The organism is Spirosoma foliorum (genome assembly GCF_014117325.1).
Classification (GTDB): Bacteria; Bacteroidota; Bacteroidia; order Cytophagales; family Spirosomataceae; genus Spirosoma; species Spirosoma foliorum.
This window is the reverse complement of record NZ_CP059732.1, coordinates 2,879,387-2,937,057: the sequence shown is the minus strand read 5'-3', so window position 1 is coordinate 2,937,057 and position 57,671 is coordinate 2,879,387. Positions and strand designations below refer to the sequence as shown.

44 protein-coding genes and 2 pseudogenes (2 of these 46 running past the window's edge) are annotated in these 57,671 nt (G+C 47.0%); 27 read left to right on the top strand and 19 right to left on the bottom strand.

Features of this window, described 5'->3' with window-relative positions:
- Positions 1–2,095 carry the 3' portion of an efflux RND transporter permease subunit gene (locus tag H3H32_RS12330; RefSeq protein ID WP_182464324.1) on the top strand. The gene continues 1,094 nt to the left of window position 1, outside the view, so only the last 2,095 of its 3,189 coding nucleotides appear in the window; its start codon lies off the left edge, out of view; its stop codon occupies positions 2,093–2,095.
- The gene (locus H3H32_RS12325; protein WP_182462992.1) at positions 2,070–3,539 is read left to right on the top strand and encodes an efflux transporter outer membrane subunit; all 1,470 of its coding nucleotides are present in this window, start codon (positions 2,070–2,072) and stop codon (positions 3,537–3,539) included. Before H3H32_RS12330 ends, H3H32_RS12325 begins: the two co-directional genes overlap by 26 nt.
- Before the next feature lie 85 nt (positions 3,540–3,624).
- Here the strand turns inward: H3H32_RS12325 and H3H32_RS12320 are convergent, their stop codons facing one another.
- Together H3H32_RS12320 and H3H32_RS12315 are read right to left on the bottom strand one after the other, a co-directional pair.
- The gene (locus tag H3H32_RS12320; protein ID WP_182462991.1) at positions 3,625–5,124 is read right to left on the bottom strand and encodes a helix-turn-helix domain-containing protein; all 1,500 of its coding nucleotides are present in this window, start codon (positions 5,122–5,124) and stop codon (positions 3,625–3,627) included.
- Positions 5,125–5,157: 33 nt separating this feature from the next.
- A pseudogene (locus tag H3H32_RS12315) lies at positions 5,158–6,250 on the bottom strand (o-succinylbenzoate synthase).
- An 83-nt stretch (positions 6,251–6,333) separates the two neighbouring features.
- Between H3H32_RS12315 and lpxK the strand changes: the two are divergent.
- The 11 genes from lpxK (at position 6,334) to H3H32_RS12260 (ending at position 21,576) form a co-directional block, all read left to right on the top strand.
- The gene (gene lpxK / locus H3H32_RS12310; RefSeq protein WP_182462990.1) at positions 6,334–7,398 is read left to right on the top strand and encodes a tetraacyldisaccharide 4'-kinase; all 1,065 of its coding nucleotides are present in this window, start codon (positions 6,334–6,336) and stop codon (positions 7,396–7,398) included.
- 63 nt (positions 7,399–7,461) lie between these two features.
- Complete coding sequence (locus tag H3H32_RS12305; RefSeq protein ID WP_182462989.1) at positions 7,462–9,483, top strand: putative porin; 2,022 nt, start codon at positions 7,462–7,464, stop codon at positions 9,481–9,483.
- A gap of 201 nt (positions 9,484–9,684) precedes the next feature.
- Positions 9,685–11,433 (top strand): GMC oxidoreductase, encoded by a 1,749-nt coding sequence (locus tag H3H32_RS12300; RefSeq protein WP_182462988.1) that lies wholly within the window; start codon positions 9,685–9,687, stop codon positions 11,431–11,433.
- Between the two features lie 59 nt (positions 11,434–11,492).
- The gene (locus H3H32_RS12295) at positions 11,493–11,927 is read left to right on the top strand and encodes a four helix bundle protein (protein WP_182462987.1); all 435 of its coding nucleotides are present in this window, start codon (positions 11,493–11,495) and stop codon (positions 11,925–11,927) included.
- A gap of 56 nt (positions 11,928–11,983) precedes the next feature.
- Entirely contained in the window at positions 11,984–12,625 is a 642-nt protein-coding gene (locus tag H3H32_RS12290) for a gluconate 2-dehydrogenase subunit 3 family protein (RefSeq protein ID WP_182462986.1), read from the top strand.
- 369 nt (positions 12,626–12,994) lie between these two features.
- A complete protein-coding gene (pyrG, locus tag H3H32_RS12285) occupies positions 12,995–14,692 on the top strand; it encodes a CTP synthase (RefSeq protein WP_182462985.1) in 1,698 nt (565 codons plus the stop codon).
- A 133-nt stretch (positions 14,693–14,825) separates the two neighbouring features.
- A complete protein-coding gene (yidC, locus tag H3H32_RS12280) occupies positions 14,826–16,682 on the top strand; it encodes a membrane protein insertase YidC (protein WP_182462984.1) in 1,857 nt (618 codons plus the stop codon).
- A gap of 126 nt (positions 16,683–16,808) precedes the next feature.
- Complete coding sequence (gene bamD / locus H3H32_RS12275) at positions 16,809–18,584, top strand: outer membrane protein assembly factor BamD (RefSeq protein ID WP_182462983.1); 1,776 nt, start codon at positions 16,809–16,811, stop codon at positions 18,582–18,584.
- 119 nt (positions 18,585–18,703) lie between these two features.
- Positions 18,704–19,996 carry a glutamate-1-semialdehyde 2,1-aminomutase gene (gene hemL / locus H3H32_RS12270; RefSeq protein WP_182462982.1) on the top strand — a complete coding sequence of 431 codons (1,293 nt, stop codon included), beginning with the start codon at positions 18,704–18,706 and terminating at the stop codon, positions 19,994–19,996.
- Between the two features lie 106 nt (positions 19,997–20,102).
- Positions 20,103–21,110, top strand: a complete 1,008-nt coding sequence (locus H3H32_RS12265; RefSeq protein ID WP_182462981.1) for a glycosyltransferase family 2 protein — start codon at positions 20,103–20,105, stop codon at positions 21,108–21,110.
- A gap of 109 nt (positions 21,111–21,219) precedes the next feature.
- Positions 21,220–21,576, top strand: coding sequence for a hypothetical protein (locus H3H32_RS12260; RefSeq protein ID WP_182462980.1), 357 nt, complete (start codon positions 21,220–21,222; stop codon positions 21,574–21,576).
- 25 nt (positions 21,577–21,601) lie between these two features.
- Here the strand turns inward: H3H32_RS12260 and H3H32_RS12255 are convergent, their stop codons facing one another.
- Positions 21,602–21,757, bottom strand: coding sequence for a hypothetical protein (locus H3H32_RS12255; RefSeq protein ID WP_182462979.1), 156 nt, complete (start codon positions 21,755–21,757; stop codon positions 21,602–21,604).
- Between the two features lie 188 nt (positions 21,758–21,945).
- Here H3H32_RS12255 and hisS point away from each other — a divergent pair, with 188 nt between their 5' ends.
- Positions 21,946–23,310, top strand: coding sequence for a histidine--tRNA ligase (gene hisS / locus H3H32_RS12250; RefSeq protein ID WP_182462978.1), 1,365 nt, complete (start codon positions 21,946–21,948; stop codon positions 23,308–23,310).
- Positions 23,311–23,342: 32 nt separating this feature from the next.
- Here the strand turns inward: hisS and cobA are convergent, their stop codons facing one another.
- The 5 genes from cobA to H3H32_RS12225 form a co-directional block, all read right to left on the bottom strand.
- The gene (gene cobA / locus H3H32_RS12245) at positions 23,343–24,095 is read right to left on the bottom strand and encodes a uroporphyrinogen-III C-methyltransferase (RefSeq protein ID WP_182462977.1); all 753 of its coding nucleotides are present in this window, start codon (positions 24,093–24,095) and stop codon (positions 23,343–23,345) included.
- A 67-nt stretch (positions 24,096–24,162) separates the two neighbouring features.
- Positions 24,163–26,313 carry a nitrite/sulfite reductase gene (locus tag H3H32_RS12240; protein ID WP_182462976.1) on the bottom strand — a complete coding sequence of 717 codons (2,151 nt, stop codon included), beginning with the start codon at positions 26,311–26,313 and terminating at the stop codon, positions 24,163–24,165.
- A gap of 190 nt (positions 26,314–26,503) precedes the next feature.
- Positions 26,504–28,549, bottom strand: a complete 2,046-nt coding sequence (gene tkt, locus H3H32_RS12235; protein ID WP_182462975.1) for a transketolase — start codon at positions 28,547–28,549, stop codon at positions 26,504–26,506.
- A 150-nt stretch (positions 28,550–28,699) separates the two neighbouring features.
- The gene (locus tag H3H32_RS12230; RefSeq protein ID WP_182462974.1) at positions 28,700–29,272 is read right to left on the bottom strand and encodes an NADPH-dependent FMN reductase; all 573 of its coding nucleotides are present in this window, start codon (positions 29,270–29,272) and stop codon (positions 28,700–28,702) included.
- A 146-nt stretch (positions 29,273–29,418) separates the two neighbouring features.
- The gene (locus tag H3H32_RS12225; RefSeq protein ID WP_182462973.1) at positions 29,419–29,667 is read right to left on the bottom strand and encodes a hypothetical protein; all 249 of its coding nucleotides are present in this window, start codon (positions 29,665–29,667) and stop codon (positions 29,419–29,421) included.
- Positions 29,668–29,704: 37 nt separating this feature from the next.
- Here H3H32_RS12225 and H3H32_RS12220 point away from each other — a divergent pair, with 37 nt between their 5' ends.
- The 3 genes from H3H32_RS12220 to H3H32_RS12210 all read left to right on the top strand — a co-directional run bounded on the left by H3H32_RS12220 (position 29,705) and on the right by H3H32_RS12210 (position 33,965).
- Positions 29,705–30,787, top strand: coding sequence for a tetratricopeptide repeat protein (locus tag H3H32_RS12220; RefSeq protein WP_182464323.1), 1,083 nt, complete (start codon positions 29,705–29,707; stop codon positions 30,785–30,787).
- Positions 30,788–30,972: 185 nt separating this feature from the next.
- Complete coding sequence (locus tag H3H32_RS12215) at positions 30,973–31,308, top strand: PadR family transcriptional regulator (RefSeq protein ID WP_182462972.1); 336 nt, start codon at positions 30,973–30,975, stop codon at positions 31,306–31,308.
- Complete coding sequence (locus tag H3H32_RS12210; protein ID WP_220472636.1) at positions 31,305–33,965, top strand: ABC transporter permease; 2,661 nt, start codon at positions 31,305–31,307, stop codon at positions 33,963–33,965. The genes H3H32_RS12215 and H3H32_RS12210 overlap by 4 nt, the downstream gene beginning before the upstream one ends.
- Positions 33,966–34,146: 181 nt before the next feature.
- On the opposite strand, the gene H3H32_RS12205 is transcribed toward H3H32_RS12210, so the two are convergent.
- On the bottom strand, positions 34,147–35,610 hold the full coding sequence (locus H3H32_RS12205; protein WP_182462971.1) for a M48 family metalloprotease: 1,464 nt from the start codon (positions 35,608–35,610) through the stop codon (positions 34,147–34,149).
- A 356-nt stretch (positions 35,611–35,966) separates the two neighbouring features.
- On the opposite strand from H3H32_RS12205, the gene H3H32_RS12200 reads away from it, so the two are divergent.
- Positions 35,967–36,401 (top strand): hypothetical protein, encoded by a 435-nt coding sequence (locus H3H32_RS12200; protein ID WP_182462970.1) that lies wholly within the window; start codon positions 35,967–35,969, stop codon positions 36,399–36,401.
- 98 nt (positions 36,402–36,499) lie between these two features.
- Here the strand turns inward: H3H32_RS12200 and H3H32_RS12195 are convergent, their stop codons facing one another.
- Positions 36,500–36,667, bottom strand: coding sequence for a lmo0937 family membrane protein (locus tag H3H32_RS12195; protein ID WP_182462969.1), 168 nt, complete (start codon positions 36,665–36,667; stop codon positions 36,500–36,502).
- A gap of 245 nt (positions 36,668–36,912) precedes the next feature.
- Positions 36,913–37,917, bottom strand: coding sequence for an IS701 family transposase (locus H3H32_RS12190; RefSeq protein ID WP_182462186.1), 1,005 nt, complete (start codon positions 37,915–37,917; stop codon positions 36,913–36,915).
- Positions 37,918–38,357: 440 nt separating this feature from the next.
- On the opposite strand from H3H32_RS12190, the gene H3H32_RS12185 reads away from it, so the two are divergent.
- From H3H32_RS12185 to H3H32_RS12175, 3 genes are all read left to right on the top strand, one after another.
- Complete coding sequence (locus H3H32_RS12185) at positions 38,358–38,720, top strand: hypothetical protein (RefSeq protein ID WP_182462968.1); 363 nt, start codon at positions 38,358–38,360, stop codon at positions 38,718–38,720.
- A gap of 138 nt (positions 38,721–38,858) precedes the next feature.
- A complete protein-coding gene (locus H3H32_RS12180) occupies positions 38,859–39,221 on the top strand; it encodes a hypothetical protein (RefSeq protein WP_182462967.1) in 363 nt (120 codons plus the stop codon).
- 173 nt (positions 39,222–39,394) lie between these two features.
- Complete coding sequence (locus H3H32_RS12175) at positions 39,395–39,715, top strand: hypothetical protein (RefSeq protein ID WP_182462966.1); 321 nt, start codon at positions 39,395–39,397, stop codon at positions 39,713–39,715.
- A gap of 171 nt (positions 39,716–39,886) precedes the next feature.
- Here H3H32_RS12175 and H3H32_RS12170 read toward each other — a convergent pair whose 3' ends face one another.
- The 5 genes from H3H32_RS12170 to menD all read right to left on the bottom strand — a co-directional run bounded on the left by H3H32_RS12170 (position 39,887) and on the right by menD (position 46,006).
- Entirely contained in the window at positions 39,887–40,522 is a 636-nt protein-coding gene (locus tag H3H32_RS12170) for a DedA family protein (protein WP_182462965.1), read from the bottom strand.
- A gap of 219 nt (positions 40,523–40,741) precedes the next feature.
- Positions 40,742–41,149 (bottom strand): hypothetical protein, encoded by a 408-nt coding sequence (locus H3H32_RS12165; RefSeq protein ID WP_182462964.1) that lies wholly within the window; start codon positions 41,147–41,149, stop codon positions 40,742–40,744.
- Between the two features lie 69 nt (positions 41,150–41,218).
- Complete coding sequence (locus H3H32_RS12160; RefSeq protein WP_182462963.1) at positions 41,219–42,487, bottom strand: sensor histidine kinase; 1,269 nt, start codon at positions 42,485–42,487, stop codon at positions 41,219–41,221.
- 60 nt (positions 42,488–42,547) lie between these two features.
- A complete protein-coding gene (locus tag H3H32_RS12155; RefSeq protein WP_182462962.1) occupies positions 42,548–44,140 on the bottom strand; it encodes a serine hydrolase in 1,593 nt (530 codons plus the stop codon).
- Positions 44,141–44,257: 117 nt separating this feature from the next.
- The gene (gene menD, locus H3H32_RS12150; RefSeq protein ID WP_182462961.1) at positions 44,258–46,006 is read right to left on the bottom strand and encodes a 2-succinyl-5-enolpyruvyl-6-hydroxy-3-cyclohexene-1-carboxylic-acid synthase; all 1,749 of its coding nucleotides are present in this window, start codon (positions 46,004–46,006) and stop codon (positions 44,258–44,260) included.
- Between the two features lie 176 nt (positions 46,007–46,182).
- Between menD and H3H32_RS12145 the strand changes: the two are divergent.
- The 3 genes and pseudogenes from H3H32_RS12145 (at position 46,183) to trmB (ending at position 49,078) form a co-directional block, all read left to right on the top strand.
- A pseudogene (locus H3H32_RS12145) lies at positions 46,183–47,128 on the top strand (energy transducer TonB family protein).
- Positions 47,128–48,414, top strand: a complete 1,287-nt coding sequence (locus H3H32_RS12140) for a bifunctional folylpolyglutamate synthase/dihydrofolate synthase (protein WP_182462960.1) — start codon at positions 47,128–47,130, stop codon at positions 48,412–48,414. The pseudogene H3H32_RS12145 and the gene H3H32_RS12140 overlap by 1 nt, the downstream one beginning before the upstream one ends.
- 1 nt (position 48,415) lies before the next feature.
- Positions 48,416–49,078: a tRNA (guanosine(46)-N7)-methyltransferase TrmB gene (trmB, locus tag H3H32_RS12135; protein ID WP_182462959.1), complete on the top strand. Its 663-nt coding sequence runs from the start codon at positions 48,416–48,418 to the stop codon at positions 49,076–49,078.
- A gap of 96 nt (positions 49,079–49,174) precedes the next feature.
- Here trmB and gap read toward each other — a convergent pair whose 3' ends face one another.
- Positions 49,175–50,167: a type I glyceraldehyde-3-phosphate dehydrogenase gene (gap, locus tag H3H32_RS12130; RefSeq protein ID WP_182462958.1), complete on the bottom strand. Its 993-nt coding sequence runs from the start codon at positions 50,165–50,167 to the stop codon at positions 49,175–49,177.
- 1,388 nt (positions 50,168–51,555) lie between these two features.
- Between gap and H3H32_RS12125 the strand changes: the two genes are divergently transcribed.
- The 3 genes from H3H32_RS12125 (at position 51,556) to H3H32_RS12115 (ending at position 53,756) form a co-directional block, all read left to right on the top strand.
- Positions 51,556–52,371 carry a 2,3,4,5-tetrahydropyridine-2,6-dicarboxylate N-succinyltransferase gene (locus tag H3H32_RS12125; RefSeq protein ID WP_182462957.1) on the top strand — a complete coding sequence of 272 codons (816 nt, stop codon included), beginning with the start codon at positions 51,556–51,558 and terminating at the stop codon, positions 52,369–52,371.
- A 221-nt stretch (positions 52,372–52,592) separates the two neighbouring features.
- A complete protein-coding gene (locus H3H32_RS12120; RefSeq protein ID WP_182462956.1) occupies positions 52,593–53,111 on the top strand; it encodes a helix-turn-helix transcriptional regulator in 519 nt (172 codons plus the stop codon).
- A gap of 51 nt (positions 53,112–53,162) precedes the next feature.
- The gene (locus H3H32_RS12115; RefSeq protein ID WP_182462955.1) at positions 53,163–53,756 is read left to right on the top strand and encodes a TetR/AcrR family transcriptional regulator; all 594 of its coding nucleotides are present in this window, start codon (positions 53,163–53,165) and stop codon (positions 53,754–53,756) included.
- A 727-nt stretch (positions 53,757–54,483) separates the two neighbouring features.
- Here the strand turns inward: H3H32_RS12115 and H3H32_RS12110 are convergent.
- Together H3H32_RS12110 and gyrA are read right to left on the bottom strand one after the other, a co-directional pair.
- Positions 54,484–55,920: a tetratricopeptide repeat protein gene (locus tag H3H32_RS12110; RefSeq protein WP_182462954.1), complete on the bottom strand. Its 1,437-nt coding sequence runs from the start codon at positions 55,918–55,920 to the stop codon at positions 54,484–54,486.
- Between the two features lie 144 nt (positions 55,921–56,064).
- Positions 56,065–57,671, bottom strand: the 3' portion of a protein-coding gene (gyrA, locus tag H3H32_RS12105) for a DNA gyrase subunit A (protein WP_182462953.1). It continues 907 nt past the right edge of the window; only the last 1,607 of its 2,514 coding nucleotides appear in the window; its start codon lies beyond the right edge, outside the window; it ends in the stop codon at positions 56,065–56,067.

Genomic DNA, 57,671 nt, shown 5'->3' with positions numbered 1-57,671 from the left:
TTCAACGCTGATCTGCGCATTGGCCGTGCCGGTCGCGTTGGTCGGAGCCTTTGCGTTCATGAGCATGATCGGCTTCTCGATCAATCTGCTCACACTCTTTGCCTTAGTTCTGGCCATCGGTATTGTGGTCGATAATGCCATTGTGGTGGTAGAAGCCGTGCATGCGAAAATGAGTGAAGACCACCTGCCGCCCCGAGAAGCTACGTTTGCCGCCATGAAAGAGATTAGTGGAGCACTGGTGGCGATTACGCTGGTTATGTCGGCGGTGTTCGTACCAGTTGCATTCATGTCGGGACCGGTGGGTATTTTCTACCGGCAGTTTTCACTCACACTGGCGGTGGCCATTGTTATTTCTGGTGTTAACGCGGTTACGCTTACCCCGGCCTTATGTGCCCTGTTGTTACGCCCAGCGCACGACCATCAGGCAACGGGGATATTGAGTCGTTTCTTCGCCTGGTTTAATCGCGGCTTCGATGCGTTAACTGGTCGTTACCAGCGAGTTCTGAAACGGGTTGCCAGTCGGACGGTGATTACGCTGGGCATGCTGGCCCTGTTTGCGGGAGGTACCTGGGGAATTGCTTCGTTGTTACCGAGCGGTTTTATTCCGACCGAAGATCAAGGCATGATTTACGTGAGTGTAACCACGCCCGTTGGCGCAACCCTGAAACGAACCGAAGATGTGCTGGACAAAATTCAGCAGGTAGCTTCGACGATGGAAGCGGTTGAAAACGTGTCGACACTGGCTGGGTTTAGTTTAATGACCGATGGCGTTGGTGCTTCTTACGGCATGGGCATGATCAACCTCAAAAACTGGGACGAACGCAAACAGTCGCTGGACGAAGTTATTGCTGCTCTGGAAGCAAAAACGAAGGGTGTACAGGACGCCAGCATTCAGTTTTTTCCACCGCCAACGGTTCCAGGTTTTGGTAATTCCAGCGGTTTTGAATTACGCTTGCTCGACCGTACGGGTTCTGGTGACCTGCAGAAGACCAAAAAAGTGGTGGATGCCTTCATTGCCGCCTTGAAAAAACGTCCCGAAATAGGCAATGCTTTTACGAGTTTCGACCCAAGTTTTCCGCAGTATCTGCTACAGGTCGATCAGGACAAAGCAGCGCAGAAAGGCGTATCTATCGACAATGCTATGAGTACACTGCAAACGCTGATGGGGAGCTACTATGCGTCTAATTTCATCCGGTTTGGCCAGATGTATAAAGTGATGGTGCAGGCCTCTCCCGAATACCGGGCAAAACCGGAAGATATCTTGAACCTTCGGGTTAAGAATAAAGCGGGGGAAATGGTGCCGTATTCCAATTTCATTCGCCTGGAACGAGTGTATGGCCCGGAGCAGATTACCCGCTACAACATGTACATGTCGGCGATGATCAACGGCGATCCGGCATCAGGTTATAGTAGTGGCGATGCGTTACGAACTGTTCAGGAAGTAGCTGATAAAGAGCTGCCTAAGGGGTATTCGTTTGCCTGGTCGGGCATGTCTCGCGAAGAAGTGCTATCTGGCGACCAGGCTATTATGATCTTTTTGCTTTGTCTTGTCTTCGTGTATTTGCTGCTGGTAGCGCAGTATGAGAGCCTGTTTTTGCCATTACCGGTTTTGTTGTCCTTGCCTGCCGGGCTATTGGGCTCGTTTCTATGTCTGCAATTGGCAGGTCTGCAAAACAACATCTACGCACAGGTGTCGCTGGTGATGCTCATTGGCTTGCTTGGTAAAAACGCCATTTTGATTGTTGAGTTCGCCAACCAACGGCAACAGGAAGGACTACCTATCGTTAAGGCAGCTATTGAAGGAGCGGTAACGCGATTACGGCCTATTCTGATGACGTCGCTGGCCTTCATTGCCGGGTTAATTCCGCTCTGTATTGCCTCGGGTGCAGGAGCATTGGGTAACCGATCAATCGGTACGGCAGCAGCGGGCGGCATGTTTATCGGAACGGTATTTGGCCTGGTGCTCGTCCCTGGTCTGTATGTGCTGTTTGCGAAACTAGCCCAACGATTTGGACCGAAACAAACGCCCAACGACAACGTAAAATCAGTATCCACCAAAACGAATACCAATGGTGCCGTTCTTCAAGAATCTTAATATCGCTTCTTTTTTATTGAGCTTGCCTTTTGCCGTTTACCTGAGCAGTTGCCGGATTCAACATACACCTGCTCCGGTGCCTAAAATGGCTGTACCTGAGTCGTTTGTTCGGAGTTCTACTGCAGAGCGGGTTGATTCAAGTAGTATTGGTGAGTGGCCCCACCGAACGTTGTTTACGGATACGAAGCTGGTGGCGCTGATCGATACCGCACTCGCCCGGAATCCCGATTTGAAAATTGCCCTTCAGCGAATTGATATTGCCAGGGCCAGCTATGGGATCAGCCAGGGGGCTTTGTTGCCGCGAGTCGATGCCGTTGCTACAGCGGGTGTCGATCGCTATGGTCGTTACACCCTGAACGGAGTTGGTAATTACGACACGAACTTATCCGATAATATTTCGGGATCAAGTCGTATTCCAAACCCAACACCCGACTACTTCGTGGGGCTACGTAGTTCGTGGGAGATTGATATCTGGGGAAAACTCCGCAATGGCCGACGGGCTGCCTACACACGCGTTCTGGCGTCCGAAGAAGGTCGAAATCTGGTCGTTACCGCACTAACGGCCGATGTGGCCCGATTATATTACTCACTGTTAGCCCTGGATGCCGAGCTGGAAATCATTGGCGAAAACGTTGAGCTACAACAGAAGGCCCTTGAATTAGTAGAAGTACAGAAAGCCGCTGGTCGGGTGACGGAACTGGCCGTACAGCAGTTCAGAGCGCAGCTGCTTAATACGCGTGGTCTGGAGGGTCGGGTACAGCAGGAGATTGTTGAAGCTGAAAATCAATTGAATACGCTATTGGGCCGCTACCCGCAGGCCGTAGCTAGGGGTGCATCGATTGAAAAACAGCTACTGCCAAACGCGGTCTCGGTGGGCTTGCCTACTCAATTAGTATACCGTCGTCCTGATATTCGTCAGGCTGAGCGGGAGCTGGAAGCCGCTAATGTCGATGTGGCGGTCGCGCGGGCTGAGTTTTGGCCTTCCCTTAACCTATCGCCCTATTTGGGATTCAACGCGTTTCGTCCCAATGTGTTGTTGAACCCACAATCGGTGGCATTAGGGGTGTTGGGTGGACTTTCTGCTCCGCTCATCAATCGAAAACAGGTTAAGGGAAATCTGGTGATTAAGACAGCACAAAGCCGGGAAGCCTATTTTTCGTACCAACGCGCTATACTGACGGGGGTTTCGGAAGTGGTAAGCAGCATGAAGGGGCTAGACAATTACCGAAACGTGGCCAATGTACAGCGCCAGGAGGTCGATGTGTTACGTCAGGCCGCTGCCACGTCGAATGAGTTGTTCGCCAATGGATACGCCACCTATCTGGAAGTTATCACTGCTCAACGGAACGTACTCGATGCCGAATTGGCCTTGATCACGACCAAACGAGCCCAGTTCTTGGCCTTGGTCGGTCTGTATCGGGCCTTGGGAGGAGGAACAAGGTAATGTATGATATTCTGATGTATGATATAGGATGTATGATGTATTATCTGGCTATTACATCATACATCCTATATCATACATCAGAATATCATTTCAGTTTTTCCATTGCCTTTTTAGTGGCTTCGAAATGACGCTTCTTTTGGAGTACGGTTGGAGCCGCTACGCGCTCCCGGCAGTCGAATATGCCGCAGCGTTCGCAGGTTTGATTGACGACCCGAAAGGGGATATCCGTTAATGATTTAATTCCATTGGGCGCATTGAGGAATTTCATCTTGCTTTTTAAGGCATCGTTGACCGCAAAACACATGGATACGCTCATGTTTTGCTGAAACTCTGGCTGAAAAGGGTGCGCCACTGAAATAATCAGGTATTGAAGGCCGGAATCGGCGTATTCGGAGAGTTGTGCCCGACAAAGGGTATCGTCGAATCCTTTGTGCTGTTGTAAAAACTGGAGTTCCTGTAAAATGGTCCAGGCAATCCACCGACGGCAAAAATGCTCATCGACAATACCACGCGGCCCTTGTTGACGGGAGAGGTGCATCTCTTTGGTCAATTTAAACGTCGTCTGGCCGGGTACATGGTTAAATCGGTAAAAGAACAGTTGATCAATGCCAAAATGGCTTGGCAGAATATTGCTGAGTCGGTAAAAGAATCGCTCCGGTGTCGAGCCGAACTCTGTTATGAGTTGAAGGAAATCTTCACTACTCCAGGTATCTCGGGCAAAAAGCTGGGTAATTTTTGTAATCAGGGCTTCTCTACGAATCAGAATAGCCCCGGCAAAATAAGAGGCTTTGTAATTATTCAGAATTTGCTCAAACGATTCGGCTTCGACCCAGGAATACGTATAAGGTCGGTTTTTGAGCTGTAAAAATTGAAATCCGACTTCCCTTGCCAGAATGAAAACGCGTTGTTCCTGAGATAGTCCGGCATTCAGGTGTAACGTTTGCTGCTCGGGCCGAAAAACGGATCGCAGGGAGACTAACTCAGGATTGGTAAGCGTATCGAACTGCACAATCCGAATATCGTAGCGGGTTTTCAGCAGATTGACTAGCAAGACTTCTTCAACCGGTCGATCATTCGCGGCAAATTCAGTCAGAAACTGATCGGCCTCGGCTTCAATCTCCGGGAAATAGTTGTCGTGCATTTCCTGATACGACCGAAGCATCGTAAGGTATAGCCGCTCCACGCTCATGTTATAGCTCAGGGCAATATCCATGAACGTCCGAATCATGGCACTGACTTTTGCCGGGGCTTCGGCCAGTAGCTCCAGCAAATCGGATGGGTCGATCCCGAACAATTCAAGCGGAATTTCCGTCAGAAACTTCGAGCGCAGCAGGTCTGAAATGGGTTCTAATTTCTTGCTGAGTTTAAGCGAAACCAGGGAATCATAATCAACCTGCATCGCATTGGCCAGAGCCGAAATCTTATCCGCTTTGGGATATTTACGCCCTTTTTCTATTTCCGTTACATACGAAATCGATAAGCCTGATTTTTGGGCCAATTCGCTAACCGACAGGCCTTTGTCGAGTCGGAGCTGGCGTAATTTCAGGCCAAACAGTAAGCGGATATGATCGGCAGGTAAGTTCAACGGATACGGTTTGTTAAGTAGTGCAGTGCTGGATTAATCAGCCGAAAGAGAGCTGAAATCCCAGGGTTGAGCCGGGTTGTAATGGAGGAAACCCTGTGACGTAAACAGCGGACTACCGATATTGTTATGGTATAATTGTCCCGTGCCTAGCCCCTGAGGTAGCAAGTGTTTGAACTGTGCGGTGTATTGAGCAATGGCATTTAACCCAATGTTCGATTCCAGCGCCGACGTAATCCACCAACCAATATTTAATCGACCGGCCAGTTCAATCCACTCATCACAATGACGTAATCCGCCCAATAACGTTGGTTTCAGGATAATAAACTGCGGCTGAATTTTTTTCAGTAATCTAAATTTATGCACGTATTCCATTTGGCCAATGAGTTCTTCATCAAGGGCAATCGGAATAGGCGTGTGGCGGCATAAATCGGCCATTAACTCGGGTTGACCAGCGCGTATGGGCTGTTCAATCGAATGCAGGTTATAAGTGGCCAACCGTTCTAGTTTTGCCATCGCTTCATCGGGCTTAAACGCCCCGTTCGCATCGACCCGAAGTGTGATCTGGTCGGCTGTAAACCGATCCCGTAGCATAGCCAATAAGTCACATTCCTGATTAAAATCGAGAGCGCCAATTTTTAATTTCAGCGTTGTATAACCCGCCTGCAACTTTTCTTCGATTTGCTGGCGCATGAAATCCGGGCTTCCCATCCAGACCAGTCCATTGATTGGAATGGTGCGTTGCCCCGTCGTAAACTCTGATGCTTTGATGATACGTTGCCCACCTGCCAGAAAATCGAGCATAGCCGTTTCGAAGCCAAATAAAATGCTCGGAAACTTAGGGCTGATCACCTGATTGAGCACAATCGGCAGATTCCAGCTAAACAGTTGAAGGTCTAATTCGTTGAACTCCAGGCAATAATTATGTAGGCATTCCTCAAAATCAGGCCGATCATCGTAGCTGAGGCCAGCAAGAGGGCCGCATTCACCATAGCCAACAATAGCCGGGTTCTCATCATCAAAGAGCCGGATAATGTAGGATTTTTTTTTTCGTTAGGGTGCCGCGCGACGTACCCGCTTCGAAGCGAAAATGCAACGTGTATGGTAGGAAGTCGGCTTTTAAACTCATTGTAAGGATGGCGAGGACGAGGATTCCCAGTCCTAAAAGTACTACTTTTGGCTGCTCAACCGGGCAATATTACGAAAATATTAATGAAACGTTTGGTCGGCAAATGGCTACTCATGCCACTCAGTGGACTGTATAGTCTGCTTATAGGTATCCGTAATTGGCTCTTTGATAGACACTTATTGAAGTCAATTCGACCTTCTGTCTACTCCATAAGCGTAGGTAATTTAACAGTTGGCGGTACTGGAAAAACGCCGATGATCGAATTTTTGATTAAACGGTATGCTTTTTTAGTGACAAGTCAGCCCGGAGAGACAGCTACGTTGAGCCGGGGCTATGGTCGACGGACGCGCGGCTTTCGGATTGCTACCGATACAGATACGGCCGATACCCTTGGCGACGAGCCCCTACAGCTTTACCGAAAGTTTAGCCCGCAGGTTAGGGTGTGTGTGGGGGAGCGCCGGGTCGATGCCATCCAGTCCTTACTAACTCTTCATCCCGAAACGAAACGGGTGTTGCTCGACGATGCTTTTCAACATCGGGCTGTTAAACCGCACCTTAGCATCTTGTTAATGGACTACAATCGCCCTTTTTATGACGACTACCCGTTTCCCGCCGGTCGGTTGCGTGAACCCAGGAGGGGCGCCCGTCGGGCCGATGGTATAGTAGTGACCAAATGCCCGACAGATCTATGGGCAACAGAGCAACAACGGATTGCCAATCGAATTAGGAAGTATACCCAGCCAGATACACCGATCTTTTTTGCCGGGTTGGCCTACAGTGCTCCAATGGCGTTTGCCACGCACCAGCCAACGCCTGACTTGAGAGACGTAATCCTGATTTCAGGGCTGGCAAATGCCGACCCGCTCGAACAATACGTCAGACGGACATTCAACCTGACTAAACATTACCGTTTTGCCGATCATTATGTATATACGAGAACTGTGCTGGATGAAATTCTGGCTGCCCTGCCGCCAGCTACAGCCGTGCTGACAACAGAGAAAGATTGGGTGAAGCTCGATGCACTGCTCAGCCCGGAAGAACGGGCAAAGCTGCCGCTCTTCTATCTGCCTGTTGCCGTGCAGTTTTTGTCGGGACAGGAAAGTGGTTTTGCGCAATTTCTGGATGCCAATGCCTTTAAAAATCCTTAAATACCGAGCGTAATGTTTAGTTGAGTTTTCGGCTGTGCCGCGTTTTGGCGTACTTTTGACCTAATGAATCGGAGTTTTCTTGTTTTAGTTTTTATACTGGCTCTATCGTTCAAGGGCCGGGCACAGATCGGGCAAATGCCGGGTGGGGTTCCGAATAGCTTCGGGGGACGGCAGAGTATGCCTGCTTCCACGACGGGTAATAAAGGCACTGGTATTATCGACGACTCGACAAAAGTTATCTATGGTCCTAAGTCAACACGATACGTACTGGAGGACGATGTTCTAAACAATCGGAAGAAGCTCTACACGCTGGATACCACGATGGATGAAGTTCATCGGTTTACGTATGTGCAACGCAGTCAGAATCAATTGCAGGATCTAGGAACACTGGGTACGCCTATACGTCCGGTATTTTTGCAGGTTCCTCAGCAGTTGGGAGCGCAGTCAGGTTACTATGTATTTAACCCCTATGCATATCAGACTAAAGACGTAAAATACTATAATACAAAGTCGCCTTTTACGGATATGTATATTGCGTTGGGCGGGAACAGTCAGAATATTTTGCGCTTCGATATGGCCCAAAATATTAATCCCCGCTGGAATGTGGGGTTCAATGTCCAGCGATTTACGTCTCAGAAGATTTTTGGTACCAGCGGAAGTGCCGACCCGCATAAGTTACTGGCGCAGAACTGGGCGGTCGTATTGCACACAAATTATCGCTCGAAAAACGATAAATATACCCTGTTGGCCCATTTCAACAACATGAACCATAGCCTCGATGAGCAGGGTGGGGTGTTGCCGGGTCTGGAAGCCGATGGTGTCACGCCTATCATCTATAACTATGAGGGTGATGCGCGACTACGGAGTGGTAGTACAACCGTGCAGGGGCCGCACGGTTGGGAGATTCATAACGATTGGCATGCCTACCATCAATATGTACTTGATAAAGGCTTTCAACTCTATCATAAATTTGACTATCAGTCGCACAAGAATTTTTACCAGGACGATACACTGAGCTTGAACCAGGCCGTTACGCCACCCGGCTCGACAACGCCAATCCGGTTTTACCCCGCCATCCTGGGCGATACGTCGCGTATATTTCAGCTAAACCGCTATAATTTGCTGGAAAACCAGTTTGGGATCAAGGGAAGTGCACAGTATAAAGGGTCATCTTTCAATTACCGGGCTTATCTCCGCATTCGGAATTATAGCCAGACTACGCATTACAATGAGTCCAGAACGACGTTTAACGATTATAAAACGTCCCGGCTTGAAACGTTTTTAGGCGGTTGGTTAGGCTATTATTTCCCGGATAGCTTATCCAGATTGACGGCTGAGGCTGAGTTTGGTGCGAATACCAAAGGGAATGTTCTATATCGAATTAAAGGAGAACTTGAAAGTAAGTTTCTAACGGCGGGTTATTCGTCAATTTCGACTAACCCAACCCTGATGCAGGAGCGCTATCAGAGCATGATTTTTTTCTGGCGTAATAATTTCTCACTGCCCATCTACAATCATGCGTATGGTAAATTAAATCTGCATTATAAACAGCTGCGTCTCGAACCTAGCCTGGATTACTACCTATTGTCGAACTATATTTACTTTGATAATAAAGCTACTCCCCAACAGGTAGATGGTTCGTTTAGTGTAGTGCGAACGGGCTTAGGGTATCATTTTCAATTCGGCAAGTTTTTGATTTCAGGACAAGGGTATTACACCGTTCAGTCGAATACCGACGTGTTGCATACTCCTCCGTTTTTTATGAATACCCGCATTCAGTATGAATTCCTATATTCAAAGGTATTATATATTCAGACGGGGGTCGATCTGCACTACAAATCACCCTATTATGCCGATGCCTATATGCCCGTTACCCAACAGTTTTATCTTCAGAATACCGAGAAGGTAGAGGGGGCTATTCTCGCTGACATTTATGCGAATCTGCGCATCAACCGAACGAGATTGTTTGTAAAATTGACTCATGCCAATCAGGGGCTTCCCCAGGCAGGCTATTTTGTTTCACCCGGCTTCCTGCAAATGCGCCGAGGTTTCTCGTTTGGAGTCGATTGGTACTTGTTTGACTGACAGTTTCGTTTGAACAGAGTTGGCCATTTCCGAAAGATGGAGGTGCGCCTTACAGAATAAAAAGAATCTAAATTGGGAAAATACTAGCCCAAACTAGGGGCTTCTTCGTAATACTTAGGGTAATTTTATTCTTTAGTTGCTTTTAATATAATAATCGGGTTATTTGTCGCAGCATAATCAATTATTCTTTATAAATTCTGCATGGATCCATTTCAGATTCAAAAAGCACCCACCCAATATGATGTAGTCATTGTTGGCTCAGGGGCTGGGGGTGGCATGGCGGCTTATACACTGGCGAAAGCGGGTGCAAAAGTCGCGTTGTTAGAAGCGGGTGGTTATTTTGACCCAGCTGATCCCAAATACATTACCCAATTGAAATGGCCCTGGGAGTCACCTCGCCGTGGCGCTGGTACAACGCGTGCATTTGGTGATTTTGACGCTGCCTGGGGTGGTTGGGATATTGAAGGCGAGCCTTATTCGGCGAAACAAGGTACCGAATTCTACTGGTTCCGGTCTCGAATGCTGGGTGGACGTACCAATCACTGGGGACGTATTTCCATGCGTTTTGGTCCCGACGATTTCCGCCGTCGTTCACTGACGGGTATCGGCGATGACTGGCCAATTGCGTATGAAGATCTGAAACCGTTCTACGACCGGGTTGATAAGATGATTGGGGTATTTGGTTCGATAGAGACCGACTTCCCAAATGAACCGAACGGTCACTTCCTGCCACCGCCTAAACCCCGCTTGCATGAACTGATGCTTCGGAAAGGGGCGAGGAGTATTGGGGTTCCGGTAATTCCGTCGCGCTTGAGCATCCTGACCAAGCCCATCAACAAAGAACGTGGCTCTTGCTTCTATTGCAGCCAGTGCGGACGGGCCTGTCAGGCTTATGCCGACTTCTCGTCGTCGTCGGTACTTTGTATTCCAGCGGTTAAAACGGGTAATGTAACGCTCATTAATGGCGCAATGGCTCGGGAAGTACTGACTGATCCTAAAACGGGTCTGGCAACGGGCGTAAGCTACGTAGATACCCGCACGCTCGAAGAAGTGACGATTAAAGCAAAGTCCGTTATTCTGAGCGCCAGCACCTGCGAAACAGCCCGGCTTTTACTGAACTCTAAATCCTCTCGTTTCCCGAATGGATTGGCGAACAGCAGTGGGGTAATCGGTAAATACCTGAACGATTCAACCGGTGCCAGCCGCTCGGGCTTTGTTCCAGCGCTGATGGATCGTAAACGCTATAATGAAGATGGCGTAGGTGGTATGCACGTATTTACACCCTGGTGGCTCGATAACAAGAAACTAGACTTTCCACGTGGTTACCACATTGAATATGGCGGTGGCATGGGAATGCCTGGCTATGGATTTGGTGGCGGCATGGAAAACATGAACGGTCGGTTCCCTGGTCGGGATGGTAAAATGAAGCCCGGCGGAGGTTATGGCGCTGGCTTGAAAGACGATTATCGCCGGTTCTATGGTGCTTATATTGGTATGGCTGGCCGGGGTGAACCCATTCCGCTCGAAAGCAACTACTGTGAAATTGACCCTAACACCGTCGATAAATACGGTATCCCAACTCTACGGTTCCATTACAAATGGTCGGAGAATGAGGTGAAACAAGCCAAACACATGCAGGATACCTTCGAGGAGATCATCCATGCAATGGGCGGTACTCCACTGGGGAATAAACCAGGTCCTGAGAATAATTATGGACTTGAAGCTCCGGGAAAAATCATTCACGAAGTAGGTACAGTTCGGATGGGTAACGACCCTCAGAAATCGGCGTTAAACAAATGGCAGCAGGCTCACGATGTGAAAAACCTGTTTGTGGTTGATGCCGCTCCATTTGTATCGCAGGGCGACAAAAACGTAACCTGGACTATTCTGGCCAGCTCCATGCGTACCAGTGAATATTTGATTGACGAAGTCAAAAAGAAAAATTTATAATGTTTTCGGTATTCGGTTTGTGGTTTTCGGGAGGATGTCGCTAAAGGATACATGAGTGCATGGCTAAGATCAATCGATTCGAAGATCTAGATGTTTGGCAATTTGCTCGTCAATTGTCAAATGATATCTATTGGCTAACTCAAAAAGGGACTTTTGCCAAAGACTTCGAGTTGAAAAATCAAATTAACCGAGCAAGTGGTTCAATTATGGATAATATAGCCGAAGGGTTTGGACGAGCAAACCGAGCTGAATTCATTGTTTTTCTTGGTTACTCAATGGGCTCAGGCACTGAAGTGAAATCTCAACTGTATCGTGCCTTCGATAGGCACCATGTTGATTTAGAGTGCTTCAATGAACTTTATGGACGTGCTGACCGAGTTGGAAAAATGCTGTTTGGCTTAATTCAAGCTCTGAAGAAGTCGCCTGTTCGGGGACTTAAATACAAAGTTTCTGAACCTGAAGAACCCTATGAATTAGCAGACTATCCCGATTGATGCCACAGTGACGGCCTACCGTAAACCAAATACCGTAAACCATAAACCTTAGATTTATGAAACGCAGAGATTCCTTAAAAACGCTATCGCTCGCCAGCTTTGGTTTAGCTGTTAATCCTGTCGAAGCCGCTGTTCCAGCACCACCCGATCCGAAACCTCTGAAAATTCCGGGTGGACGGCAGAAGCATGAAGCTGAGCGTGACGCAAAACTTCACGCGGAAAAATTCTTTACTCCCCACGAGCTACAAACTGTCACCGTTCTGTGCGATATTATCATACCCGCCGATGAACGGTCGGGGAGTGCCTCGCAGGCCGGTGTACCAGCGTTTATCGAATTTATGATGAAAGATCAGCCGCGCAACCAGACGCCGATGCGGGGTGGTATTCGCTGGCTGGACAACACTTGCGTGAAACGCTATGGCAAGCAGTTTGTACTTTGCACCAAGACGCAGCAGATTGACATGGTTGATCAGATTGCTTATCCTGGTAAAGCCACTCCCGACATGACGCAGGGTGTTTCGTTTTTCAATATGATGCGTAACATGACTGCTTCAGGCTTTTATACCAGCCAGATCGGCATCAAAGACCTTGGTTACGTTGGGAACGTACCGAACCAGTGGAACGGTGTGCCTGACGACGTCCTGAAGCAATACGGCCTTGCGTATGAACAACGCGAGATCGATGCCTGGAAAGAATAGCAAGATGAATGTAATCAGGAATGCCTCAACTTAATCAAGTTGGGGCATTTCCGTTTCAAGATTATAGCTTCAGCTTCATGAGTGGTTATAAAACCCAGCGTTTTATTCCCTTGTAATGGTATACAGCTGGCTTGGTTAAGCCATAACTGAGCTTGGATATAGTTACCCTATTGTCAATTGACATTGACTTTTGGGCTGACGATGTAAAGCAAACGGCAAAAAGAATCGATAAAAGAAAGATTTTGCCAACAGTCGGCTGATGGCCAATTGATTACCCACCGCATACTAACTTTTTGCCTTTGCCATTCATCGATTCCGCCTTTTTTCTAGTACTTTTACATCCCGTAACGACCTAAACAGGTTTCAATCATGGCGGCTACGGGACCAAAATCTGCAAAATACATCTTTGTTACTGGCGGAGTAACTTCATCATTAGGCAAGGGCATTATTGCCTCTTCGCTAGCTAAATTGCTTCAATCCAGGGGCCTAACAGTAACGATCCAGAAATTCGATCCTTACATTAATATTGACCCCGGTACACTCAATCCATACGAACACGGCGAATGCTACGTCACCGACGACGGTGCCGAAACGGATCTTGATTTAGGCCACTACGAGCGCTTCCTGAATCGGCCAACTTCGCAGGCGAATAACATCACTACCGGGCGAATTTATAACAACGTGATCACCCGCGAACGCCGGGGCGATTTCTTAGGAAAAACGGTACAGGTTGTGCCCCATATCACCGACGAAATCAAACGGAACATCCGGCTTCTGGGCGAAACGGGCGACTATGACATCGTCATTACCGAGATCGGCGGTTGCGTGGGTGACATCGAATCGCTGCCATTTGTGGAAGCTGTTCGGCAGTTAAAGTTTGAACTTGGCGAAAAAGATACGCTGGTTATTCACCTGACATTAGTGCCCTATCTGCAATCGGCAGGTGAGTTAAAGACCAAGCCAACCCAACACTCGGTGCGGATGCTGCTTGAGAACGGTGTTCAGCCCGATATTATCGCCTGTCGTACCGAACACCCACTGCCACAGGATATTCGCCGGAAAATCGCGCAGTTCTGTAACGTTCAGGTAAGTTCCGTAATCGAAGCCATCGATGCCGAGACGATCTACGACGTACCGTTACTGATGCAGAAAGAGCGGCTTGATCAGCGCGCTTTATACATGCTCGACCTGTATAATGATAAAGATGCCGATCTGGATGTCTGGAAAGCATTTTTGGGGCGGCTTAAAAATCCGGGAGATACCGTCCGGATCGGTTTAGTTGGTAAATATGTCGAATTGCACGACGCCTATAAATCCATTGCCGAGGCATTTATTCATGCAGGCGCTACCAACGAGTGTAAAGTGCAGCTGGAGTGGATTCAGTCGGAAACGCTGGTGGATGAACATCATTGCGCTGAGGTATTGAGCCAACTGGATGGCGTACTGGTTGCTCCAGGTTTCGGAGAGCGCGGTATTGATGGAAAAATCAATGCCGTACGTTTTGTGCGCGAAAAAGGAATTCCATTTCTGGGTATTTGTTTAGGTATGCAGATGGCGGTGATCGAATACGCCCGGAATGTGATGGGTATTGAAGACGCTCACTCAACCGAGATGGAGCCTCATACGGCTAATCCGGTCATCAGCATGATGGAAGCCCAGAAAAGCATTACCGACAAAGGCGGTACCATGCGATTGGGTGCCTATGCCTGCAAACTCAAACGGGATTCGCTGGCTCACCAGATTTACGGAAAAACGCAGATTAGCGAACGGCACCGTCATCGGTACGAATTTAATAATGACTACTTGCAGGCTTTTGAAAAAGCGGGCCTTCGCCCGACGGGCGTTAACCCCGATACAGGCTTGGTAGAGATTGTTGAGTTGGCTAAAGAAATTCACCCCTGGTACGTAGGCGTGCAGTTTCACCCAGAGCTTAAAAGCACCGTATTAAATCCACATCCGCTGTTTGTTAAGTTTGTGAAAGCTGCGCTTACCTATAGTCAACAAAAACGGGCCGAGTCGTCGTCTATAACGACCGCCCATGTAGAAACTGTCGATGCGGTTGATTAAGCAGCCAGATTGACGTAATTTTGCCTGAAATTCAGTTTGAGGTTTGTGGTTTGAGGTTTGTGGTTTCCCAATAGTCGATACTTGGTGAATACCGCAACTACAAACCACAAACTACAAACATCAAACTTAAAAAATGGATCGTAATCAAATAATTGGCATTGTCCTGATTCTGGCGATGCTGGTCGGTTACCAACTGCTGGTACCGAAACCTGCGCCCGATAAACAGCCGGCTCAAAAAACAATAACCACAAAACCGAATTCTGCATCCGGTGCGGAAGCGGCTATTAGTAAGGCTGAGCAACCACTCGATTCAGCTGCCGCTAAGGCCCAGTTTGGTGATTTTGCCTCAGCGGCTACTGGTACAGCCCGGGATATTGTTGTTGAAAACAAAGATATCAAAGTAACCTTCAGTACAGAAGGAGGACAGGTGAAGGAAGTAGTGCTGAAAAACTACAAAACCTACGACCAGAAACCACTGGTGTTGATCGATGAACAAAGCAGCAAGTCTGTCCTGGAATTACCGACCAATCGGGGTAAGATTGATTTGCATAAACTGTATTATCAGACAACCGCTCAGAACAGTACCGTAAGCGGACAAGCCCAGCAAATTGTGTTCCGGGCAGAAGTGGCACCGGGTCAATCCATCGAGCAGGTTTATACCGTGCCTGCCGAAGGCTATGTTCTGGACTATGACCTGAAATTGAATGGTCTGGGCAATGCCGTTGGGAATGACAACATCCGGTTCCTCTGGGAAGACAAGATGCGTCAGTATGAGAATGACTTGAGCAATAACCGCCGGGCGGCTACGATCAATTACCTCACCGCCGACGAGAATTTTCAGAATCTGACCGAAGGCGAAAGCAATCAGGAAACAACGGTTGAAGAACCTGTACAGTGGTTTACCATTAAGCACAAATATTTCCTGGCGGGTTTGGTGGCCAAAAATGCGCCATTGACTAAGGCGAATTTTAAAACCCTGGTAGACCCAACGGATAGCAGTGTCGTAAAAACGGCCATTGCGGATGTAAGCCTGTCGATGGCTGATGTTAAAGCGGGCAAAGGGCAATACAAGCTCTTTTATGGCCCGAACGATTTTCAGTTACTGGGAAGTGTGGCCCCGGAGTTTGATCGTAACGTGTACCTGGGCTACTCGGTGTTGAAGCCGATTAACAAGTATTTCTTTGTACCCGTCTTTAACTACTTTGGGAAGTTCATCTCGAACTATGGGCTGCTGATTATCGCCCTGGTGGTGTTCGTAAAGCTCATTCTAACACCGTTAACCTACAAGTCGTACGTCAGTATGGCTAAAATGCGGGTGTTGCAGCCAGAATTGAATGAGATGAAGGAGCGTGTTGGCGACGACATGACCAAGCAACAAGCTGAGCAGATGAAACTATATCAGGAGGTGGGCGTTAGTCCGTTGAGTGGTTGTGTTCCGGTGTTGGCTACCATGCCCATCCTGTTCGCCCTGTTCATGTTGTTCCCGAACCTAATTGAGCTGCGGCAAAAGTCGTTCCTGTGGGCGAGTGACCTGTCTACCTACGATGCGTTCCTTAAATTCCCGACGCTTCCGTTTATTGGTAGCCATTTGAGTTTGTTTACTGTTCTGATGACTGCATCGTCGATCGCATACGCGTATTACAATAACCAGACGACGCCAACGCAACCGGGGCCGGTGAATATGAAAGCGCTTAGCTATGTATTCCCGCTGATGTTTATGTTCGTGCTGAACTCTTACCCAGCTGGTCTTACATTCTATTACTTTGTATCGAACATTGTTACGATCACGCAGCAACAACTCATTCGCCGATTTGTTGATGAGGATAAAATAAAAGCGGTACTGGACGAAAACCGCCGGAAAAATGCAGCTGGTCAGGGTAAGAAACCCGGTGGATTCCAGGCTTTGCTGCAACGCCAACTCGCAGCGGCCGATGAAGCCCGTAAACAGGCTGAAGAAGCGCAGAAGAAAGCGAAGTCTAAAAAATCATAAGTTGTTAGTGGCAAGTTAATAGTCTGGTAAGCCAACATTTCTGGCGGACAACTATCGGCTAAAGACTGAGGATTATAAAAATAAAAGCAACGCGAAGGCGTTGCTTTTTGCCTTAACCCAAAAAAAATGAACACCAAATCGTGTTGGTTTACAGTGTGGGTGTTATGCCTTTGCTCGTTTCTGAACCAACAGACAGCAAAGGCTCAGATTGCGCCTGAGGCTCAGCGACGCTATAATGCCGCCGTTAAGCTGGTTCAGGCGGGCGATTACGAGCGGGCTAAAACAGACCTGAATGTGCTGATTCAGCAACGTGGTCCATTAGCTCCCTATGCCAGTTATCATTTTGCCATTGCTGCATTTCGGCAGAAAAACTTCGCCCAATCCCGGCTGATGTTGAAACAGTTGCTGGAGTATTTTCCAGATTGGCGTAAGCTCAATGATGCCTATTATCTGCTCGCTGCCGCTTCGATGGAGCTGGGTCAGTATGAAGAAGCGATCGGCGTTATTCAGCAAATTAGTGACCCCGCTTTCCGGACGGATATTACGAAGCTTGAGCAAACGTTCGTGCCGCGCATTAACGACTTGAATCGGCTGAAGCAACTCAATAAGGACTATCCAGGTGATCGGGTTGTTGGATTGACACTGATCGATCTAATTCAGCGAACAGCAAGTGATAAAGATGATCTGGAACTGTCGGATCGGCTGACGAATCGGTTTGGGGTGCCCACTGTAGCTACTCAATCCAGTACAACAACGGGTGCTGGAGCGTCTAACCAGCCAACATCTACCGTGATGAACCCATCACGAAACTCCCGTGCGAAAGGGTACTATAACATTGCCGTGATGTTCCCATTCCGGGTTGATGAATTTGATGCCGACAAACGGGCGCGCTCCAATCAATACGTTTACGATCTCTACAATGGTATCAAACTGGCTAAGTCCAAATTGCAGGAAGAGGGTATAACCGTCAATCTGTTTGCCTATGATCTGGATAACGACGCGAATAAAACACTGGAGCTAGTCAATAGCCCTGCCTTTGCGCAAACCGATTTAATCATTGGACCACTGTATATTGAGCCTAACCGGATTGCCTCGGCCTATGCCAATCAAAATAATATCGTGCTGTTGAATCCGATTGCCACCAGTAATGAACTAGTCGCCAATCAGCCAATGTCGTTTCTGGCACAGCCTTCCATGAATCAGCAGGCTAAGAAAGTGGTCGAACATATTCAGAGCCTGAATGGGCTTCGTCGGGCGGCAATTTACTTTGGAGCATCCCGAAAAGATTCGCTAATGGCACTGGCTTATCAAAATGAACTCAGGCAACAGAATTATTCAATTGTCGATTTTCGGAAAGTAAGTGGTACCGCACAGTCAATGGCGGATGCGATGAAACTGACTGAAAAGCCAACGAGTACGCGCCCAGTAAATACAACGGCTACCATTAGTTTGGGGCATGTGTTCTTTGCCAGTAGCAATGACGAAGATGGAGCCCGTATGCTTGATGCCTTGAGCCGTCGAAAAGTGAGTGCTCCGCTGGTAATAACTGCTTCGGCTTTTGATTTATACCGGACTGCATCGCCCACGTTTAATCGTCGGGACTTGTACCTACTTTATCCCGATTTTATCGACACATCAAGGGAGCCTGTCATTTCCTTTCAGGAACAGTATGTGGCCAAGCGCAATACGATTCCATCGGTTTTCGCCAGCGAAGGCTACGATATGATGTTATTCTTTGGGCGACAATTGGCTAAAAATGGATTACAGGCCCGTAATCGCAGTAACCTTCGCTCCGATACCGATGACTATTTACTGTCAGGCTTTGATTATACACAAACCAACGAAAACCAAATCGTCCCAATCGTAAAATACGAAGACGGGCGGTTGGTGAAAATTAATTAGTGATTGAATGATTGAGTGAGTGATTGAATGATTGAGTAATTAGAAAAGCTACACCAGCTATTCAACCACTCAATCATTCAATCACTCACTCACTCAATCATTCAATCGCTCAATGACAAATGAACACGAGCGAACAATTATTCGAAAAGGCTAAAACGCTGATTCCGGGCGGAGTGAACTCACCTGTACGGGCATTTCGGTCGGTAGGTGGTACACCACTTTTTATAAAATCGGCCAAAGGGCCTTATCTCTACGATGAGGACGGCCGTCAATACATTGAACTGATTAATTCGTGGGGCCCCATGATTTTAGGGCACGCCTTCGAACCGGTCGAAAAAGCCGTTCGGGATGCGATACAGCATTCGTTCTCTTTTGGCGCACCTACGCGCAAGGAAGTTGAAATGGCCGAGTTGATTCATTCAATGGTGCCTTCAATCGAAAAAGTCCGGATGGTTAATTCGGGTACAGAAGCCACTATGGCGGCTATCCGGGTAGCGCGAGGATTTACCAATCGGGATAAAATCATCAAGTTTGAAGGCTGCTATCACGGCCACGGCGACTCGTTTTTGATCGCTGCCGGAAGTGGTGCCATGACGATGGGCGTACCTGATAGTCCGGGCGTAACAAAAGCTACGGCTGCCGATACCTTAACCGCGCCTTATAATGATTTGGCAGCTGTAGAAGCCTTATTGGATAACAACCATAATCAGGTAGCTGCTGTTATTCTGGAGCCTGTTGTAGGAAATATGGGCTGTGTTTTGCCTGAGCCCGGCTTTCTGGAAGGTATTCGCTCGCTGTGCGACAAACATGGGGTTGTCCTGATTTTCGATGAAGTCATGACTGGGTTCCGATTGGCAAAAGGTGGGGCGCAGGAACGATTCGGGATCACGCCCGATCTGACGACGATGGGGAAAATCATTGGCGGTGGTATGCCTGTTGGCGCCTACGGTGGTCGCGCGGATATTATGAATATGGTGTCGCCGGCAGGGCCAGTTTATCAGGCGGGTACATTGTCGGGTAATCCCATTGCCATGTCGGCTGGTCTGGCAATGCTGAATTACCTGAATGAAAACCCTGACGTGTATACGCGTCTGGAAGCAATTGGCGAAAAATTAACGACGGGCTTCCGAGCTGGTTTGCTAAAGGCAGGCCTGAACTACACGATCAACCATATTGGTTCGATGTTCACGCTGTTTATGACGGAACAGCCCGTAGCAAATTTTATCGAAGCTAAGACCTGTGACGTACCATTGTTTGGCCGATATTTCCACGCGATGCTCAAGCGGGGTGTTTACCTGGCACCCTCTCAATTCGAGAGCCTTTTCCTGTCTGTTGCACTGACTGATGAGCTGGTGGAGCAGGTTATTCAGGCGAACGAAGAAAGTTTGCTGGAAGTAATGCATAATGAGTAATGGATAATGCAGGCGGATAATGGCGTCGTAGGGTTACCAGCAACTGACCCCTTTATCCCATTGGCATAGCTGATTATTCATTCTACATTTTTCATTATGCATTGTTATGTTTTTCTCCATCATCATCCCCGTCTTCAATCGACCCGACGAACTGCGCGAATTACTGAGTAGTTTGACGAAACAGACGTATACAAACTTTGAGGTAATCATTGTTGAGGATGGGTCTACACTCAAGGCGGATGGAGTTGTAGCGGAGTTTGCGGCCAGCCTTACTATTCGGTACTTTTTCAAAGAAAATTCGGGGCAGGGATTTACGCGTAACTATGGTTTCGAGCAAGCGAAGGGCGATTACTTCGTCATTTTTGACTCGGATGCATTAATTCCTGCTCACTATTTTTCGGCTGTTAACGACCAACTGAGTCAAGCCTGGTTAGATGCGTACGGTGGTCCCGACGCGGCCCATCCCGATTTTACACCCATTCAGAAAGCCATTAGTTACTCCATGACCTCCGTTTTTACAACAGGTGGCATTCGGGGTAGTAAGAAAAACCTGGGAGGAACCTATCATCCTCGTAGCTTCAACATGGGCTTGTCGCGGAAAGTATGGGAAACGATTGGCGGGTATAAACTGAGTCGGATGGGGGAGGACATCGAATTCGCCATTCGAATTATTGAAAATGGATTCAAGACGGGGCTCATTCAAGACGCGTTTATTTACCATAAACGCCGAACGAATTTTGGTCAATTTTATCGACAACTCCGCTTTTTTGGTCGTGCCCGAATTAACATCTCCCGTTATTATCCCAGCGAGCTAAAACTTGTGCATACATTTCCAGCCGTGTTTACGCTATTTCTCGTATCCATTCCGGTCTGGGCGCTGATAAGCCCCATACTCTTTGGGTTGGCTATCGGTTTTGTACTTCTCCTGGCGGTTCTGATTTTGATCGACGCCACGCAAAAGGAAAAAAGTATCAAAGTTGGGTTGTTGAGTGTCGAAGCGGCTTTTGTCCAGTTAACGGGCTACGGAATCGGCTTTATTTCAGAAGGTTGGAAGCGCTTTTGGGAACCGAAACAGTTTCGGGAAACAGGGGCCAGTATTGAGTACCCATCCTGAAAAGTACTTTAACTAATTCTTTTTCGCTTATATTAGGCCAACGCTCAGCTAGTTATAACGAAACAGGCCTCTAAAGCGTTACCTATTAAACTCCCCTGAACGAATCCATATGGCCAAGCTTGCTAAACCACCCGGTCAACGCTTAGTGAAACGAATGAGTACGCGAACCAAGGGCTTAATTATTGCCCCGCTTGGTTTGCTGTTATTTAGCGCGGGTTTATGTGTGTTTAGTGTAGCGGCTGAGGCCCATAAAGCGGAAGCTCCGTTTCGACAATGGTTTTTATGGGGAGCGTATAGCCTGATTCTGATCAACGGCGGACTGTTGTTGTTTGGGCAGGCCGTTCGTTACCGGGCTCAATTAGATTATCGGCGGTTTGTTCGTCGAGAGCTTAAAAAACGGGATCGCGAGCTAACCCGAATTCTCCAGAAACGCAAAACCTCGCCTAGTAAGGGCGAGGTTAGATAATGTACGCTTGGCGGATAATAATCGCTTAAGCGGCTTTTTTCTCAGCGAACGATGCCTTGATCGCTTCTACGTCAACATTTTTGATCGTAGGCTTACGCAGCAATTGTTTGATGGCGTTGGTTTTATTGTTGGCAATAGCGCGGTTCCGGCGGCCCTTACGCTTTAATTCAGTAACTCCCATGATTGTATCTTTTTAACGTATCGGTTCAAAATCAAGGTGCAAAAATACGGTTTTTTCTGACAGGATTAACAGGATTAACAGGATTTTTATGGGGCTAGCTTAGGATTACGAGCACAAATGTGCAGTAAACCGGATAAGATTAGGTGGATTTCTGCAAATCTGTACGCGTGTCTGCATAATTTTGCGCTATGCAAAAACCAAGCTTACCTAAAGGCACTCGTGATTTCGGCCCGGAGCAGATGCGCAAACGGCTTTTTATATTCGATACAATCCGTCAAACATTTCAACGCTTTGGCTTTCAGCCACTCGAAACTCCGTCTATGGAGAACCTGTCGACGCTGACAGGCAAGTATGGCGATGAAGGCGATCAACTGCTATTCAAAATACTTAATTCTGGCGATTTTGCCGCTGGTTTGACGGAAACCGACCTGCAAACCGGTTCGAAGAAACTGACGCCAAAAATTGCAGAAAAAGGGCTTCGGTACGATCTGACGGTTCCGTTTGCCCGCTATGTGGTCATGAATCGGAATGCATTGACGATGCCGTTTAAGCGGTATCAGATGCAACCCGTCTGGCGGGCTGATCGGCCACAAAAGGGACGTTACCGTGAATTTTATCAGTGCGACGCCGATGTTGTCGGAACCGACTCCCTGATTTGTGAAGCAGAAATTGTTCTGATGATTCACGAGGTGTTTCGCAACCTGGGTATTCAGGATTTCACGCTGAAACTTAACAATCGAAAAATTCTGGCAGGTATTGCTGAGGTTATTAGTGCACCAGGGCAGGAGGGGTTATTGTCTGTCGCGATTGACAAACTAGATAAAATCGGCAAAGAGAAAGTACTGGATGAGTTGCGAGAGCGTGGATTTTCAGAAACGGCCGTCGCTAATCTGGACCCCATCTTTACGTTCAGTAATCAGGCTCCCGCTCAAGTTTTAGACCAGCTTGAAACCTGGCTGTCGACTTCTGAAACCGCTCAACAAGGCATTGCTGAACTTAAAGAAACACTTCAGCTAGTGGGCCAATATGGTCTATCAGACAGTCAGATTGAACTCGATCCAACGCTGGCTCGTGGGCTTTCTTATTATACCGGCGCTATTTTCGAAGTCAAAGCGAATGGTGTTAGCATCGGCAGTGTCAGTGGTGGTGGCCGTTATGATAACCTGACGGGGGCTTTTGGCATGCCCGGTTTGTCGGGCGTGGGGATTTCGTTCGGGGTAGACCGTATTTATGACGTGATGGACGAATTGAACCTATTTCCGGCCGGAGCAGGGCAGGGAACTCAGGTGCTTATCGTCCCCTTTGATGCAGAAGCCCGCACTGTTGCTTTGCCTTTATTAAGTAAGCTACGGACTGCCAATATCGCTTCAGAAGTTTACCCGGACCTGGCCAAAGTGAAGAAGATGCTCGATTTTGCCAATGCCAAAGCGATTCCGTATGTCGTGTTGATTGGCTCAGAAGAAGTGCAAACGGGAATGTTATCGCTGAAAAATATGATAACGGGCGAACAGAAAAGAGCGACTGCGGAAGAGATTCTGCAACTGGTGAAGTAATTTTTGTCAAGACCTATAAGGTTTTAAAAACCTTATAGGTCTGAAGTAGATGCGTTCAGAACACTCTGGAGATCCGTTTGCGTTAATGCCGCTACTTCGCCCACCACAATAATCGCCGGGTTGCCGATTCCCGATTCGGTAACTTTCTCATTAATAGTCGCTACATTTCCAACCACAAGCTGCTGATCCGTTAGTGTACCATTCTGAATAATGGCAACGGGAGTATTGGTTTTACCACAATTGGCAAAAACGGCCATGATTTCAGGCAGTTTGTGCATACCCATCAAGATAACAACGGTTGCAGTCGATTGAGCGGCCAAGTGTAAATCGGACGAAAGCTGACCGGCTTTGGTTGTTCCGGTAACGACCCAAAAACTTTCCGAAATTCCCCGTGTGGTTAGGGGGATTCCAGCTGAAGCGGGTACGGCATAGCTACTGGACAGACCCGGTATAACCTGTGTGTCAATCCCGTGCTGCCTAGCATAGTCAACTTCTTCGTACCCGCGCCCGAATATGAACGAGTCGCCCCCTTTGAGCCGGACCACATGCCCGTATTGCTGGGCATAATGGACGATGAGTGGGTTAATATCTTCCTGAACGCACGAGTAAGCACCCCGGCGTTTGCCGACATAAACTTTCAAGGCATCAGGCTGGCAATATTCCAGTAAGTCAGGGTGGACCAGCGCATCGTACATGACCACGTTGGCCTGTTGTAAGGCTTTAATTCCTTTTACTGTAATTAAGTCAGGGTCGCCAGGACCAGCCCCTACGAGCGTAAGCTTCATAATGATGTAGGATATAGGATGTATGATATAGGCGAACTATCCCCTATATCATACATCATACATAAATTTAACTATCCAGCGCCTGGGTCAAGGCTTGTAACTCAGGTAAACCTTCCTGTTCGATTTGCACTTCCCGGTAAGCTTGAACAGCCTGAAGAAAGGCTTCGCCCTGTGCAATGAACCGACGAGCAAACTCTTCAGAGGGTTCCTGTTTGTTAATGCTGAACACCAACGCTTTAAATTCGCCTTCTGCCTGATGGAAATCGGGCGTGCCGACAAAGGTTTTATCGAAATCACTTACGATGCCGTGTTGTGTGTTGGTTGGCACATCGCGGCTCATTAAAGCGGCTCTGGCACCTGTAATAAACACATTGTAGGTATGGTACAAAGCATCTGACCAGCGGCTTTCAGAAAGCGCTTCGCGTGCCCAGCCTAATTTTTCGCTGGCTTCGGTCAACGTTGTGGCTACCAGATCGATGAGTACACTGGCGCATTCGCCGATACCCACTTCAGTAACGTATTGTTCGGTATGATCCCAGTCGATGTAATCGCTGTTGACGAGTGTTTTCAGGTCGGCCAGTGGTTTCAGCAACTGATAAAAATAGTTTTTGCCCTGACGAGCATAGTAGTCGCTGTAGTATTCGCCATCGAACGTATTGGCTTCAAAATCACGGAGTAAATACCGCAGCGAATCAGGACCACGTTTAGCGGGAATTTTAATAACCTTATCAGCTATTAGTCCTTCGCCTTTTCCATTAAAACCACCACCCAGCAACACCTGTAGGGCAGGAAGTACGTAGGCTCCGTTTTTGAGCGATGAACCATGATAACCGATGTTGGCCACTGAATGCTGACCACATCCATTCATACAGCCCGAAATCTTGATTTTGATGTCGTCGTTGAATACCAGATCCGGAAATTCATCGTGCATCATCTGTTCGAGAGCCCGTGTAATACCGTAGCTGCTCGAAATGGCCAGATTACAGGTATCCGTGCCGGGGCAGGTTGTAATATCGGCAGTCGTATCGAAACCAGGCTCAGCCAACCCAAGCGCATTGAGGGCCTGATAAATAGCTGGCAAATCCTCAGGTTTCACGAAACGAAGTAAATAGCCCTGATTGACCGTCACCCGGATATCATCGGCGGCATATTGTTTCACAATCTGGGCCAACGCACGTGCGGTATCAGAATGCATATCACCCAGCAAGACGCGCAGTTGAACCGAATACCAGCCCGCCTGTTTTTGTTCGAAAACGTTGGTTTTAAGCCAGCGATCAAATTGATCATCGCCCTCAATGATACTCGGAGCGGGCGCATCAAGACGTTCGGCAGGTGGTGTTTCGAAAAGCGAATTGCCCGCGTTGTTGTCAACTTCATACGATTTCACACGTAAAGCAGGCGTTTCGTCGGCAATGCGTTGCAGCAATTCTTCCAGACCAATATCGTTAAGCAAGTATTTCATGCGGGCTTTGTGCCGCTTCTGGCGTTCACCGTAGCGATCAAATACCCGAATGACACCCTCGATGAATGGAATCACCTGGTCTTCTTCCAGAAATTCAAACGCCGTTTGTGCTGAAAAAGGTTGAGCTCCCAGACCACCACCCAGCATGACTTTGAATCCCCGTTTGCCATCCTGTATACGAGCAATAAGCCCTACGTCATGCATATAACCATACGCAGAGTCTTTTTCGCTGGATGAAACCGAAATCTTAAACTTACGACCCATATCCTGACAAATCGGATTGCGCAGGAAATAGTCGAAAATAGTATGCGCGTAGGGAGTAATATCGAATGGCTCCAGTGGATCAATACCTGCTCTGGCTGAGCCAGTTACGTTTCGTACCGTGTTCCCGCAGGCTTCTTTTAGCGTAATGTTGGCATCCTCGAGGTCGGCCCAGAGCTGGGGCGAATCGGCCAGCTTGACAAAGTGCAGTTGGATATCCTGCCGGGTTGTAGCGTGCAGATTGCCCGTCGCGTATTTATCCGACAGATCGGCAATCCGAATTAGTTGATCGGCCGTGATGCGCCCGTGGGGCAGCTTGATCCGAATCATCTGTACGCCGGGTTGCCGTTGACCATACACCCCACGTGTGAGCCGGAATTTCCGGAACGCTTCATCGGCTATATCACCTTGTTGAAACGAACCAATCTTCTGGGCTAGATCGAGGATGTCGCGCTTGGCGGCTGTACTTATATTGTCAGTGAACTGGATAGACATAGTGAGTATTGTCTATAGGTTTAATAGCTTAATTAATTAAAACGAAACGCCGGATTGGTCCGGCGTCTTGTTTATGTACAAATATAAAACCATTCAAGGCCAGTTAGGTTCAACCGTTGCCCAACTTCTGGTTATGGTCGATAAATAATGGTTATTAAGTGCTGTGCTGTTTTCATCTTTCTAGATTACGTCAAGACAAAACCTCTTTCTTCTCCATTCCCTGCGGTTGCCCTTTTAGCACCGCTTTTGCCTGCTTGACCACGTTTTCGACCGTGAATCCAAAGTAGGCCATTAACTCTTCGGCTGGTCCTGATAGACCAAAGCGATTCATACTAATGGTGGTGCCTTCGTCGGTCACGTATTTGTGCCAGCCTATCGGCGAGCCTACTTCAACGGCCAATCGTTTGCGGATGGCAGGAGGTAATACCTGATGCTGGTAGGTAATATCCTGCTGTTCGAACAATTCCCAGGAGGGCATGCTAACCACCCGTGCCCGAATACCCTGTTTTTTTAGCTCTTGCTGGGCTTCCATTACCAGCGATACTTCTGACCCTGTAGCTAGTAGAATGAGTTGAGGAATACCTTCACATTCACTGAGGATATAGGCTCCTTTTTCGACACCCCTTGCCGAACCGTATTTGGTCTGATCGATCACGGGTAGTTTCTGTCGGGAGAGGAGTAGTAGCACCGGCGTTTTCGGTTGTTTCATGGCTACCCGCCAGGCTTCGATTGTTTCGTTGGCATCGGCAGGGCGCAGAACAATGATGTTCGGAATGGCGCGTAAGGCAACGTATTGCTCAACCGGTTGGTGTGTTGGGCCATCTTCGCCTAAACCGATGCTATCGTGGGTAAAGACGAACGTGACGGCCGACTCAGCCAGTGCGGTTAGTCGAATGGCCCCACGCATGTAATCGGAGAAATTGAGGAAAGTGCCGCCGTAGGGGTGAATACCCCCGTGTTGTGCCATGCCGTTGAGGGCAGCTCCCATAGCATGTTCGCGCACGCCAAACCAGATATTCGAATTTTCGTAATGGCCCGGCTGAAAGCTTACATCGCCTTTAGTGGGCATCTCGTTTGACGAAGCCAGATCGGCCGATCCACCAAAAATGTACGGAACCCGCTTTTTCAGGGCTTCCAGCGCTTTGCCGGATGCCTGTCGGGTAGCCAATGGGCCGTCTTCAGGGGCAAACTGAGGCAGATCCGCTTCCCAATCGGTGGGAAGCTTACCCGAAAAAGATCGGCTGAAGTCGTTTGCCTGGTCGGAAAACGTTTTCTTGTAATCCTTAAATCGTTTCTCCCAATCAGCTTGTAACTCGGCACCCCGGCTTCCGGTTTCGAGCAGGTACTCTTTCACTTCGTTGGGAATCACGAACGATTTATCGGGGTCCCAGCCAAAGAATTCTTTCGTTTTTCGGACATTTTCTTCCCCCAACGGACTACCATGCGCTTTGCTGGTTCCGGCTAATGGGCTTCCATAGCCAATAACAGTACGAACCGCAATAATGGATGGACGTTCGGTTTCGGCCTGAGCGAGTCGAATGGCGGCTTCAATGGCATCGAGGTTATTGCCATCCGATACGTGTTGGGTGTGCCAGCCGTAGGCGTCAAAGCGCGACATTCGGTCTTCGGTAAACGCCAGATCGGTAGGACCGTCCAGTGAAATCAGGTTGTCGTCGTAGAGGTAAATGAGCTTGCCGAGTTTCAGATGGCCTGCCAATGACGCGGCTTCCGATGCGATTCCTTCCATCAAATCGCCATCACTGACAATGGAATACGTATAATGATCCACAACTGAATGACCTTCCCGATTGTAGGTAGCGGCCAGGAAGGCCTCGGCCATAGCCATGCCGACTCCGTTGGCGAAACCCTGACCGAGCGGACCGGTGGTTACTTCAACCCCAGGCGTCAGATTTGATTCGGGGTGGCCGGGGGTTTTGGAATGGATCTGCCGGAAATGCTTCAGATCATTGAGGGAAAGATCATAGCCGTATAAATGCAACAGGCTATAAAGCAGGGCAGAGCCGTGACCTGCCGATAAGACGAATCGATCCCGATCGGGCCAATGGGGATCTTTCGGATTGAAACGCAAAAAGCGGGACCAGAGTACATAGGCCATTGGAGCGGCTCCCAGCGGCAAGCCAGGGTGACCGGAATTTGCTTTCTGAACAGCATCGACCGACAATAGTCGGATTGTATTGATGCTAAGTTGGTCGAGGTCAACCGAATTGTTTGTCATAACGAACGCGAATCAGATGATAAACGATAGCCTGGGTGAACGGATATAAGCTCCCCCTGATAGACTGTTTATCAACTAACTCGCGAACTGCCCGGAAGGATTGAAAAAACGAGTGATTTTCCCGGAATCTTTCCGTATACGGCCAAATCGTTACTTATCGTCCTTAATCGCTTTCATGCCTTTGGTCCAGCGCACCAACTGATGGAGCATCTGGGTGGCAGAGGCCGTCAACTGATCGGTGGGTGTGAATACCCCATCTTCATTAATAAGCCCATTGACAAGTGGGATGGTGACACCTTCAGCCAGGGCCACATTGCGGAAACCGATCAAATCGCCTTTCAGGCTGATGACTGCTCTGACGCCCGCAAATGGCCCGGCCGAGTAGCTCACAATACCCGACGGTTTGTAAGCCCATTCGTGAACCAGGTATTCTAAGGCATTTTTTAAGGATGCAGGATAGCTGTAGTCGTATTCGGCGGTTACGAAAATAAAGGCGTCGGCTTCCTCTATTTTAGCACTCCACTGTTTGGTGTGGTCGTGCTCGTACTGTTTCATGATGGGGTGGACGGCTTCATTCATGAGCGGTAGTGCAATCTCCCCCAAATCGAGGACTTCGACCTCGAAGCTGCCTTGCTTTTTGGCTTCTTCGGCAATCCACTGGGCAACAAGTGGCCCTTTCCGCCCCGGCCGAACGGTGGACGAAATGATTTTTAGTTTGTACATCTTGTGTTGGCGATAAAAATGGAGTAACTCCCAACCGGATTTACTCAGGTCACAAAAGTAGACATGAGAGGCCCCTCAAGCGAGCGAGTTACCTAAAGGAAACCACGAAAACGACGAGAAATTAGGTTTAAAAGCTGTGTCAGTCCTTAAAATGCGTTATTACGATCGCCTGTAGCCTGCCAGTCGGCATCCATATCCTGAAACCGTTGGCTTACCTTTGTCAGAAACTCCTGATCTAGTAGGCTCGGAACGGCTGCCGGGTCAATAAGGTCCATTTCGCTGACTTTGTAGGTCTGCTCATAGGGACCGGCTTCGATTTTGACAATATATTTGCTATTCCAGGCGTAAAGGCCAATGCGGAATTGCGGGTTTGGGATATCCTGAACGAAACGCACGTGGGAATGATGAATTATAAATGATGAATGATGAATGATGACTAATTTTTGGGTACTTGATTATGGTTTTACAAAGGTAAGCAACTTAGTCCGTCGCCTATTTGTCTGGGTATTCATCATTCATCATTCATCATTCATCATTGTAGGCTGTACGAACGATTCCGATGAAGCGGCTCAGTTTTTTTTGAAAGGGAATTTGCAGCTCCAGAAGCGCGAATACAAAGAAGCGATCCGGTACTATTCGGAGGCCATTGCCAAAAAGCCCGATTTTGCGGATGCGTACAATAATCGGGGCCTGGCTAAATTCCGGAACGATGATCGGGAGGGGGCATTAGCTGATTATAACCGGGCACTGGATGCTGATCGGGATTTTGGAACGGCTTATTTCAACCGGGCAGAAGTGAAGCTGGAAATGGGCGATGCCGCGGGCAGCTTAAGCGATCTCGAACGCATTGAGAAACAATACCAGGATTCTACGTTTTACCAAACCCGGTTGGGCGATACCTACGTTCGACTCAATAAAGTAGCTCAGGCGCAAACGGCATACGATCTTGCCCTTCAACTCAAGCCCAATAACGTAGAGGCCCTAACCAATCGTGGAGCACTGTATTATAGCCAGAAAGACTACAAAACAGCCGAAGCCGATATCCGTCAGGCCCTGAAACTAAATCCCAATCAGGATGCGGCTCTCAATAACCAGAGTTTATTGCTGGCACATGCCGGAAACTATGCCGAGGCTCTGACCTATGTGGAACGGGCATTGGCCCGGCAGCCGCGTCAACCGTATTACCTGAATAACAAAGCCTATTTGCTGATCAGGCTAAATCGTCCGGCTGAGGCCCTACCGCTGGTCGAAGAGTCGCTGCAACGGGATAACCAGAATGCCTGGGCGCACTACACCTTAGGACTCTATTGGCTTGGTCAGCGGCAAGCTGCCAAAGCGCTGGACGAATTCCGAACCGCTGAAAAGCTGGATGCTTCTGTCGATGCCCTTTACTATTCCATCGGGACCGCTGAATTTGCCTTAGGGAACAAAGCGAAAGCCTGCGAAGCCTGGCAACGGGGCGAATCGATCAACGATGAGCAGGCCCGTCGGGAACGAGCCAGTCGTTGTCGGTAGGCGAAGTGCTTCACTAGCCGTCCAGATATGGACAGCTTCCCGTCCGTTTTCGGACGCTAATCAGCCATGAAACGTATAAAAATAACCCTTTTTTAGGCGCGTAGCCCTTTTTAGGTGATTGGCCTTTGATTTGCTATGCAAAGAGGAAAGATAAACGTTGCTTCGGTAAGCAGGTATACCAACAGATGAAAGGTACCCAACTTGGTGAGTTTGAAGAGATCGTTCTGCTGACGATTGCCCGTCTCTACGATGATGCCTACGGCGTAGCCGTTCTGGAAGAATTAAGTGAGCGTTTGGAGCGGCATATGAGCTTAGGTGTTGTTCATCGAACCTTGCAGCGATTAGAAGAGAAAGGGCTCGTTCATTCCCGCTTTAGCGAGCCAATTGCTGAACGGGGAGGACGGAGTAAACGCCTGTTTACCGTAACCATGACAGGCGAACAAGCCTTACGGGAAGCCCGGCGTATTCGAAATGAATTGTGGGATGGTATTCCGAAAACTGCTTTTGATCATCAGCCATGAATCGAAAAAATAAAACCCAGCCGGACCAACAACCCGAACCGCCACGCTGGGCGGAATGGCTCATGACACGCATTACCGCTCCGCATCTCCGGAACGAAGTGTTGGGGGATATGTATGAATTGTTCCAGACGAGAAGCCAGCAATATGGCCATACGCCAGCCCAACTACTCTATGTGCTCGAAATGCTACTACTGTTGCATCCCCGGCTCTGGCGTCGCCAACCTCAGGTAACTCCTTTTTTCCCGCAATCAACTTATTATTCGCCACCAAACCCAATGACTATGTTAAGTAATTATGTTCGAATCGCCTGGAGAAAACTGAATAGACACAAATCCTACACGCTGATCAATGTCGTGAGCCTAAGTCTGGGTATTGCCTGTGCCATCCTAATCTTTACACTGGTTAACTACCACCTGAGTTTTGACACCTTCCATGCCCACCAGGACCGGATCTATCGGATTTATACAGAGCTTCATACCGATAAAATAACTTATAGCACGGGGGTGCCAAATCCGATGGGAGAGGCATTCCGTAAAGGATATAGTGTCGCAGATAAAGTGGGGCGAATTGCTTTTTTGAAAAAACGAGTCGTGTCTCTATCCCCGGAGAAAAAGTTTGAGCAGGATGTGGCCTTTGCCGACTCGGAATTCCTCGACATTTTTAATTTTCCATTAGTACAAGGTAATCCCAAAACGGCATTACAGGATCGGAATACCGCCCTGATTACAGAGCGAGTTGCGAAACAGTATTTTGGGGATAAAGACCCAATTGGCCAAATCCTGCACATTGATGGGTCGTTGATTGTTAAGGTGACCGGCGTTCTTAAGGACCTGCCTGCTACAACAGACTTTCGTTCGGAGGTCTACCTGCCATATGACAATTTGCAGGAGCATAGTCCCTGGCTGGTTGAAAAAGACTGGTGGGTCGGTTTTAATAAAGAGATGCAATGTTTTATCCGGCTCAAACCGGATGTATCGGCAGAAGTAGTCGATGCAAAAATTCTTCCGGCTATTACGGATAAATACTACGACAAAGCGAATGCGAAGCTGTTTCATTTCAACTTACAACCGCTTTCCGATGTTCATTTTAATCCAAAACTGCGGGGATACACCGAGAAAAAGAACCTCTGGACGTTTGCCCTGATCGGTTTATTTCTGGTTGTGACGGCCTGTGTGAATTTTATTAATCTGGCAACGGCGCAGGCGTTGGGACGCTCCAAAGAGGTCGGGGTTCGGAAGGCGCTGGGAAGTGAGCGGGGTGCTTTGTTCTGGCAATTCATTACAGAGACCGCGCTTATTGCCGGATTGGCTATGATTATTGCGGTGGCACTGGCCTATCTGCTGCTGCCGTTTGTGAATCAATGGTTCGACATACAACTGGTGCTCAATCCGTTGGCCGATGCGCAGCTACTCGCCTTTTTAGTCGGTCTGCTGTTGATCGTGGTTTTTTGTTCGGGGGCTTACCCTGGTTTGATTCTGGCCCGTTTTCAGCCCGTGTTGGCGCTGAAAGGGAAACTATCGCAACGGGCAGTTGGTGGGTTTTCGTTGCGTAAGGGACTCGTCGTTACACAGTTTGCCATCTCGCAGTTGTTGATTATCGGGACGCTGATCATTACCAATCAATTGCGTTATTCGCAACAGGCCGACATGGGCTTTCAGAAAGATGCCATCGTTATTTTGCCCGTGCCTGACAATAAAACATCGAAAATCAACACGCTGGGCACGCAGCTTTCCGAACAGGCTGGGGTAGAAAACGTAACGTTTTTTGATTCCCCGCCCGCCACCGAATTCCTGGCTAGCACGTCGTTTCGTTTTGATACCCGTCCGGAAAATGAAAAATTCAATATTTCCATGAAAGCTGGCGATCATCGGTATATCCCTACGTTCAAAATTCCCATTCTGGCGGGCCGTAACCTGGCTCCGTCGGATACCATCGGGGAATACCTGCTGAACGAAACGGCCGTGAAAGCCCTTGGGCTAGCGTCTTTACAGGATGTAATCGGCAAAGCCGCGACGATCAATGGGCGAAAGGGAACGATCGTTGGCGTGATGAAGGATTTTCACTTTAAGTCGTTTCGGGTTGCTGTTGAGCCATTATGTCTCACAACCTGGGGCGAGCTTTATAACAGTTGTGGGGTAAAAATAAATCCGGCAAACCTGCGAACAACCCTGGCTGGTTTTGAAAAGGCCTGGACGGCCATGTATCCATCATCCATTTACACTTACCGCTTTCTGGATGAGGATATTGAGCGATTCTATAAGCTCGATACCATGTTACTTCGGCTCATTCAGGCGTTTGCGGCCATTGCTATTTTTGTTGGTTGTCTGGGCCTGTACGGACTGGTATCGTTCATGGCCGCTCAGAAAACGAAGGAAATCGGAGTGCGCAAAGTATTGGGCGCCAGTACGACCAGTATCCTTTGGCTATTTGGTAAAGAGTTTTCTCGCCTGTTGTTGATTGCGTTTCTGTTGGCGGCTCCGCTAGCGTGGTGGGTCATGAGCAATTGGTTGAATAGTTTCGTGTATCGGATTGAGCTTGGTGCAGGCATTTTTGTCCTTGCCATTCTGATTACGGTACTGGTTGCCCTGCTAACGGTGAGCTTCCGTAGCGTGAAAGCTGCGCTGATGAATCCGGTAAAGACGTTACGGACAGAGTAGAATGGGCATAGCCAAACAAAAAGGGCAAATCTTTCATTCGTCACCCAATTATCATCAAAAGTAAATCTGTTGATCTAATAAAAGTCCGCTCGGGCGACCCAGTCACAAACTCAGCAATGTGAGATTGTAAATTTGATTTGTGACTGGGCCGCCGACTACAACAGGTTGAAGCAGCAACGGTCTATCGACTAATGATCTTGATCAACGTGCCTCTTGTAATGCGGTCGTCCGCTTTTAACCCATTTAAGATACCAGCCTCTTCTACCCGATTAGCAGGCATCCCTAACTGGGTTACCACGTCACGAAATGACCCATCACGTGGCGTTGCTTTTACCACAATTCGTTCGGCTTTGCGATTGAGTTTATCGGGGTCACTGAGCGAGCGAAAATTTTCGGCCACCTGCTTGAATGTGCTGAAATTAGCCGTAAAGTCGGCATTGGTCGCTAGCCCATGCAGGGCATAGATGGCATTGTTATACTGAATCAGCCAGGTGCCAATCTGGAGAGCCGATTTAGGGTCCTGTTGTTGACCTTGTTGTTGTTGCTGACGGGAAATAAGGACATAGGCCGGATTGCCGTTGATGGTTGTTTTCCCGTTCTCCAGTACGTTCAGACTCAATTCTTTCACCAAATTCTGGGCCGCTTCATCCAGTGAATTCCCTTTGGCCAGCATCAGAATCATCGCTGCTTTCCCATCTTTAGCGGCCATCTGGAACTGGCTAGGTGAGTTTTGCGACTGCCAGCCGGCCGGTACCGGAAATTGAAAACGTAGTTCAGGGTGATAGAAATAGTTGTTTTCAACAAAACCCTGCTTAGGATCTTCACCATACATAATGCCGTCAATCAACCGTAGGTATTGATCGCGATTTACCTGGTAGGAGGCTGGATTTTTGGTTTGATAATCTTTGGCCAGTTCATGCACGCGCGTAAAGCGATTACCCGGATCGGGGTGAGTCGACATAAACTGGGGTATAGCCTGTCCGGACCGGTCGGAAATACGTTTGAGTGTCCCGAAAAAATCACCCATCTGGCGAGCATCGTAGCCAATCTTACTGGAATATTCGACGCCTAGCTTGTCTGACTCTGATTCGTGATCACGACTGTATTTGAGAGATAAAAGGCCCAGTCCTTGCTGAAGCGTTTCGATATTTTGACCGACAGCCTGAGGGGCTAGCACGGCTCCGCCAATGAGGGCAATTGTACTGAGCAACTGACTTTTCTGAGAGCGGGCGGCATGCTTGGCCGTAATATGACCTATTTCGTGACCCAGTACCCCGGAAAATTCAGCTTCATTATTAAAGTGGGCCAAAATACCACGCGTGAAATAAACGTAGCCTCCCGGTACGGCAAAGGCATTGACGATGGGCGAATCAACAATGTAGAATTGATAAGGAAGGTCGGGCCGATGCGAAATGCTGGCCATTGCTTTTCCTTTCTGGTTCATAAAAGCCTGAAGATTTTTATCTTCATACAGGCCCATGGTGGCAACAACAGACGGATGTGATTCTTTACCTATGACAATTTCCTGCTCGGTCGACATTAGGTTAATTTCGCGCTTACCGGTCACCGGATTGCGGGCGCAGGCCAAAACAAGTAGAGGTGTTATGACAAGGATAAGAAGTCTGAAGTAAGCGCGTGTATACATGGTAGGAGAAATAAAACGTGTGAAGCCTTTTTCAGCCAAAAAAATTTACCAGTATAAACACTCAATTACCGATTATTTGTTTAATGTAATTTTAATCTCAGTAAAACTAGTGGTTAAGAAGGGCAATTCTTGTAGCAGCATTACGACATAAAATAGTCATAGAAAATGCTCCCTCCTGATAGAATACGCGTTCCGACATGCACGCCGACTTAGTGCCTACTGATTAAACCCACAGTACACATTGACATCTATAGTACGATACCTGGTAGGTGTGGCCCACTAAGAATGCGTTAACGTGTCAACTTGGAGGGTCTGTTATGTGTCGTTTTCTAAATATATACCGTGCATCCTGTTGAATGAATAGAACAGAGCCTAATTCTGCTAGTCAGAAACTTGACTATCATCTTGAGTTGCCTACGCAATTCACCAGTTGGATTCAATTTTATGATGAGTTGACCCGGTTAGGGCTCGTTCAGCCGACCACAACGATCATCCGAATCAAAGTCTTTCGGGCAGCCGATACTATTAGGGAGGGAGATAGTCTTTCTAGCTATCTAACGTATGAGCGTCAGCATATTGAGCGAATGTGTCTGGATGAATTTCGTCTAGAACGATCCAGCCAGTCGAGCTATTGGTTGACCGTTGCGGAATTAGAACAACTGATTCAGATCGTGAGCAACCAAGCCTCCCGGTTAACGGATTGGGATTTATTACTCAAACTCAAGGCGCTATTGCAACATAAACAACAGGAAATAAAACTGAGTGACAGCCATCTGGAGTCTGGGCATTAAGTCGGTAAGCAACGGGAAGTTATAAAGGCGAGTTTCTGTCGATTGCAAAAAAGGCTAACCAACACGGTTAGCCTTTTTTGCAATCGACAGAAGGCTAATCAGACACTCCGACCTTGTATCAATCGCAAAATGATAGCGATCACAGCAATCACCAGCAAAATATGAATGAGGCCGCTACCGGCAATGCCAGCCCCTAAAACTCCTAAAAAGCCCAATAGCCAAATGATGACTAATATGACAGCGATAGTGTACAATAAATTACCCATGAGTTGAATATGTATGGTGAATGCAATGACCAACACGTACTTGCTCAGGAATGTTTTCGCTAAGTATTATTCCGTTAAGCTTTAGCTGCCTGTTATAGTCCAGAATGCACGTTCAAAGGTGCAATCAGTTAATTTCAGTTATAGTCATCAGCTTACTTTATCAATAAAATCATACGATTGATTTGATAAATGGCATATAATCTTGAGAATATATCTATAATCGTTAAATTAGATTAATTTAGGACTTACGCAAAGGCAACTGAAGGATTCGCCAACTCTTGACGAAGGTAAGCATCTAATAAGCCTTGTTTGAGTTGGTAAACCGTTTTCTTAGTCTGATAAGCCAACTGTTTAAAACGTAACCAAGTCAGAGCCGCTAAGCCAATGTGATTGCGTTGACTACGAGCTAATCGACATTGACAACATTCCAGACCCGTGATCTGCTTATCTTCTCGATGAAACTGCTCAATTGTCCAACGAATACCACTTTTTTCTTCAGCGGCACTCGTCTCATTTTGAGCTAAATCGTTGGTGACGATATAGTCCGTCCGGTGGGTAGACACCAGTACGCGGAACAGTTTAAGATAGGTGTTTTGAGGCATCTTGTGTACTTTAACCAGCTTACCCTGCTGCACCTGTTGAGCTGACCAGCTCAGATAGCTGACAGGTTGATACGGTTCTTTGCCACCTGAATCATCGACCTTACGGTTGCTCTTGATAGGACAGTAAAACAGTTTTTCATTGGTAATGAGCCACTTGAAGAGGTCGGTCACAGCATACCAACTGTCCATTAAGACGATTCGATAACTGATCTGGCGGGGTGCTAGTTGGTTAAGCATGTCCAACACATGATCCAACTTGCTTTTTCCATCCTCATCGGGATTAAAAATACGGTAGTCAATGAGCCAGAACTGATTAATTTTAGGATTGAAGTAGACACAATTAACCACACCGATGCCTTTGATGATTCCATGAGCATTTCCACTGTATTGCCGACGAACCAGTTCAATTTTATGACTATGTTCTTTATTGAGCACGGTATCATCAAAGAGGATATAGCCATCGGTATCCAGTTGAATTTGGTGGCGGACATGTTGCCAGACCTGGCGAGGTGCCACTCGGCTAGCTTTGAGAAAGTACTGCACATTGTCATGGGTGATCCCTTCCAGGTGATCAGCCAAGTAGGTAGCCGTATAGTTGATCTGGCTACTCAGTAGAAACTGTCCGTAAAGTTGTGCGGTGACCTTCAAGCTATTTTTTATTTCAATTTACCACTTTTGCGTAAGTCCTATAATTAAAAATGCGCTTCTTTTCAAGTTGCCTATTCTCTTCCTCAACTCTGTAGAATTTATGACCCATGAGTCAAATTACTTAGTTATACAACTATGATATGCTTAATGTATTTCCAAGTCACAATGGTATTGGTAAGTATTGGGAATAATTAACATGGAGGCTATTTCTAGTTTTTTTAAGTATCCGATCCGCCTGGGTCGCATCCATGAAATAACCTGGTGGCAAACATTTTGCCAAGATATCGACTATCCATATCGCCTTCTCGATTGACAGGACCCATATTCATCTAATATGATCCTTTTAGTAGTCAACCCGTTTTACGTCTAATCTATATCCATCTGTGCTGAGCATTGCGATAGACCCAGTCAAAACCAGTCCGATTTTTTGCGCTACTTCTTTGAAACGGAGAGCCGTTCTGGTTGGCCGGAGCCGTCAGGTAGCTATTCAGTTGACTGTATTTCTGGTTAGTCTATTTTACGGGTGCGCTGTACTGGAAATTGATTTAGGCGAGACCGGCGATAGCTTTGGCGATGCTTATGATACGTATGTTCTTGGAACATCGGTCCGATCACCCCAATCTACGGCGGGTGTTAAGCGAAAAATCCTTCCAGCTCAAGCCGTTATTACTCCGATCAATCGGCCGATAGCGCTGTCTGTAGGTTGGTCTTTTGTGTTCGCTTTAGCGCCATTGGTTTTCTTTATAGACAAGCCTCCCAAACGTAGGCGTCTGCAAGTAATGCATGCCATCTGGCGTCTATGAGTCATTCATTTCTTGTTGGTTTACAGTTGCGCTATTCTCGGTAGCGCGCTATGGCTCCTGCTGCCTGTTCAATCGGCGTATCAAGTGCAGCAGAATTCCTTGAACTATCATTAAGTGTTGACCTTAGAGAATTCAATTATGAGAAGATCAAAAATAGTAGCAGGTATCATTCTGGCTAGTAGCGTGTTGTTTGTAGTGTATTGCTGGGTAGTGATTGACTGGTATAATGACATGAAGTTAGGCCGCTATGAACGAGAACCCTTCAACACAGTAATCGAGATAGGAATCATTCTCGGTTATTGTTATCTGGCTTACCGATTCATTCAGTCTAAAATGACCAAAGTCCAACCTCTTACTCCTGGTAAGAGCGAGGATTATAAGACTCGCTCTCTGAGGCATTCGTATAGTCTACTCCGTAAGATGACCAACTCTGCTCCTACGACAAAATCATGGACGGGGTCGGCAGGCTGGCCTCTTACAAGATCGCAGCGCTTTAAGTAAGCAATCTGTTTTACGTGATTGCTTGATCGCTTTTCCCAATCTACCATTCACGACTAGCTTGGCGCTAAGGAGAGATCCGGCGCCAAGCCCAATTATACTTTTAGTTCTTTGATTATCAGTGCCAATAAATTGAGTAAGTAAATTTTATCCTTTCACTAAATTAAACAACGAGTATGAAAAAGATCATTTTAGGTGCTTCGCTGTTAGCGATGCTAACCATAACCCAAACCAGTTTTGGACAGGCGGCTCAAGTAGGCAAGGCCGAGAAAAAAGAAGAGAAAGCTGAAAAGAAAGTGGCCAAAGCCAAGGAGCTACGCTCGAATGCAGCTACAGGCAAAGGTCTTGAAATAGCGGGCATTTCTGACGCCAAGACTCGCGAGGCTAAAGCGGATCGAAAAATGAAACATGCTCGCAAGAAAGCGATTAAAAGTGACGCTAAAGAGTTGAAAGCTGTTGCCAAGGAGAAAACCAAAAAGGCAGCTGGTGTCGACTAATCGGAGCGAGCCAGGTGAATTTATTAAGTAGAGCAAAAGCCCTACAAACGCAGCCAGTTGGTTGCGTTTGTAGGGCTTTAGAGGTTTACTGACAATACCACTTCTTTTTTAGAAAAGCCTAGTTTACGCTTAACCAAGCCATCTTTTGGTCTTGATGCTCTGTTTAGTGACTTACCTGCGGGAGTCTGTTTCTACCGGTAACGGCAAGCCATTCTCTCGTTGTATAGAGAGGCCATTTACCGTCTGTCTTTTTAAGCGAGACCGTTTGACCCATTGGAAAACAAGTCCTAAGCCTATTATAGCTGCCAGTGCATAAAGGGCCATCGTTTCGGAAGGAGGCAGGCTCTCATAAAGCTGGTTAAATCCTTGAACCAGATTGCTGCTTAAAAGAGCCACCACCAACGCCCATACTAAAGCCCCCAGTGCATTGAAGACCATAAACCGGGCCGAAGAGAAGCCAGCCAGCCCCACAGCGGCTGGTACAGCTCCCCGTAACCCATACAGCGCCCGAAAGCCGATTACTAAACCTGTACCATAGCGATTCGTCAATCGCTCAATGCGCTGGTAGCGAAGCTGCCAACGAGGCCGTGTGCGGATAAAGTTACTGCCGTAGCGACAGCCCAGCCAAAAACAGAACTGGGTAATACAAAACGAAGAAAGTGCGGCCAGGGCAATGACGGCGGGCAAGGAAAAATACCCTTGGTTGGCCAAATACACTCCGACCAGTAAAAAGGCTTCACTTTCCAGCAGCACCCCAAGAAACAGGATAGGATAGCCATAAGTGAGCATAAGTTCTTGAAAGTCCATAGTCCATTAGATAACGTTGAGTCTTAATAAAACTCACTAGTGGTCAAATGGTTATCACCAAGTAGCTTTAGCCTTTTATAAATTGTCAGTTTTGTTTAAGGTGATGACAATCATATCATGAGGGCGACGCTGTAGGCTATCAGGGTCGAAACAGACCTTACCGGCGAACCAGGGTCGCCGAGGTTGAAAAGACATAGCAAAACCTACAAAGCTGGTAGGCTAGACTCTACTTTCAGGATACACTTTTTTGTGCTGCGTAACAACGATCTGATACTGCTCAGGCGTTAGGATCGCTTTATAGGCTTTTACTTTTTCGTCTTCTACGCCCAGCGCCAGGGTTCTTAATTTTTTCTGATTCATTCCGGCGGCTTTTAACGTTTTTACGCCCTCGTTAAAGTCGACAACAGCTTTCGTAATAATTTCTTTTGCTTTGGGTAATTGCTGATCGGTTAATTTAAGTCGTTGTTTATCGGCCTTTACTACCGATTTAATAATCATTCCGACGGTAGCCCCATTGTTGAGGAACACAAATTTTTCGTTTTCGGGTGATTTGACAGGCGGTTTCTGGGCAATTAAAACAGGGGATGACCCAAGTAGGATGGCGATGGTAATCAGAAGGTATTTCATCAGGGGGCTCGTTCACGAATTGAACCATGAAATACGATAACTTGTGACAGAAATGCTAGTCTGGGTAGGTTATATACTCTTTTGGGGAAACAGCACTTCCACCGTTGTTCCTTCGCCTACCTGGCTCTGAATCGTAAGCTGGCCCCCATTGGCTGCTACTAACTCCTGGACCAGTTGCAACCCAATACCTGTGCCTCTTTCTCCGCCTGTGCCTGGTCTGGAAATAAAGGAGTTGGCCAGTGAAGCGATCGTTGGTTCGTCCATACCAATCCCCGAATCCGTGAGTGTTAATTTAGTCCCATCGGCCATTGCCTGGGTCTGAAGATAAAGAGAACCGCCCACTGGCGTGAATTTGATGGCATTCTGAAGAATATTTCGGATAATGATCTGGACCTGGTAGCTATCGACAAAGACCTCAGTCGGTTCCATCTTTGTTCGTAAGCTTAGCTCCTTGAGCTGAAGCTGATTGTCGTATAGAGCGAGGGTAGCTTGTAGAAGTTGGGGTAAATCGACATGAACAGGTCTGTTGCCAAGCGCTTCCCGTTGCAGTAGGCTCCATTGTAGTAAATTATCCAGAGTTACATAGGTCCTGTCGACACTATCAACCAATCGGTGATACTCTTCCAGTGAAATCGTAATCCGTTTCGATTTCGGGTTACGATCCCGAAGCTGCTCGAGCTGCATTTTCAGGATCGCGATGGGGATGCGCAGATCATGGGCGATGATATTGAACAACTTATCTTTCAATGTGTTCAGCTCAGAGAGTCGCCGATTTTTGCTTTCAATGGCCGCCTGATTTTCGTCCGTTAGCTTTTTTACCCAATCACTAAAGAAAGCAACGACCATGAAGGGCGCTATAAAACTAATATACTGGCCAAGATTATTAGGCTCGTGCAAATAATAGACGGCTAGACCTCGAATGAGTAAGCCTAATAAACCGGATACAATAGCAAAAAAATAAGCTGGCCTTCCATCCAGTATAAAAATGGAAATACAGACAATATAGAAGTAATTATTTTCAACAAGCGTATCGATGCCTTGACTGATGCGTAAAACAGCGATCCCAAAGGCATCCAGGATGGCTATGCTGATGAAATACAAGGCCGCTATCCGAAAGGGATACCGTTTCAACAGGATGAGAATGGGTAAAAGAGTAAGCGAGGCAAAAACCAGTTCAGGAATCCGGCTATATTGATGAGCGACGAGATGTACGAGACCAGCTAGGCATAATCCAGTGGTAATAATAAGTTGAGCGCCTACAATGATCTTGAATTTAACCTGATCATTGCGGGAGAGGCCAGGTGGTTGGAGCGTGTGGAACGGGTTTTGCCAGACCATAAGAAAAACAAGTAGCTATTATACTATACGCTATATCAAGATAATGTACTACTTTATGATTTACCGATTGGTTTCTGCGGGTACTCGCTTCAGGTCGAGATCCTGAAAATCGAAACTAAAATCGGTGAGAGGGGAAATGGGTTTCATCCGGATCGAGACGGGTTGCTGATTCTCGTCGGTCTGGAACGTGAGGTAAGCGTCGGCATCGAAGCTCCGGTTCGTCCACTTGACAATGAACGTGTTGTTTTTGTAGAAAAACAATTCGCCCGTCAGCTTGGGTGACCGCAGCGACTGGAACCAGGGTTTTCCATTTTTTAAACTGATCAGGACGTCCCCAAACCACAGATCGTGGTAAGTTCCCATATAGGCCGTGACGTTGACAGGGGTCTTATTGCTTTTCTGCTCTTTCTCGATGGTTTCCCAGATGCCTTTGGTGATGGCATCGGCTTCATCCTGTCCCTTTTTCACCCGGTCGCTATACAGCTTGATCCAGTCAGTAGGGGTTACTCCCAGATAACTGTCTTTAATGGTATTGGTAATAGAGCTAAAAGCCGCCCCCGATTGCTGATTGGTAAAAACGATAATCCCCAACTGAAGTTCGGGTAGGAGGGTTACCTGCGTTACCATGCCAGCAAGCCCACCCGTATGCGTTACCTGCTTGTAGCCTTTTACATCACTGAGGCCCCAGCCTAATCCATACGCGGAAAAATGCGTGTTGTAGGGCGGAATGGGGGTAGGGTTTACCGTAAGAATGGTCTGGGCTCCCCACATATCGGCCTGCCGTTTCTCACTGAATACTTGTTGGCTATTGCCGTATTTGCCTTTGTTGAGTTGCATAATGACCCATTTGCTCATATCGGCCACGCTGGAGTTGATACCCCCCGCCGAATACCCAAAGCGAAACATATCCCGGCTAATCACCTGTACTTTCCCATTCACGGGCGCGTGCGCATCAATAACATTGACCTTATCAGCCAGACGGCTATAGCTTCCCGCACTTCGGTTCATGCCTAAGGGTTTCATGATCCGCTCTTCCACAAAAGCTTCCCAGGTTTTTCCGCTTACCCGTTCAACAACTTCACCCGCGACCATGTAGAGGAGGTTGTCATAATCATACTTTGTTCGAAAACCCGAGACGGGTTTCAGGTAACGCAGATTATGAATGATGTCTTTCATGGTGAAGTTACTGGAGTCCGGCCAGAACATCAGATCACCTGCGCCCAGACCCAGCCCGCTTCGGTGCGTGAGTAAATCCCGGATGGTAAAGGCATCGGTTACGTACGGATCATACATCCGAAATTCCGGAATGTAGTCAATCACTTTATCATCCCAGGTCAGTTTTCCTTCGTCCATCAGGATTGCTAAAGCCGCCGAAGTAAACGCCTTGCTGTTGGACGCAATGCCAAAGAGGGTATTTTCGTCGACCTTTTCCCCCGTTTTGAGGGAACGAACGCCATAACCTTTACTGTGAATTACCTTTCCGTCTTTAATAACAGCGACAGCGATACCCGGCACATCGAATGTAGTCAGCGTTTTCTGTACCAGCGCATCGATTTGCGGAGAGGAGATACCCTGGGCAATAGTGGAGGAAAAGGAGATCACCTGCGCCATAAGTATAAAGCAGGTAATGGACAGGCGTAGACGTTGGTTCATGAGCGTAAGGTTCGTAACGGAGGATGGAGTAACAAAGAAAACAGATTTCTACCTATTCCGAGTCGTTTTCCCCTTTAAGTGGTAACAATCTATATACCAGCAACTAAAACTACAGTTTTAGTTGCTGGTATATAGATTGTTGAGCTGCGATTTGTACGCCAAAAACTGTTCCTGGTTGATTCGTTTGTCTGTTTTTATTTCCAGCAGTTTCGCCTGACTGCCGGGGCGAAAGAAATCGGGGAGGAGTGAGGTTAACGTTTCGGCTTTGGCGGCTATCTGATACTGTATCTTCGCATCAGCGGCCGTGTTGCGGGCGGTATACCCGTGAGGGGTCTCAAAATAGGTTTCCAGCTCGGGTTGCCGACTGGGTCCATCAATCAGTCGAAAGATGTGGCCGCCATCGTTGTTGAGGAGTACAATCCGTAAGTTCGGAGGGATAGGGGATGACCAGAGCGCATTCCGGTCATAGAAGAACGCAACGTCGCCAATCAGAAGCGTCACGATCTGATCGGTTGCGAGGGCTGCCCCAACGGCTGTACTTAAACAACCATCGATTCCGCTAACTCCTCGATTCGCGGATACACTCACCGCCTGTTGTTCGGAGAGTCCACAGAGGTTCGCGTACCGAACGGGCATACTGTTGGCCAGGTGGAGGATGGATTGAGGAGGTATCTGTTCGAGCACCAGTTGGACCGCCGACCAGTCCGTGAGGGATTGATTGGGTTTCGACAGGGTTTGCGCCACCAGTCGGGCTGCTTTCCGGTCGGCCTGCTGCCAGTGATGCAGAAACTCGTGCGAATCGTCATCATCATCGCCCTGCAGAAATTGCTGATAGTCGATGTCCGCAAACAACTTATCTAAAAAGGCAAGGGGTTCAGCAGGAATGAGCGTGGTCAGACTCTGAAAGGCATCTGTAATCCGATCGACCGTTGGTTGAATGTGCCAGTGCCGGTGAGCTGGGTATTGGCGAAAAAACGTTTTAAGGTTCCGGGTCAGGAGCGAATTCCCGATGGTGATCAATAAATCGGGGCGGAGTGCTTCGGCCTGCTCATCTGGAATGCCCGATAGAAATGTATCCGTATGGGTAATAAACCGATCATTGACGGGGAGGTTGCTCACGATCTCACCCACTATGGGAACCCCAAGTTCGTCACTAATTTTCGAGAGTAACGCCAACAGGGCCGAGTTTCGGGGTAATTGTCCAACGGCAATGAGCGTACGATCACTCCGTTCCCATTCCGTAAGCAGGGCATGCCAGGTTTCAGGTGCCAGTGTAGGGCTTGCCGAGAGGGTCGTAATCAGTCGTGCCGGTTCTGCCTGGAAGACCTCATTCGCCGTTGGATAAAAGGGCTCACGTAGGGGGACGTTCAGGTGGACCGGACCTTCGGGGGCTAATCGAGCGAGTGAGACAGCCTCGTTGACCGATCGTTCGATGAACCAGCGGGCGTCGGGGTGGGTATAGTCGGCCGGTAGGTCGTACGAGCGTTTAACCTGGTTGCCAAACAGATTGACCTGATCGATGGTCTGCCCGTCCTGCTGGTGAAGCCATTCGTGAGGACGGTCGGCAGTCAGGAGCAGGAGAGGTACCTGCTGAAAATAGGCTTCGGCAACGGCGGGCGACAGGTTATACACCGCGCTTCCTGACGTGCAGATAATCGCGACTGGGTTTCGGGTTTGTTGAGCCAGCCCCAGGGCCACAAACCCGGCCGATCGTTCATCGGCCATTACCCGCACCCGAAGGTGGGGGTGCCGTACGACAGCCAGCGTTAAGGGTGCCGATCGGGAACCAGGAGAGACGACGACATCGGTTATTCCTTTTTGATAAAGCAGTTCGGCAATGTTGACGATTGGCTGAAGAACGGGCATAATTGAACGAGTAAAAGAGCAACAGAATGCAAACATAAGCCCGAAACCGCATGTGCTGTCTGGCTTTCTATGGTAGATTTTCTGTTACTTTGCTTAGCTAGACGGTAGTAATCGTTTCGTATTCATAAACGAAGCGGTGATTGTTAGCGTTATAGTCTCAGAAAATCATACACCCTATGAACCGCATTGCCTACGAGAACGAGGACGAAATTCGGGTTAAATCCTTAGCAGGGACCCTTGTTATTAATGGGATTCTGATCGCTATACTTTTACTGGTTAAGCTATCGCAGACGGTTCCGAACCCACCACCGATTCAGTTCGTGGAGGTAAACTTCGGCACCGATGCCCGGGGCAGTGGCCGGATACAGACGTATAACAAGGCTTCCGATTCACCGAATAAGGAGGATGTCAAAGCCGCCGAAAAGCGTCCTAATCCGAAAATCAATACGACACCCCGTATTGAAAAGACCAGAGCAACCCCAGCGCCTAAAGTAGAGGATGCGAAACCGGCCAAAACCCATACGGAAAAACCACTGATCGTTAGTAAAGCCGAAAGTCCGGTAACTACGCCCGAACGTCCTGAACCCAAACGGGTTGAATCGCCTAAAGCAACGGCACCCGCTGAACGGCCAGCCCCGGTGGCTCCGCCCAAGAAAGTAGAGACCGTCAATAACGATGCGCTTTTCAAAAAATCCTCGGGTGGGGGTGGTTCCAATGGTACAGTTGGGAAAGCAACCGGTGCGGGCGGAAACAACAACGGGGACGATGCCAGCGGTGTAGGGGATAAAGGGAATCCGAATGGTAAGATCAATGCCAAGGAATTTTACGGGACACCAGGGGGGGGCGCCAACCGGCGTAGCCTTCGATGTATCGGGCTGGTCGTTGGCTAGTCGCCCAACGATTAATGATGATTCCGATGAGACGGGTAAAATTGTCTTCCAGATCAAAGTGGATGAGAGTGGCGACATTATCAATGTTCGTCAGTTACAAAGTACCGTAAGCCCTTCGGTTAGTGAAGTATACCGAAAGGCCGTTCAAAAGCTGCGGCTGCGGCCCAAAGGCGGGTCAACGCCACCTACGGCCACAGGCACTATTACATTTATTATAAAGTCTAAAGATTAATGCAGTACCCGGAAGCACTCGACTATTTATACAGTCGGCTCCCCGTTTTTCACCGGATTGGTGCCAAAGCGCTAAAACCCGGATTAGGGAATACCCTTGCCTTATGTGAAGCCCTTGGCAATCCACAAAACCAGTTCCGGACTATTCATGTGGCTGGTACCAATGGTAAAGGGAGCAGCTCGCACATGCTCGCTGCCATTTATCAGTCGGCGGGTTATCGGGTGGGGTTATATACCTCTCCCCATCTTCAATCGTTTACCGAACGCTTTCGCCTGAATGGTCAACCCATGCCCGAAGCGGAGGTCGCTGCGTTTGTCGAACAGCATCAGGCTTTAATTGAATCAGTTGAACCATCCTTTTTTGAGGTGACGGTAGCGATGGCGTTCGATTATTTTGCCCGGCAGCAGGTCGATGTAGCGATTATCGAAGTGGGGTTAGGGGGAAGGCTCGATTCAACGAATGTCATCACGCCTGAAGCGTCGCTGATTACCAATATCGGTTATGATCACACGGATATCCTGGGTGAAACACTGGGCGAAATAGCCGCCGAAAAAGCAGGGATTATTAAGCCCGACGTTCCCGTCGTGATTAGCGAAACCCATCCCGAAACAGAATTTGTATTTCGTAAAAAGGCGGATGAGCTGAACGCCCCGATTTTAGTGGCCGATCAGGTTTATTCGATTCTGGATAAAGGGCTGGTTTCTGGCAAGCGTCAGGTGGAGGTGTTGCGAGAAGGAGAGTCCCCCCTTGCTGTAGAAATCGATTTATTGGGAACCTATCAACTCCGTAATCTGGGTGGCGTGCTGGCTACTGTTTCGGTGCTTCAATCTATCTGGCCAGTATCGGTTGAGGCTATACAAAAAGGTGTGGCTACCGTCACAGCAACAACTGGATTGAAGGGCCGTTTTCAGACCTTACAGGAGCATCCCAGAGTCATCGCAGACACAGCCCACAATCAGCCTGGATTAGTGTCTTTATTCGAAACAATTGAAACGATTCCTTATCAAACGCTACGGATTGTGATCGGGCTGGTGGCCGATAAAGATCGGTCAAAAGTGCTGAGTGTGCTGCCCCAAACGGCGGTTTATTATTTCTGTCAAGCCCAAACGCCCCGCTCACTATCCGCTAGCGATTTACAAGCTGAAGCTGCTCAAACCGGTCGGCTAGGCGATTCGTTTACTGATGTAAATAAAGCTTTAAGAAGCGCAATTTTACAATCATCAATTGATGATTTAATTCTGATAACTGGCAGTAACTATACAATTGCCGAATTAACAATGTTATAACGTGACAAGAAGGAAAACGCATCGCTTTCTGCAAAATGCTGAAAGCCAGAATGTTATTGAAGTAGGTAAACCACTTTACAAAACTATTCGCGGGAATTGGCGGAGTGATTATTTTAAGAATGACAATCCTATTGTGTTAGAATTGGCGTGTGGGAAAGGGGAATATACAGTTGGTTTATCGCAGGCCTTTCCAGCTAAAAACTTTATTGGTGTCGATATTAAAGGGGATCGGATTGCGAGAGGCTCCAAGGCTGCGCAAGATCTTGGATTGACAAATGTTGCTTTCCTACGGACCGATATTAATTTCCTTCACGAGTTTTTTGCGAAGCAGGAGGTCAATGAAATCTGGATTACATTCCCTGATCCCCAGCCACGGCCCCGTCAGGAAAAGCACAGGCTAACTCATCCCCGTTTTTTAGCTATTTACAAAGAGCTATTCGTGCCCGGAGGGACGCTGCATTTAAAGACTGATAATCCAGAATTGTTTGCATATAGCCTGGAACAGGTGCAAGCGATAGGGTGTACCGATTTACAATTTACTACCGATTTATATAACTCACCATTAAACGGGATTCACATTGGTATTAAGACGAAATACGAACAAATGTTCTTCGACAAGGGATTTACAATTAACTATTTACAATGCAAAACGGCCGTAATTTAACTTAATCACGGCCGTTTACAACTATATTAATTTACATTTCATCCTTACGATATAGTCTGGTAAACACTGTATCGTAAGGATGTTTTATTTACAGACTTAAAATAACTTTGCAATTAAGTCTGCAACGCGGCTAGAATAGCCATATTCATTATCGTACCAGCCAACAACTTTCGCTAGCGTTCCGTTTACGGCCGTTAATTTCGAATCGAAAATGCAGGAGTGAGGGTTGCCAACGATGTCAATCGATACGATTTCGTCAGTCGTGTACTCCAAATAGCCTTTCAGAGTCGTTTCAGAAGCCTGTTTGATGGCGTCATTGATTTCCTGAATGGTTGCCGCCTTTTTAAGAACTACAGTCAGATCAGTTAGTGAGCCATCTGGGGTTGGTACGCGTAATGCGTTTCCGTCCAGTTTCCCTTTTAATTGGGGAAGAACCAGACCCACAGCTTTAGCAGCACCCGTTGAGGTTGGAACAATCGATAAAGCGGCTGCTCGTGCACGACGTAGATCGGAGTGAGGAGCATCCTGCAGATTCTGATCGGCTGTGTAGGCGTGGATGGTTGTCATGTAGCCTTTTTCGATACCAAAAACATCATCCAGAACTTTCGCCATTGGGGCTAAGCAGTTGGTTGTGCAGGAAGCGTTCGAGATGATCGTTTCTTCGCCGGTTAGCGTATCATCATTAACACCTAAAACAACTGTTGGAATATTTCCTTTAGCAGGAGCAGAGATGATTACTTTCTTAGCACCGGCAGTTAAGTGTTGACCTGCGCCAGCTTCATCCACGAAACGGCCAGTCGATTCAAGAACTACGTCTACGTTTAGTTCTTTCCAGGGTAGATTTTTAGGATCACGTTCTGCGTAAGCATTGATACGAGCTCCGTTAACAGTTAGGCTTTCGCTGTCAGAAGAAACTGTGCCAGGAAATTTTCCATGAACAGAATCGTATTTTAGTAAGTGGGCGAGTGTTGCATTGTCAGTTAAGTCGTTGATAGCAACTATTTCGATGTTTTCTTTTTCCAGAAGCCGTCTGAACGATAACCGTCCGATACGACCGAAGCCATTAATAGCAACGCGTATTTTTTCCATGTACAGTGAAAATTGGTTTGTTTTCGGGGTCAAATATACTGATTAAATAGGGGGATTCACAGTAAAGGGTATTAGCTATAGTTTTTAGTATTTACAGAAATCCATTTTAGCAAATATAGAGATTTAGCATTAATATTAGTAATATATTGGCATTTTGCTAAATATAAATAGCAATTTTTAGTATTTTTACTAATATTGATTAGTAATTACTAATATTAATGCTAAAATGGATGCTAAGATAGCATGAAAATACTAAAAATGTCATTTACTAAAACAATGCTTTTTATTATAAGTAGGAGGTAGGATTAGCTAATCTTTATTTTTTACCCTATCTATGTCACATTCTACTTATAGAAATATATCTTAGTATATGAGATCCATAAAGGATCCATAACTGCCTATTACTAACAAATCATAAATCATATCCGAGCTTATCGTATAAAGTTATTTCTCAAATGCATCATATCCCTTTACTACAACGTAATAGCAAGTAATCACACTTTATATTCATTATGCTTATTATTCATTGATTTCGTCTGTTTTAGTAACGTAGCATTTGCTTACCATTTACGACAAACAAACTAGTCAGTTAAATAAGAATTGCTTAGCGTTCTTCTCACGCTCATGCATAGTTAACACCACAAACAATTGATGTTCATAATCAACACCTAGTGTCCCATATATTCCTCACTTTATATATTCGTCACTTTAGAAGATATGCTTAGACACACATTATATCGAGTTTTACAAACCCGTGGGTGCACGAGTCTTCGCTTTATCCCTTCGTTCACTCAATTGTATTATGCATCAATCAGAATTATTCAAGTTGAGAGATAGCCTGTCTCATAGCGACAACAACGTGTTTGTAGCTTTCAATAATCTGCGTGGAGTCAGGTACGCTAACTCCACGCCAAAAAGACAGATGTATCTCCTGTCTATAAACATCGCGATGCTTACGCGACTATCTCGCAACTTGAATTAGACTTGAAGAAGCAAGTTTAACTGCCAGAAATTGCTTCTATAAAGACAATTCGCTGGCATCAATTTTGATGTTTATTTATCAGAGGAGAAACAACGATAAAACCATTGAAAACTGTGGTTGCTTCTTCAATTCCTACACTTATACGGTATTGGGACGTTTCTTAATCAAAAAACGAGCTGATTGATCTGAAAGGCCTACAATGCCGCTTCAAACTGCCTACAGAAGTCTGAATAAATAATTTCAGCCCTTATATTACAAGTATACATGTCTTATTATTACCTTTGAAAAACGAGAAGAATATAGCAGTATAATATCGATGTACAACAATATAAAATTTGGCACTAATAGTTAATTATCAGATATTCAGGAAGTTATAGGTATATATATAAATTTTTACTTTACTTACATGACTAACAAAATCGAGGAAATTTGGTCCAACCGAGAGCTACTGGCCAACGATGAATCTATACAAATCATAAAGGAGGTAATTAATAAATTAGATAAGGGGGAACTCCGGGTGGCCACTCCACCTAGTACCGAGGATGGCGAATGGACCGTAAATGAATGGGTCAAAAAAGCAATTCTTCTTTATTTCGTCAGTCAGCAAATGAAGACTGAGGAGGTAGGTATCTTTACCTTTAATGACAAAATTCCCCTAAAAAACAATTTCGCCGAAGCCAAAGTCAGAGCTGTACCACCAGCAGTTGCTCGCTATGGCTCTTACCAGGCACCCGGTGTTATTCTTATGCCATCGTACGTAAATATTGGAGCGTACGTAGATGAGCGTACGATGGTGGATACCTGGGCAACAGTTGGTAGTTGTGCGCAGATTGGTAAAGATGTTCACCTAAGTGGGGGAGTAGGTATTGGTGGAGTACTTGAGCCACCTCAGGCCGCACCCGTTATTATCGAAGATGGCGCATTTATTGGCTCGAGATGCATTGTGGTTGAAGGTGCACACATTGGTAAACGTGCCGTTTTAGGAGCTGGCGTTACTATTACTGGATCATCCAAAATAATCGACGTAACGGGTGACAAGCCTGTTGAATACAAGGGTTATGTTCCTGCTAATTCTGTCGTGATTCCAGGAAGTTATGCTAAACAATTTCCAGCGGGAGAATTTCACGTACCCTGCGCTATTATTATTGGTCAGCGGAAACCGTCTACAGATTTAAAAACGTCCCTGAATGATGCACTCCGGGAAAATAATGTATCAGTTTAAATTTCATCCAATTGTAAATAGTTTAAGATTTCCAATTACACATTTACAATTAACAAAATGATTAATAAACATTAGTGAATTTAAAAAGCTACACTGTGTTAGTGTAGCTTTTTTTTGTAAATCACATACCAAAATAATATATTGTAAATTATTTAGATATATATTTGTAACAACACCTGTAAATAGGCTCGTCATACAGTTTACGTAACTATAATCCATATATGACTATAAATGACAAAATTAAACAGATCCTTCTAGACAAGAATCTGACTCCATCATATTTCGCTGATGAAATTGGTGTGCAACGATCGAGTATTTCTCACATTTTATCGGGCCGTAATCGCCCTAGCTTTGATATTATTCAGAAAATTATTCGTCGTTTTCCTGAGCTAGGTTATGAATGGATTATGGAAGAAGACGGCCAGGTAACTCCACGCGCTGCAACTAATTCTTCAGGCTATAATTTTAACCGAGGAACAGGAGTGGGGCGCCCCACAATTGATCGGGCCGACCCGGTTACTACACAGCCGTCAATGCCATCTTATCCACTTAAACCATCCGGTATTCGTAGTCAACGGACTGAAATTCCGCCCTTGGGTACGCCCAATCAGATGTTGGCTAACGAGTCCAATCTGCCAGAACCAGCCCCTAACGTGGGTATCTCTTCGGAAAAGAAAGTGGAGCGAATCCTTATCTTTTATACAGACGGGTCGTTCAGAGAATATATGCCAACAACTTAATTGAATAACGTCATTCGTACTAACCGATTATTTTTTATCTAACTTTACTGAGTGATTACTCAATCAATATCTTTCGATAAACAGGAAGCCATCTTAGCAGCCGCGTTAGGTTTGTTTATTGAGTATGGCTTTCATGGAACGCCCACCAGCAAAATTGCGCGTGAGGCCGGCGTTGCCCATGGTACCTTATTCCATTATTTCAAAACAAAAGACGAACTCATCGTTACTCTCTATAATTCCATACAGGAGGGATTTACCGTCTATCTATCTGAACAAACGAAACCATCCGCTAGCGTTGTGGATCGATTTAAGGATCTTTTTTATCATTCTGTACAATGGGCTGTAGACTATAAATATGAATTTTACTTCACTCAGCAGTTCCGACATTCTCCATATTTCAAACAATTGGGAGCAGAGCCAATCCTACAGCCAGGTTTATATCAGAGCTTATATATAGAAGCGATAAAAGATAATCTATTCAAACCTTTGCCTGTCGGCTTGATTTCATCACTTTGTGTTAATCAGATTATTGGTACTTATGAATATCTTGTCCAGTCCGATCTATCAGCTGAAAAACAGAAGGAGATAATTAATGAGATTGCTGAATTGACCTGGGCCATGTTTGTTAAATTAGAAACCTTATAGAATCATATTTGCTTTAGCATGGCACTAGGCTAAAGATCTTTGATGATTTGCAGCTAGGACAAGTTATGTATTATTAATATGGACTTTGCAGTTATTGGCTGACGGCTGAGTCGAACTCGGTTATACGTTTGAACCGTTACTAAGCAGGCCTGGGAAAACAGCTAAAGCAGACAACGGAGGGGCCGCCCGCGCGGTCTATCCGGCAAGGTATGGGCATAATAATATCGTTGCTTTGCTAATGGATTTATCAGTCCATTATATGGGTTAGATCAACCTTATAAAGCATACCATATATGACTCTGTTCGGATCTGGTTTCTCCAGAACTGGCTTGCTGGCATTCACCATCAAACCATATTCTCGTTCGTAAACTGACTCACGTTGATCAGCACTATAGTTTTATAAAGTACAGTACTGAATAACTACTTCAACTGGGGTTAATCCGCTATGAGTTTAGATTCTCATTAGCTCTTTTTGAGCTGAAGTAATCCATGATGTGGTGGATTTTTAAAGTTTATATACCAAAAAATGCCCTTTTTGAGCCTATTAAGGGCATTTTTTGACTAAATACAACCTAACTCTCTGTAAAGCAATGCTTTAGTGTTCCACGTGGATAACATGTTGATAACACTGTGGATTAGAGTGATTATTTTGTTGTATAATTTATATTATGTTAAGTAAAGTTTTCATTAAATAGGGTCGGCATCTCTGACACCGACCCTATTCTACTTATTTACTCTCAATACAAACGATCTTCTTCTCTTCGTACTGTTTCAGAATATTTTCCGTATTCGTCAAATTCTCGGTTACCTCAGCTTCATCTTTAATCGATTTTGCTTTCTGGAAGTATGGCAGCGCTTGCTTAAACTTACCACAAACTTTACCATCCAGCTCTTTGCCATTCTTGTTGTACTCAGCCATGTCCATCTTATCGACATTACGCTTCATTTCAACAGCGCGGTTAAAGATCCAAACAGCCATGTTAAAGTTAGCATCGTAGTTATTTGGATCAACGGCCAGTGCTTTGTCCAGATATTGCTTCTCCAGATTATAGTTCTCTGTTTGCATCTGACGGATATCAGCCAGCTTCTTCTCATTGGCGGCTGCTACCGATGCATTGGCTGCAGCTTCTTTAGCAGCGGCTTCTAACGTAGCCATTTCTGTTTTTTGCTCAGCCAGTCTTTTCTGAACATCGGCCAGCTGACGTTTCAGTTCGGCATTCTTTGGCGTTTTTTTGATAGAAGCGCTCAACCGGGCAATTTCGCTGTTGTAGGCATCAATGATACTCTTCGAATCGGCGAGTTGCTTGGCAGTATTACCACCCTTCTTCGTATCCCCTTCCAGTTTCCGAACCTCTTCATCTCTCTTATGGGCAATGTTGTTATAAACAATCGACAGGTTGACCAGATTCTGAACGTTGTTCGGATCTTTTTCAACCATAGCCTTCATGCCCGAAATCGCTTCATCCATCCGGTTCGTCGACAACATAATATTGATCTTCTCATTAGCCAGATCTTTATTCGATGGAGCCAGAGCGATACCTTTATCCAGCGTAGCCAGGGCCTTATCTATTTCGTTATCGCCCCGATACAACATCGCCAGCGAACCGTAGATAGCCACATCCTTACCACCACCGGCAATGTATTTCTCCAGTTGGGTCTTCGCGGTTGCATTATCCTTTACCTGTTGCGCAGCAATAGCCGAATACAGTGGAGCTAAGGTGTCTTTAGGGTTAATGTCACTGGCCATCGTCAGAGATTTCACCGCTTCGCCATAATTCTTAGCCTGGAACTTGGCAACCCCCTGCTGCATGAACGCACTGTAGAGACCTGGGCTCTTTAGGGCATCTTCTGCTTCTTTCGCTAATTTACCTGGACCACCTTTCTTGTCTTTATCCAGTTCAATTACTTTTTTATACGCATCATAAGCCGTTGTAGCAGCCGCTGAGTCAACTTTTACGTTGCCACTGCTGGCAATGTTCTGGTACGTTTTGGCACGGTCCATCCAGGTACTAGCCTTGGCAGCCGCTTTCGCATCCGTTATATCCTTATCGCTTTTTTCCTTTTCCTTTTTAATGGCATCTGTAGCCGCAGCATCTGCGGCTTGTTGTGCGTGTGCACCTACTGCCAGGCAACACGCGACGAGCATTACAAAAACTTGTTTCATGTGTAAATCGGGGTTGTGTTATTAATTCAGAAACGAAATTACGGAATCTGTCTGTATAAGCATGACCTCCTCTAAATTGTTTGAGCCGTCAGGCTGATTATCAATCAATCCTGACGGCTCAAAACGAATACGAATTGGTCTTTTTTATTCGGCAACAGCTTCTGGCTCAGAGGGACTTCCCTCCTCTCCTTCTTCCTGTTTGATTTTAGTCACCGACGAAATCTCATCGCCATCCCGGAGGCTAATCAGACGAACGCCTTGTGTATTCCGGCCAATCACGCTGATTTCGCTAATTGGTGTCCGAATGGCAATGCCCGATTTATTGATAATCATCAGGTCATCCGTATCCGTTACATCCAGCACACCAACAAGGCGACCTACTTTTTCGGTAACTTTTAAGGTACCTACTCCCTTAGCGCCCCGGTTCGTGATTCGGTACTCATCGATATCCGACCGTTTACCATATCCATTCCGCGAAATAACTAACAATTGGGTTTCGGGCGACGATAGGCAAACCATACCCACGACGTGATCAGTCGAATCGTCTTCATCCAGTGAAATACCGCGAACCCCAGCGGCTGTACGTCCCATCGGCCGAACCCGGCTTTCGTGGAAACGAACGGCTTTACCGGCACTTGAGGCAATCACGATTTCATTATCCCCGTTGGTCATACATACACCAATCAGTTGATCCTCTTCATCAATCGTAATGGCGATGATTCCGTTCTGGCGGGGACGAGAATACGCTTCCAGCATCGTTTTCTTAATCGTGCCCTGACGGGTACACATCACAATGTAATTATTGTTGATGTAATCCTCGTTCTTCAGATCGGTCACATTAATGACTGCCCGTACTTTATCATCGGATTCGATATTGATAAAGTTAGCCAAGGGTCGACCTTTCGATGTTCGTGATCCTTCGGGCAGTTCATAGACCGGCAACCAGTACAACCGTCCCTTCTGCGTAAATGCCAGTAAGGTATTGTGCATCGTAGCGGTGAACAGATGCTCCGTAAAATCTTCCTCTTTGGTAGCGGCTGCTTTAGCGCCCACCCCACCCCGGCCCTGCGAGCGGTATTCTGTGGTCGGCGTCCGTTTGATATAACCTTCGTGAGAAATGGTAATGACCATATCTTCATCGGCAATCAACGACAGGTCGCTAATGTTACCATCACCAAGCGGATTGATCTCGGTCCGGCGTTCGTCGCCGTAGCGAGCCCGAATATCGGTCAACTCATCTTTGATCACCTGACGCTTGCGTTCTTCGCTCGCCAGAATTTCGCGCAGATCCGTAATCTCCCGCATCAGCTCGTCATACTCTGCCTGAAGCTTATCCCGCTCCAGACCCGTCAGCCGTTGCAACCGCATTTCCAGAATAGCTTTCGCCTGAAGATCGCTCAACGAAAACTGTTGCATCAGACCCACACGGGCTACTTCGGTATCACGCGACGAACGAATCAGGCTGATTACGGCATCGATATTATCCAGCGCAATCAACAGACCTTCTAAGATATGCGCCCGTTTCTCGGCTTCGCGAAGTTCATACTGAGTCCGCCGTGTTACTACTTCGAATCGGTGCTCGACGTAGTATTTCATCATATCCTTCAGATTCAATATCATCGGACGCCCTTTTACAAGCGCGACGTTATTAATACTGAATGACGATTGAAGAGCGGTATGCTTATACAGGTTATTCAGAACAACGTTTGGAATGGCATCCTTACGCAGATCGTATACAACCCGCAAACCAT

Coding starts and splice junctions, on each gene's coding strand:
- H3H32_RS12325 (WP_182462992.1), top strand. CDS start 2,070: ATGGTGCCGTTCTTCAAGAATCTTAATATCGCTTCTTTTTTATTGAGC.
- lpxK (WP_182462990.1), top strand. CDS start 6,334: ATGAAACGTTTGGTCGGCAAATGGCTACTCATGCCACTCAGTGGACTG.
- H3H32_RS12305 (WP_182462989.1), top strand. CDS start 7,462: ATGAATCGGAGTTTTCTTGTTTTAGTTTTTATACTGGCTCTATCGTTC.
- H3H32_RS12300 (WP_182462988.1), top strand. CDS start 9,685: ATGGATCCATTTCAGATTCAAAAAGCACCCACCCAATATGATGTAGTC.
- H3H32_RS12295 (WP_182462987.1), top strand. CDS start 11,493: ATGGCTAAGATCAATCGATTCGAAGATCTAGATGTTTGGCAATTTGCT.
- H3H32_RS12290 (WP_182462986.1), top strand. CDS start 11,984: ATGAAACGCAGAGATTCCTTAAAAACGCTATCGCTCGCCAGCTTTGGT.
- pyrG (WP_182462985.1), top strand. CDS start 12,995: ATGGCGGCTACGGGACCAAAATCTGCAAAATACATCTTTGTTACTGGC.
- yidC (WP_182462984.1), top strand. CDS start 14,826: ATGGATCGTAATCAAATAATTGGCATTGTCCTGATTCTGGCGATGCTG.
- bamD (WP_182462983.1), top strand. CDS start 16,809: ATGAACACCAAATCGTGTTGGTTTACAGTGTGGGTGTTATGCCTTTGC.
- hemL (WP_182462982.1), top strand. CDS start 18,704: ATGAACACGAGCGAACAATTATTCGAAAAGGCTAAAACGCTGATTCCG.
- H3H32_RS12265 (WP_182462981.1), top strand. CDS start 20,103: ATGTTTTTCTCCATCATCATCCCCGTCTTCAATCGACCCGACGAACTG.
- H3H32_RS12260 (WP_182462980.1), top strand. CDS start 21,220: ATGGCCAAGCTTGCTAAACCACCCGGTCAACGCTTAGTGAAACGAATG.
- H3H32_RS12255 (WP_182462979.1), bottom strand. CDS start 21,757: ATGGGAGTTACTGAATTAAAGCGTAAGGGCCGCCGGAACCGCGCTATT.
- hisS (WP_182462978.1), top strand. CDS start 21,946: ATGCAAAAACCAAGCTTACCTAAAGGCACTCGTGATTTCGGCCCGGAG.
- cobA (WP_182462977.1), bottom strand. CDS start 24,095: ATGAAGCTTACGCTCGTAGGGGCTGGTCCTGGCGACCCTGACTTAATT.
- H3H32_RS12240 (WP_182462976.1), bottom strand. CDS start 26,313: ATGTCTATCCAGTTCACTGACAATATAAGTACAGCCGCCAAGCGCGAC.
- tkt (WP_182462975.1), bottom strand. CDS start 28,549: ATGACAAACAATTCGGTTGACCTCGACCAACTTAGCATCAATACAATC.
- H3H32_RS12230 (WP_182462974.1), bottom strand. CDS start 29,272: ATGTACAAACTAAAAATCATTTCGTCCACCGTTCGGCCGGGGCGGAAA.
- H3H32_RS12220 (WP_182464323.1), top strand. CDS start 29,705: ATGACTAATTTTTGGGTACTTGATTATGGTTTTACAAAGGTAAGCAAC.
- H3H32_RS12215 (WP_182462972.1), top strand. CDS start 30,973: ATGAAAGGTACCCAACTTGGTGAGTTTGAAGAGATCGTTCTGCTGACG.
- H3H32_RS12210 (WP_220472636.1), top strand. CDS start 31,305: ATGAATCGAAAAAATAAAACCCAGCCGGACCAACAACCCGAACCGCCA.
- H3H32_RS12205 (WP_182462971.1), bottom strand. CDS start 35,610: ATGTATACACGCGCTTACTTCAGACTTCTTATCCTTGTCATAACACCT.
- H3H32_RS12200 (WP_182462970.1), top strand. CDS start 35,967: ATGAATAGAACAGAGCCTAATTCTGCTAGTCAGAAACTTGACTATCAT.
- H3H32_RS12195 (WP_182462969.1), bottom strand. CDS start 36,667: ATGGGTAATTTATTGTACACTATCGCTGTCATATTAGTCATCATTTGG.
- H3H32_RS12180 (WP_182462967.1), top strand. CDS start 38,859: ATGAGAAGATCAAAAATAGTAGCAGGTATCATTCTGGCTAGTAGCGTG.
- H3H32_RS12175 (WP_182462966.1), top strand. CDS start 39,395: ATGAAAAAGATCATTTTAGGTGCTTCGCTGTTAGCGATGCTAACCATA.
- H3H32_RS12170 (WP_182462965.1), bottom strand. CDS start 40,522: ATGGACTTTCAAGAACTTATGCTCACTTATGGCTATCCTATCCTGTTT.
- H3H32_RS12165 (WP_182462964.1), bottom strand. CDS start 41,149: ATGAAATACCTTCTGATTACCATCGCCATCCTACTTGGGTCATCCCCT.
- H3H32_RS12160 (WP_182462963.1), bottom strand. CDS start 42,487: ATGGTCTGGCAAAACCCGTTCCACACGCTCCAACCACCTGGCCTCTCC.
- H3H32_RS12155 (WP_182462962.1), bottom strand. CDS start 44,140: ATGAACCAACGTCTACGCCTGTCCATTACCTGCTTTATACTTATGGCG.
- menD (WP_182462961.1), bottom strand. CDS start 46,006: ATGCCCGTTCTTCAGCCAATCGTCAACATTGCCGAACTGCTTTATCAA.
- H3H32_RS12140 (WP_182462960.1), top strand. CDS start 47,128: ATGCAGTACCCGGAAGCACTCGACTATTTATACAGTCGGCTCCCCGTT.
- gap (WP_182462958.1), bottom strand. CDS start 50,167: ATGGAAAAAATACGCGTTGCTATTAATGGCTTCGGTCGTATCGGACGG.
- H3H32_RS12125 (WP_182462957.1), top strand. CDS start 51,556: ATGACTAACAAAATCGAGGAAATTTGGTCCAACCGAGAGCTACTGGCC.
- H3H32_RS12120 (WP_182462956.1), top strand. CDS start 52,593: ATGACTATAAATGACAAAATTAAACAGATCCTTCTAGACAAGAATCTG.
- H3H32_RS12110 (WP_182462954.1), bottom strand. CDS start 55,920: ATGAAACAAGTTTTTGTAATGCTCGTCGCGTGTTGCCTGGCAGTAGGT.